49 protein-coding genes and 3 tRNA genes (2 of these 52 only partly in view) are annotated in these 57,053 nt (G+C 65.3%); 33 read left to right on the top strand and 19 right to left on the bottom strand.

The window, feature by feature from the left end:
• The 3 genes from ACFQXB_RS01095 to nanR form a co-directional block, all read left to right on the top strand.
• Positions 1-916, top strand: the 3' portion of a protein-coding gene (locus ACFQXB_RS01095) for a sugar ABC transporter ATP-binding protein (protein WP_377397807.1). It extends 599 nt beyond the left edge of the window; 916 of the gene's 1,515 nt are visible here — the last part of the coding sequence; its start codon lies off the left edge, out of view; it ends in the stop codon at positions 914-916.
• Positions 913-1,974: an ABC transporter permease gene (locus ACFQXB_RS01090; protein WP_377397803.1), complete on the top strand. Its 1,062-nt coding sequence runs from the start codon at positions 913-915 to the stop codon at positions 1,972-1,974. The genes ACFQXB_RS01095 and ACFQXB_RS01090 overlap by 4 nt, the downstream gene beginning before the upstream one ends.
• A gap of 106 nt (positions 1,975-2,080) precedes the next feature.
• Entirely contained in the window at positions 2,081-2,818 is a 738-nt protein-coding gene (nanR, locus tag ACFQXB_RS01085; protein ID WP_377397800.1) for a transcriptional regulator NanR, read from the top strand.
• Positions 2,819-2,870: 52 nt separating this feature from the next.
• Here nanR and ACFQXB_RS01080 read toward each other — a convergent pair whose 3' ends face one another.
• From ACFQXB_RS01080 to ACFQXB_RS01060, 5 genes are all read right to left on the bottom strand, one after another.
• A complete protein-coding gene (locus tag ACFQXB_RS01080; protein ID WP_377397797.1) occupies positions 2,871-4,235 on the bottom strand; it encodes a four-carbon acid sugar kinase family protein in 1,365 nt (454 codons plus the stop codon).
• Complete coding sequence (locus tag ACFQXB_RS01075) at positions 4,232-5,494, bottom strand: ribulose-bisphosphate carboxylase large subunit family protein (protein ID WP_377397794.1); 1,263 nt, start codon at positions 5,492-5,494, stop codon at positions 4,232-4,234. Before ACFQXB_RS01075 ends, ACFQXB_RS01080 begins: the two co-directional genes overlap by 4 nt.
• A 103-nt stretch (positions 5,495-5,597) precedes the next feature.
• On the bottom strand, positions 5,598-6,059 hold the full coding sequence (locus ACFQXB_RS01070; protein ID WP_377397791.1) for a hypothetical protein: 462 nt from the start codon (positions 6,057-6,059) through the stop codon (positions 5,598-5,600).
• A gap of 774 nt (positions 6,060-6,833) precedes the next feature.
• Positions 6,834-6,910, bottom strand: a tRNA-Pro gene (locus ACFQXB_RS01065).
• A gap of 44 nt (positions 6,911-6,954) precedes the next feature.
• Positions 6,955-7,908, bottom strand: a complete 954-nt coding sequence (locus ACFQXB_RS01060; RefSeq protein WP_377397788.1) for a DMT family transporter — start codon at positions 7,906-7,908, stop codon at positions 6,955-6,957.
• A 120-nt stretch (positions 7,909-8,028) separates the two neighbouring features.
• Between ACFQXB_RS01060 and ACFQXB_RS01055 the strand changes: the two genes are divergently transcribed.
• Positions 8,029-9,633 carry a Na/Pi cotransporter family protein gene (locus ACFQXB_RS01055; protein WP_377397785.1) on the top strand — a complete coding sequence of 535 codons (1,605 nt, stop codon included), beginning with the start codon at positions 8,029-8,031 and terminating at the stop codon, positions 9,631-9,633.
• A gap of 7 nt (positions 9,634-9,640) precedes the next feature.
• Here the strand turns inward: ACFQXB_RS01055 and leuB are convergent, their stop codons facing one another.
• From leuB to leuC, 4 genes are all read right to left on the bottom strand, one after another.
• Entirely contained in the window at positions 9,641-10,747 is a 1,107-nt protein-coding gene (gene leuB / locus ACFQXB_RS01050) for a 3-isopropylmalate dehydrogenase (protein WP_377397782.1), read from the bottom strand.
• 54 nt (positions 10,748-10,801) lie between these two features.
• Positions 10,802-11,821 (bottom strand): endonuclease/exonuclease/phosphatase family protein, encoded by a 1,020-nt coding sequence (locus tag ACFQXB_RS01045; protein ID WP_377397779.1) that lies wholly within the window; start codon positions 11,819-11,821, stop codon positions 10,802-10,804.
• 102 nt (positions 11,822-11,923) lie between these two features.
• Positions 11,924-12,529, bottom strand: coding sequence for a 3-isopropylmalate dehydratase small subunit (gene leuD / locus ACFQXB_RS01040; RefSeq protein WP_377397776.1), 606 nt, complete (start codon positions 12,527-12,529; stop codon positions 11,924-11,926).
• Between the two features lie 10 nt (positions 12,530-12,539).
• Entirely contained in the window at positions 12,540-13,958 is a 1,419-nt protein-coding gene (leuC, locus tag ACFQXB_RS01035) for a 3-isopropylmalate dehydratase large subunit (protein ID WP_377397773.1), read from the bottom strand.
• Positions 13,959-14,340: 382 nt separating this feature from the next.
• Here leuC and rsfS point away from each other — a divergent pair, with 382 nt between their 5' ends.
• The 6 genes from rsfS to ACFQXB_RS01005 all read left to right on the top strand — a co-directional run bounded on the left by rsfS (position 14,341) and on the right by ACFQXB_RS01005 (position 19,803).
• Complete coding sequence (gene rsfS, locus ACFQXB_RS01030) at positions 14,341-14,697, top strand: ribosome silencing factor (protein ID WP_377397770.1); 357 nt, start codon at positions 14,341-14,343, stop codon at positions 14,695-14,697.
• A 6-nt stretch (positions 14,698-14,703) separates the two neighbouring features.
• The gene (rlmH, locus tag ACFQXB_RS01025; RefSeq protein ID WP_377397767.1) at positions 14,704-15,174 is read left to right on the top strand and encodes a 23S rRNA (pseudouridine(1915)-N(3))-methyltransferase RlmH; all 471 of its coding nucleotides are present in this window, start codon (positions 14,704-14,706) and stop codon (positions 15,172-15,174) included.
• 64 nt (positions 15,175-15,238) lie between these two features.
• The gene (gene gpmI, locus ACFQXB_RS01020; RefSeq protein WP_377397764.1) at positions 15,239-16,759 is read left to right on the top strand and encodes a 2,3-bisphosphoglycerate-independent phosphoglycerate mutase; all 1,521 of its coding nucleotides are present in this window, start codon (positions 15,239-15,241) and stop codon (positions 16,757-16,759) included.
• On the top strand, positions 16,756-17,901 hold the full coding sequence (locus ACFQXB_RS01015; protein WP_377399120.1) for a murein hydrolase activator EnvC family protein: 1,146 nt from the start codon (positions 16,756-16,758) through the stop codon (positions 17,899-17,901). Before gpmI ends, ACFQXB_RS01015 begins: the two co-directional genes overlap by 4 nt.
• A gap of 6 nt (positions 17,902-17,907) precedes the next feature.
• Complete coding sequence (locus ACFQXB_RS01010) at positions 17,908-19,257, top strand: S41 family peptidase (RefSeq protein WP_377397761.1); 1,350 nt, start codon at positions 17,908-17,910, stop codon at positions 19,255-19,257.
• A gap of 51 nt (positions 19,258-19,308) precedes the next feature.
• On the top strand, positions 19,309-19,803 hold the full coding sequence (locus ACFQXB_RS01005; RefSeq protein WP_377397758.1) for an RNA pyrophosphohydrolase: 495 nt from the start codon (positions 19,309-19,311) through the stop codon (positions 19,801-19,803).
• A gap of 15 nt (positions 19,804-19,818) precedes the next feature.
• On the opposite strand, the gene ACFQXB_RS01000 is transcribed toward ACFQXB_RS01005, so the two are convergent.
• From ACFQXB_RS01000 to dapD, 5 genes are all read right to left on the bottom strand, one after another.
• On the bottom strand, positions 19,819-21,078 hold the full coding sequence (locus ACFQXB_RS01000) for a lytic murein transglycosylase (RefSeq protein WP_377397755.1): 1,260 nt from the start codon (positions 21,076-21,078) through the stop codon (positions 19,819-19,821).
• An 80-nt stretch (positions 21,079-21,158) separates the two neighbouring features.
• The gene (gene rnr, locus ACFQXB_RS00995; protein WP_377397752.1) at positions 21,159-23,417 is read right to left on the bottom strand and encodes a ribonuclease R; all 2,259 of its coding nucleotides are present in this window, start codon (positions 23,415-23,417) and stop codon (positions 21,159-21,161) included.
• 54 nt (positions 23,418-23,471) lie between these two features.
• Positions 23,472-24,614 (bottom strand): succinyl-diaminopimelate desuccinylase, encoded by a 1,143-nt coding sequence (gene dapE / locus ACFQXB_RS00990; protein WP_377397749.1) that lies wholly within the window; start codon positions 24,612-24,614, stop codon positions 23,472-23,474.
• A 7-nt stretch (positions 24,615-24,621) separates the two neighbouring features.
• Positions 24,622-24,966 carry a hypothetical protein gene (locus tag ACFQXB_RS00985; RefSeq protein WP_377397746.1) on the bottom strand — a complete coding sequence of 115 codons (345 nt, stop codon included), beginning with the start codon at positions 24,964-24,966 and terminating at the stop codon, positions 24,622-24,624.
• Entirely contained in the window at positions 24,966-25,793 is an 828-nt protein-coding gene (gene dapD, locus ACFQXB_RS00980) for a 2,3,4,5-tetrahydropyridine-2,6-dicarboxylate N-succinyltransferase (protein ID WP_377397743.1), read from the bottom strand. Before dapD ends, ACFQXB_RS00985 begins: the two co-directional genes overlap by 1 nt.
• Before the next feature lie 132 nt (positions 25,794-25,925).
• Here dapD and ACFQXB_RS00975 point away from each other — a divergent pair, with 132 nt between their 5' ends.
• The 3 genes from ACFQXB_RS00975 to hemP all read left to right on the top strand — a co-directional run bounded on the left by ACFQXB_RS00975 (position 25,926) and on the right by hemP (position 27,199).
• Positions 25,926-26,750: an LOG family protein gene (locus ACFQXB_RS00975; RefSeq protein WP_377397740.1), complete on the top strand. Its 825-nt coding sequence runs from the start codon at positions 25,926-25,928 to the stop codon at positions 26,748-26,750.
• A 105-nt stretch (positions 26,751-26,855) separates the two neighbouring features.
• Positions 26,856-27,035: a hypothetical protein gene (locus ACFQXB_RS00970; protein WP_377397737.1), complete on the top strand. Its 180-nt coding sequence runs from the start codon at positions 26,856-26,858 to the stop codon at positions 27,033-27,035.
• A 2-nt stretch (positions 27,036-27,037) separates the two neighbouring features.
• On the top strand, positions 27,038-27,199 hold the full coding sequence (gene hemP / locus ACFQXB_RS00965; protein ID WP_377399117.1) for a hemin uptake protein HemP: 162 nt from the start codon (positions 27,038-27,040) through the stop codon (positions 27,197-27,199).
• Positions 27,200-27,204: 5 nt separating this feature from the next.
• On the opposite strand, the gene ACFQXB_RS00960 is transcribed toward hemP, so the two are convergent.
• Positions 27,205-27,281: transfer RNA gene (locus ACFQXB_RS00960), tRNA-Arg, on the bottom strand.
• 1,200 nt (positions 27,282-28,481) lie between these two features.
• On the opposite strand from ACFQXB_RS00960, the gene ACFQXB_RS00955 reads away from it, so the two are divergent.
• Genes ACFQXB_RS00955 through ACFQXB_RS00940 form a run of 4 tightly spaced genes read left to right on the top strand, consistent with a single transcriptional unit; the run spans position 28,482 to position 32,179 of the window.
• Positions 28,482-29,516: a LacI family DNA-binding transcriptional regulator gene (locus tag ACFQXB_RS00955; protein WP_377397734.1), complete on the top strand. Its 1,035-nt coding sequence runs from the start codon at positions 28,482-28,484 to the stop codon at positions 29,514-29,516.
• Complete coding sequence (locus tag ACFQXB_RS00950) at positions 29,509-30,384, top strand: hypothetical protein (protein ID WP_377397731.1); 876 nt, start codon at positions 29,509-29,511, stop codon at positions 30,382-30,384. Before ACFQXB_RS00955 ends, ACFQXB_RS00950 begins: the two co-directional genes overlap by 8 nt.
• Positions 30,381-31,409, top strand: coding sequence for an N-acetylneuraminate synthase family protein (locus tag ACFQXB_RS00945; RefSeq protein WP_377397729.1), 1,029 nt, complete (start codon positions 30,381-30,383; stop codon positions 31,407-31,409). Before ACFQXB_RS00950 ends, ACFQXB_RS00945 begins: the two co-directional genes overlap by 4 nt.
• Positions 31,406-32,179: a glycosyltransferase family 25 protein gene (locus ACFQXB_RS00940; RefSeq protein ID WP_377397726.1), complete on the top strand. Its 774-nt coding sequence runs from the start codon at positions 31,406-31,408 to the stop codon at positions 32,177-32,179. The genes ACFQXB_RS00945 and ACFQXB_RS00940 overlap by 4 nt, the downstream gene beginning before the upstream one ends.
• Before the next feature lie 117 nt (positions 32,180-32,296).
• Here the strand turns inward: ACFQXB_RS00940 and ACFQXB_RS00935 are convergent, their stop codons facing one another.
• The gene (locus ACFQXB_RS00935) at positions 32,297-33,079 is read right to left on the bottom strand and encodes a hypothetical protein (RefSeq protein WP_377397723.1); all 783 of its coding nucleotides are present in this window, start codon (positions 33,077-33,079) and stop codon (positions 32,297-32,299) included.
• A 98-nt stretch (positions 33,080-33,177) separates the two neighbouring features.
• Between ACFQXB_RS00935 and neuC the strand changes: the two genes are divergently transcribed.
• The 8 genes from neuC to ACFQXB_RS00895 all read left to right on the top strand — a co-directional run bounded on the left by neuC (position 33,178) and on the right by ACFQXB_RS00895 (position 43,421).
• Positions 33,178-34,305, top strand: a complete 1,128-nt coding sequence (gene neuC / locus ACFQXB_RS00930) for a UDP-N-acetylglucosamine 2-epimerase (protein ID WP_377397720.1) — start codon at positions 33,178-33,180, stop codon at positions 34,303-34,305.
• Positions 34,292-35,593, top strand: coding sequence for a 3-deoxy-D-manno-octulosonic acid transferase (locus tag ACFQXB_RS00925; RefSeq protein ID WP_377397717.1), 1,302 nt, complete (start codon positions 34,292-34,294; stop codon positions 35,591-35,593). Before neuC ends, ACFQXB_RS00925 begins: the two co-directional genes overlap by 14 nt.
• 17 nt (positions 35,594-35,610) lie before the next feature.
• On the top strand, positions 35,611-36,966 hold the full coding sequence (locus ACFQXB_RS00920; protein WP_377397714.1) for a 3-deoxy-D-manno-octulosonic acid transferase: 1,356 nt from the start codon (positions 35,611-35,613) through the stop codon (positions 36,964-36,966).
• Positions 36,959-37,642: an acylneuraminate cytidylyltransferase family protein gene (locus ACFQXB_RS00915; protein WP_377397711.1), complete on the top strand. Its 684-nt coding sequence runs from the start codon at positions 36,959-36,961 to the stop codon at positions 37,640-37,642. The genes ACFQXB_RS00920 and ACFQXB_RS00915 overlap by 8 nt, the downstream gene beginning before the upstream one ends.
• The gene (locus ACFQXB_RS00910) at positions 37,639-38,499 is read left to right on the top strand and encodes an SDR family oxidoreductase (protein WP_377397708.1); all 861 of its coding nucleotides are present in this window, start codon (positions 37,639-37,641) and stop codon (positions 38,497-38,499) included. Before ACFQXB_RS00915 ends, ACFQXB_RS00910 begins: the two co-directional genes overlap by 4 nt.
• Positions 38,500-38,723: 224 nt before the next feature.
• Positions 38,724-39,896 (top strand): transglutaminase domain-containing protein, encoded by a 1,173-nt coding sequence (locus tag ACFQXB_RS00905; RefSeq protein ID WP_377397705.1) that lies wholly within the window; start codon positions 38,724-38,726, stop codon positions 39,894-39,896.
• 3 nt (positions 39,897-39,899) lie between these two features.
• Positions 39,900-41,183: a phosphopantothenoylcysteine decarboxylase domain-containing protein gene (locus tag ACFQXB_RS00900; protein WP_377397702.1), complete on the top strand. Its 1,284-nt coding sequence runs from the start codon at positions 39,900-39,902 to the stop codon at positions 41,181-41,183.
• A 99-nt stretch (positions 41,184-41,282) separates the two neighbouring features.
• Positions 41,283-43,421: a GAF domain-containing hybrid sensor histidine kinase/response regulator gene (locus ACFQXB_RS00895; protein WP_377397699.1), complete on the top strand. Its 2,139-nt coding sequence runs from the start codon at positions 41,283-41,285 to the stop codon at positions 43,419-43,421.
• 216 nt (positions 43,422-43,637) lie between these two features.
• Here ACFQXB_RS00895 and ACFQXB_RS00890 read toward each other — a convergent pair.
• Positions 43,638-43,722 (bottom strand) — tRNA-Leu (locus ACFQXB_RS00890).
• Positions 43,723-43,861: 139 nt separating this feature from the next.
• Here ACFQXB_RS00890 and ACFQXB_RS00885 point away from each other — a divergent pair.
• Entirely contained in the window at positions 43,862-44,845 is a 984-nt protein-coding gene (locus tag ACFQXB_RS00885) for a complex I NDUFA9 subunit family protein (RefSeq protein WP_377397696.1), read from the top strand.
• A 2-nt stretch (positions 44,846-44,847) separates the two neighbouring features.
• Here the strand turns inward: ACFQXB_RS00885 and ACFQXB_RS00880 are convergent, their stop codons facing one another.
• Positions 44,848-45,651 (bottom strand): undecaprenyl-diphosphate phosphatase, encoded by an 804-nt coding sequence (locus tag ACFQXB_RS00880; RefSeq protein WP_377397693.1) that lies wholly within the window; start codon positions 45,649-45,651, stop codon positions 44,848-44,850.
• A gap of 215 nt (positions 45,652-45,866) precedes the next feature.
• Here ACFQXB_RS00880 and ACFQXB_RS00875 point away from each other — a divergent pair, with 215 nt between their 5' ends.
• Together ACFQXB_RS00875 and gltB are read left to right on the top strand one after the other, a co-directional pair.
• Entirely contained in the window at positions 45,867-47,300 is a 1,434-nt protein-coding gene (locus tag ACFQXB_RS00875; protein ID WP_377397690.1) for an NAD(P)-dependent oxidoreductase, read from the top strand.
• A 69-nt stretch (positions 47,301-47,369) separates the two neighbouring features.
• Entirely contained in the window at positions 47,370-51,908 is a 4,539-nt protein-coding gene (gene gltB / locus ACFQXB_RS00870) for a glutamate synthase large subunit (RefSeq protein ID WP_377397687.1), read from the top strand.
• Positions 51,909-52,028: 120 nt separating this feature from the next.
• Here the strand turns inward: gltB and ACFQXB_RS00865 are convergent, their stop codons facing one another.
• Positions 52,029-53,210: a PQQ-dependent sugar dehydrogenase gene (locus ACFQXB_RS00865; protein ID WP_377397684.1), complete on the bottom strand. Its 1,182-nt coding sequence runs from the start codon at positions 53,208-53,210 to the stop codon at positions 52,029-52,031.
• A gap of 124 nt (positions 53,211-53,334) precedes the next feature.
• Here ACFQXB_RS00865 and mtgA point away from each other — a divergent pair, with 124 nt between their 5' ends.
• The 5 genes from mtgA to ACFQXB_RS00840 all read left to right on the top strand — a co-directional run.
• Positions 53,335-54,063, top strand: a complete 729-nt coding sequence (gene mtgA, locus ACFQXB_RS00860; RefSeq protein ID WP_377397681.1) for a monofunctional biosynthetic peptidoglycan transglycosylase — start codon at positions 53,335-53,337, stop codon at positions 54,061-54,063.
• A 54-nt stretch (positions 54,064-54,117) separates the two neighbouring features.
• Positions 54,118-54,783 carry an FtsZ-binding protein FzlA gene (fzlA, locus tag ACFQXB_RS00855; RefSeq protein WP_377397678.1) on the top strand — a complete coding sequence of 222 codons (666 nt, stop codon included), beginning with the start codon at positions 54,118-54,120 and terminating at the stop codon, positions 54,781-54,783.
• Positions 54,780-55,829, top strand: coding sequence for a tRNA epoxyqueuosine(34) reductase QueG (gene queG / locus ACFQXB_RS00850; RefSeq protein ID WP_377397675.1), 1,050 nt, complete (start codon positions 54,780-54,782; stop codon positions 55,827-55,829). The genes fzlA and queG overlap by 4 nt, the downstream gene beginning before the upstream one ends.
• Positions 55,830-55,881: 52 nt before the next feature.
• Positions 55,882-56,820, top strand: coding sequence for a DMT family transporter (locus ACFQXB_RS00845; protein WP_377397672.1), 939 nt, complete (start codon positions 55,882-55,884; stop codon positions 56,818-56,820).
• 64 nt (positions 56,821-56,884) lie between these two features.
• On the top strand, positions 56,885-57,053 hold the 5' portion of the coding sequence (locus tag ACFQXB_RS00840) for a hypothetical protein (RefSeq protein ID WP_377397669.1). Its footprint extends 23 nt past the window's final position; 169 of the gene's 192 nt are visible here — the first part of the coding sequence; it begins with the start codon at positions 56,885-56,887; its stop codon lies beyond the right edge, outside the window.

Raw genomic sequence — 57,053 nt, 5'->3', positions numbered from 1 at the left:
CCTTTCGGACGTGCGCATGCTTTGTGATCGGATCGCCGTCCTGCGTGATGGCCAGCTGGTGGATGAAGGGGCGGCCACGGACTTCGGTATCAGCCGGATGATCCGCTCGATGATCGGACGTGATCTGGCCAGCCTCTTTCCGCCGCGATCTGCCCCGCCCGGCGAGGACGTGCTTGTCGTCGCGCAGGGTATCTCGCAGCCCGGGGTGGTGGAGGATATCACCTTCTCGATCCGCGCCGGAGAAATGCTCGGGCTATTCGGGCTGATGGGCTCGGGGCGCAGCGAAGTGGCGCGGATCTTTTTCGGGCTTGATCCCGCCGCCGAAGGCACCCTGACAGTGGCCGGGCGCGTCGCGCGCGGCGGGCCGGTGGCGCGAATCGCCGATGGCATTGCCTTCGTCACCGAAAACCGCCGGGAAGAAGGGTTGTTGATGGAGGCGCCGGTGGCCGAAAACATCAGCCTTGCGACCTTGGGTCGCCTGGGGCGGGGACCGTTCGGCTTCCTCGACCGCGAGACCGAGCGCGCCACTGCGGAGCGCGCGCGTGCCGACCTGTCGATCCGGGTGTCGGACCTGGAACGGTTGCCGGTGCGGGCGCTGTCGGGTGGCAATCAGCAGAAAGTGGTGATTGCAAAATGGCTCGCTGCGGCACCGCGGCTTTTCATCCTGGACGAGCCGACGCGGGGTGTCGATGTCGGCGCGAAATATGAGATTTACGCGCTGGCTGACCGGCTGGCAGCGGCCGGCAATGCGGTTCTGTTCATCTCATCGGAACTGGAAGAGCTTACAGGCATGTGCGACCGTATTCTTGTGATGAACCGCGGCGAGATCACCGCAGACTTTCTCCGTGCGGGCCAGACCGCGGCGTTTGACCGCGAAGCGCTGCTGGCCGCAGCCTTCCGCGAGGTGGTGGCATGACCGGGCGCGTATTTCCCGCCTTCGCGGCGCAGCCGACAGGCCTGCCATCGGGCCTCTCGCCGGCAGACCGTGCGCTTGATCTCGCACTCCGGCGCGCGACGGTGATCATCTTCGCCGCGGTGCTGCTGTACTTCGGCCTTCAGGCGCCGGCATTTCTGGGCCAGGAGAACCTGGGCAACATCGTCAAGCAATCGGCCTTCATCGGGATCGCGGCAATCGGGATCACCTTTGTCCTTCTGACCGCGGGTATCGATCTGTCGGTTGGGTCGGTGATGTACCTTGCGCCACTGATCGCGGGCTTCGTGATGCGCGACACCGGCGTCGGCGTTGCGGGGGGCATGGCGGCCGCAGTTGCGGCGGGGGCCGTTCTTGGCGGGATCAATGCCATTTTCATCGTCGGACTATCGATCATTCCCTTCATTGTCACGCTGGCGACGCTCTTCGCTTTTCGCGGCTTCGGAGCCTTTCTGACCAGTTCGCGGCAGTTCGATTTTCCGCCCGCGATCCGTGACTTCGGCCTGGCGGCGATCGGGGGAATTCCGGTGCCGGTGATCGCCTTTGGTCTTGTGGCCCTGGCCGCGCATCTGGTGCTGACGCGAACCACCTTCGGCCGCCAGGTCTATGCCGTTGGCAATGATCCTGCCGGTGCCGTCAAGGCGGGGATACCGGTGGCCCGGATCCGTGGGGTTGCCTATGTGATCTCGGGTGCCGCGGCGGGGCTTGCGGGCTTCGTCCTGATCGCCCAGATCGGGCGGCTCGATGCAGGCTTTGGCCAGGGGCGGGAGTTCGATGTCATCGCTGCGGCAGTTCTTGGCGGGGCAAGCCTGTTTGGCGGGGTCGGAACGGCCCTTGGCGCGGTGGTAGGGGCCACGCTGATGCAGACAGTGAACACCGGGCTCGCCTTCACGGGGGTGAATCTCTACCTGCAACCCTTGCTTCAGGGCGGGATCATCTTTCTGGCGGTGCTGGTGGATTCGCTGCGCCAGGCCCGGCAGGCGATGCGCCGCCGTCGCACGATCCGGCCCCTTCAGGTGCTTTCGCGCGATGGCTCAACTTGAACTGGCCGGCGTCGTTCTTTATCACGCGTGCGACCAGCGCCCGGCGGCGCAGATGGCCGTCAGGCGGCCTTGCGATGCCGCCACGCACCCTTCAGGGGCAGGAATGATGAGCCAGACCGCAGCCGAGCCGATCCAGCGCCGCAAGCTTTACCAGGAGGTGATGGACCGCCTTCTTGACATGATGCGGGACGAGGGGCTGGCCGTCGGAGACCAACTGCCCTCGGAACGCGACCTGATGGAGCGCTATGGCGTCGGGCGTCCGGCGGTGCGTGAGGCGCTTCAGAACATGGCCCAGCTTGGCCTGATCAGCATCGCCCATGGCGAACGCGCCCGCGTCGCGAAACCCAGCTTTGCAAACCTCTACGAATCGATCGCGCTCACGACCAGCGGCATCCTGCGCAATTCTCCCGAAAGCCTGCGGGATCTGAAAGAGGCGCGATTGCTGTTCGAGGTGCAGATGGTGCGGCTGGCAGCGCAACGCGCCACGCCTGAAGACGTCGCCCGGCTGCGGAGACGGCTGGAGGACCATCACGCCTCGCTTGCCGATCTTGGTCAGTTTTTCCGCCATGACATGCTGTTTCACCGCGAAATCGCCGTGATTACCGGCAACTCGATCTTCCCGGATCTGAGCCAGGCGGTGATTGGCTGGCTGGGCGAGTTCTATTCGCAGCTTGTCCGGCTTCCGGGCACCGAACAGCTGACGCTGAGCGAGCACGGGCAAATTCTTGAAGCAATTGCCGCAGCGGATGCCGATGCGGCCGAACGCGCGATGCGAGACCACATCCTGCGCGCGAACAAGCTGTATGCGCAGCATCAGGGCCAGGGAGCGGCGACCGCAGGCTGAGGGCCAGCCCCTCCAGCTTCCGGGGGGAACCCGGCGGTTACAATACCAGCGGTCAGCCGCCCCCATCGCGGATGCGTCCGAAATAATCCGCCCCCCCCATCTGACCACCCTTCAGCGCCAGTTCCAGACCGTCGAAGGCGGGTTCTTCGCTCCAGCCGCGGAGGATCGCCGCGCCGGGGATGGTCGGCGCCAGCGCCGTCAAGGCGTAGATCCCAAGCTGACGCGTCGCATGCCCCGAAGTATCGCCGCCCGAGATCACCGCGCGGCGCAGCCCCGTGTCCTGTACCACGCGCGCAAGAATCCGGCCTAGCGCAGCCCCGATCCGGGTATTGGCAACCTCTGCGTCGATACCCGCCCGTGCGCGGGCCTCGGCAAGGCGCGCGACTGCCGGATCGTTGGGGCCACGCGCCGTGTGGACAAGCGGGTCTCGCCCCTCTGACAGCGCCGCGCGACAGGCCGCCATTGCCGCCGCCTCGGCCGCGCGTGAACGTTCGTCGTCGCCAACAAGATCCCCGGCTTCAAGCGCGAGGCCCTGAAACCCTTGTGCAAGCGCCCAGTCAATCTGCGCCGCAGTCACTGAAGAAACCGAACCCGACACCGCGATCATGCCCCGCGCTCGTCCGATCCCCGGCGGGTGTGGGGCGGGTGCAAGAAGCCCGGACCTGCGCCAATGTTCAACCAACGCATATTCCACGCCCTGCGACCCGACGCAGAACGCACCCGGACCGCGTCTGTCCCACAGAAGCTCCCCGCACAGGGCAAGGTCATCGTCGGTCAGGGTGTCAAGGCAGATGATGCGATTCCCCGCGGCCCCAAGCTCTGCCAGCCGCGTCCTTGTCCGCTGTGGATCCTGCATCGTCTCCAGGTCGATCAATCCGATGGGCAACGTTGTCTGGCACGCAAGATGACGAGCGACCTCAGCTTCATCCATCGGGGTAACCGGGTGGCAGGCCATTACAGGATGGCGGTCCAGCCGAAATACGCCGCCCGGCGCGGCCGCGAAAAGCTGCCCGAAGCACTGATAGCGACGGATGGCGGGGGCGGCCAGAAGTACCGGGACCGCAGGTGCGGCAAAGACGGACAGCGCCAGTTCCACCGCCCGCCCGATCGAGCCGATATGCGGAGCCGAATCGAGGGTCGAGCAGACCTTGTAATGCACGAGGGGCGCCCCGGTGCGGGAAAGCCCTTCAAAAAGGCGCGGCAGATGCGCCTCCATCCACTCGGGTCCGTGCGACCGAGCGGTTCCGGCCACGATCAGCGCGCGCAGCTTCGGAAATCGCGCCAGTTGCTGTGGTGTTGGCAGGTCAAGGAACAGCGCCGCGTGAAGCCCGGCGAAGGCCATGACCTCCATCACCGCAGCCGAGCCGGTGAAGTCATCGCCATAAGCGGCAAGCAGCAGGCCGTCGGGCAAGGTCACGAGGTAATTCCCCGCGCCTGCGCCAGCGCCCGGGCAAGCGGAGGATGTGATCTGGCCCAGTCGTCAAGGTCAGCGCCGGCCATGGCAGCCGCCCATGCGGCGCGCAGACTTTCCACACCCGCTGCCGGCCCGTCGGGGTGCCCCAGGATGCCACCGCCGGCAGCATAAATGAGATCGGCCGAGCCGAGTTGTCGGAAGGTCTCGGGTGGTTGCAGCACCGTCTGAGCCGAGGAGAAAACCGGCATCGCGATACAGGGATTATCGGACCACAACGGCGTCAGCTGTGCCCGGGCCGACCGGATCACGCTGTCATCTTCCTCGCAGAACTTGTTGGCCAGCCCGTTGACATGCATGTGATCAGCCCCTGCCAGCCGCCAGATCTTTGACCACGCGGTATAGGACCACCCCAACGCGGGATGACGCGACAGGTAACCCCAGCCATTGCGATGCGCATGGATGGGAAGTTCGGCGTGACGCGAAAGGGCCAGAAATCCGGACACGCCGACCGAGTTCAGGTTGACCATGACACAGGTGCCGCCCAGATCGCGGATCAGATCGTGGCGCCGGCGCATCTCGTCCACCTCCCCGGTAAGATTGAAGGCGAACATGACCTTCTTGCCCGTCTTGTCAGAATGATCGTTGATCACCCGCATCACGGCGCGCGCGCGGTCCTCGAAGGGGCAGGCCGGCCCGTCAGATTGCAGTTCGTCATCCTTGATGAAGTCGATCCCCGCACCCGCGAGCGTCGCCACGAGATCCGCTGTCGCGGCGGGTGAGAGTCCGACGCTGGGCTTGACGATGGTTCCGATCAGCGGCCCCGCACCTACGCCGGCAAGGCGCCGCGTCCCTTCGATGCCAAATCGTGGCCCCGGCCCCGCGGCAGCGAAGGCGGGTGGCAGGCGAATATCGGTCAGGCGCAACCCGGAAAAGGCGTGAAGCTCGAAAAGGTTGCCCGCCACGGTGGACATGAGGTTGGGGAGCGACGGGCCGATCGTGTCCAGTGGCCAGGACAGTGTCACCCGGGCGCGCCGCCAGCCCTGCCCACAATCCCCGGCTGCACCCGGAAGCGAGGGGGCCGGACGGGCCTCGAGCTCTTCCAGCGATTCGACGCGCGCAGCGGCCCGCAATTTGAGCGCATCCGTTTCGCCGGCAAGCCGCAGGAAGGTTCCCGAGGATTGTTCGCCCGCCATGGTTTCGGCGGCGCGTCGAGGATCCAGCGCCGTCTCGATCAGATAATCCGCCTCGAATCGTTGGTTCATGCTGCCCTCGGTGTCATTGGCATACTCATTATACCAACCGAGGATGCCGCTCAAGCCCCCGCCGGTGCTGACAGGAGCGGTCACACCCGCAGCCGTGCAGGGCTTACGGGCTTGACGATGATGCCCGGGGGCCGCACTCGAGAGAGAACATCACCCCTCGGCGGATGACCGTCCGATGATCCGCGCTGATCGTGATCCGACTGACGAAGAGGTCATCCTGCGACGACAGGGCCAGGCGCGAGGCGTGCAAGCCCCGGATCGGTGGTGCGCGCCGGTTTGATCGATGACAGCCCCAATGGCCCTTCTTGTGGCCGAAACGGTGATAAAGCACGCCGCGCATCAGGCCGATCTTCGCCGTCACGCTATCCATTGAGGTGCCAGAAACCCCTTTTCGGCAAAGGCCGCGGGGGCCGATGCGAGCAGCTTGCGCCGCGTCTCGATCATCATTTCGGCGCGTGTTCGTCTTGCCGTTCCGCCTCCGGATACCGCAAAGCCCTGTGACATACGGATCGTATGTCACCTGCCAGCGTGCTTCAGGTTCGACGCCCGGCGGAAGCCGGTCCATCAAGCGGCGTCCGAATGATCCACTTCGCAAAGGCATTTCCCATGGCAGCGCTCAAAGCGATCTTTCTCGCCAATTCTGCCCGTCATACTTTATGAAGCGGACGGATACCGACCTGCCGTGCGTTCCGTCGACCAGCTCATGTGTCGGGAGAGGTCGAAAGCCGCGGGGTTGGCTCGCCCGAGGGCGCCTGCTCCGGTCGGACAAACGTGCGGCCCAGAACCTCAGCGCCGTGTGCGGCCGTCTGCAGCTCCGACGGCCGACGTGACGACCTTCCACACCGACCCGGACGCGCAGATCCCGGTGCTCATGCTGGTGACGGAGCACCTTTTCCCAGGCCACCCGTTCCCGTCGTGAATGCCAAGGAGGGCTGTCGTGGCAGACCCCCAAATGACAATGATTACATGGCCGCGCCTTCAAATCCGAAGTTTCAAACAAAACACAGGAACTAGATCCCCTTGCGACGTTGGGATTGCCTCTTCTGTCAGAAAGGTTCGCTCTTGCCGCCCGCACCGCGCTTGCCGACGCCCGAAGTGGCCGTTCGTGCCTCTGCAGACAGCTTCCAGAACCTTGCCCTCAGCAGACATCCGTTCGCGAAAACCATCTACGGATTGAAGCTCAACCGGCCCCGGGGCATGCGCTGACATACCGGACACTCCGCCAATTCATGCGCCAGCGATCAGGTTGCTTAAATGCAGTGGCTGGGAGCGGAGTTTGCGCCCAAAGGCAATCGCGGGCCAGAAAATGCGGTGCGATCTGGCGCTAGCGCAGGAGATCTGGTCGGAGTGAGAGGATTCGAACCTCCGACCCCCTGCTCCCGAAGCAGGTGCGCTACCAGGCTGCGCTACACTCCGACCGATGAGGCGGAACTACAGAAGGCCGCGGGGATTTGCAAGCCTCATTCCGGCGTCCTGCGCCGCGGCAAGGGCATGAACCGCGGCTGCGTTCCCGTATCGGGCCGCCCGTGCGACTTGAGCACCGGCTGATTGCCCGCCGAGGCGGCATTATCCTCGCGGAACAGTATGTAAAGCCCGCTGCCGATGATGATCGCGGCACCGACCGCCGTCACCAGATCGGGGGATTCGTCAAAGAACAGATAACCGAACAGCGCCGCCCAAAGAATCTGCGAATACTGCATCGGCGCGACGACAACTGCCACGCCCGTCCGATAGGCGATGATCATGCAGAGCATGGCCAGAAACGACAGCAGAGCGATGACGCCGACGGCCACGAAGTCCACAAGCGGCATCGGCTGATAGGTGAAGGGCAAGATTGCACCCATGATCACGAAGTTTGCCAGCATCGGAAACAGCAGAAGAACGACGCTTCTTTCGGCATTGCCGATCTTGCGCACGATGATCCCGTTCAGCGCGCCCCCGACTGCCGCCGCGAGCGCGGAAAGGTGGCCAAGGCCGAGGTCGGTCTGTCCGGGCCGCAAAACCACGATCACGCCGATCAGCCCCACAACGACAGCCAGCCCGCGCCGCAGCCGCACGGTCTCGCCGAGGATCGGGATCGACAGCAGGGTGATCAGCAGCGGCGTTGCAAACAGGATCGCGTAGGTCTGGGCCAGCGGCAGCGCCGAAAAGGCATGAAAGGCCGAGACGGCCGTGACGACGATCGCCAGAGTCCGCAATGCGGTCCAGCCGGGATGGCGCGGGCGCAGATTGCCTTCCGACCGGTCGCCGATCAGCATCATGGTCACGAAGGGAAAGCCCAGAAGCACGCTGAGAAACACGATCTGGACCGGGGAATACTGCGCACCAAGGTATTTCACGATCACGTCGTGGGTTGCGTAGATCGCAAAAGACAAAAGCGCCATGAGCGCCGCGCGGATATTGTTGTTGGCCATGGCATCCCTCAGGTCCTGCGGCGATCAAATTAGAGCCTTTGCAGGCCGGCTCAATCCTTGGCTGAGTCCTTTGCTCTCAAAAGCTTGCCAGAAGGGCGGCGCTCTGAAATCGTCCGCCCCATGACAAGCGACATCCTTACCCTGCTGGGCGGCATCGGCCTGTTCCTGTTCGGAATGCAGACGCTGACCGAAGCGCTCAAGCAAAGCACCGGCCAGAAAAGCCGCGCCCTGCTGGCCCGTTTCACCCGGACGCCGCTTGCGGGCGTGGCGACCGGCGCCATCGCCACATCGGTCGTCCAGTCCTCTAGCGCGACAACCGTCATGACGATCGGCTTCGTCGGCGCTGGGCTGATCACCTTCCCGCAGGCGCTTGGCGTTCTCTATGGCGCCCATATCGGCACGACGATGACAGGCTGGGTGGTGGTGGTGATCGGCTTCAAGCTCAAGCTGGGGCAGATCGCGCTGCCGGTCCTGTTCCTGGCCAGCCTGATCGCGGTGCTGGGCCGGGGAACCGCCGCGCGCAGTGGCAGGATCCTTGCGGGGCTTGCACTGGTCTTCATCGGGCTCGATTTCATGCAGCAGGGCATGGCCGAGTTCGAGGATGCGCTCAGCCCGGCAGACTTCCCATCAGAACACGGGATGGGCCGTTTCTGGCTGGTGCTGATCGGCATCGCGATCACGTTGGTTACCCAAAGCTCCAGCGCCGGTGTTGCGACGGCGCTTGTGCTGCTGGGGGCAGGGACAGTTTCGTTCGGCCAGGCGGCCACGATGGTCGTGGGCATGCATGTGGGAACGACAGTGACGGCGCTTCTTGCCTCGGCGGGGGGGACGGCGGCGATGCGGCAGACGGCCGTGGCCAACATCATCTACATGATCGGCACCGGCGCACTCGCGCTGCTGATCCTGCCTTTCGTCGGGCCGTTGCTGCGTGACGGGCTGTTCCGCGGCGATGCGATGCTGGCGCTGATCGGCTTTCACACCACCTTCAACCTGATCGGCACGGCCGTCTTTCTGCCTTTCACCCATCGCTTCGCGCGGGCCGTCGAGCGCCTCGTGCCGGGACCGGGCGGAAATGCCGCGGACGTGTTGCACCCCCAGCTTCTGAGCGATCCCGCTGCCGCGCTGGATGCCGCTGCCGGTTTTGCCGCCGAGGTGGCGCGCAACCTCTTCGCGGCACTTGCCGCGTCGCTGGGTCCGCAACCCTCTTTCGCGCGCCTGCCAGCGGCCCGTGAAGAGGCCGAGGCCGCGCTGCTGGCACTTCATGCCTTCGTGACGAGAATCGAGGTTCCGCAGGGCCAGGAGGCGTTGTTGCTGCGCTACGCGGCCCTCCTGCACCAGATCGACCATCTGCAACGGCTCACCCATCGAGCGTGGCAGGAAAACCGCATCCAGACCGCCACCCGCCTGCCCTATCTGACGCGCTATGCCCGGGTTCTGGCGGCGCTGATGCTTCGCAGCGCTGAGCCCGGCACGGATGCCCGGCTTCTTCGGCTGGAAGCGCGGCTGTCACGGCGCGAGGAACGCCTGCGCAGCCGCGCTCTGGCGCCCGAACAGGTCCTTAACCGCCCCTTGGCCGAAGTGTTCGCCGCGACCGATGCGATCAGATGGTTGCGGCGCTGCACCACCCATTCGGAGCGGATCCTGCATCATGGTGCTGCAGCCCTGCCCGTTGCAGCAAGGCCGCCAGCGCCTGCTGCCCCGCCCGGCAGATCAGGCGGGGCGTAAAGCGTGCTTACAGGCTTGCCTCAAGGGCACCCAGAATGGCATCGCCCATTTCGGTGGTGCTGACCGGGCTGCCCCCCTCGGCCTGCATGAGGTCGGCGGTGCGCACGCCCTCGGCAAGAACCTTCTGCACGGCGGCTTCCAGACGGTCGGCTTCGGCGCCCAGATCAAAGCTGTAGCGGAGCGCCATGGCGAAGCTGAGGATGCAGGCGATCGGGTTCGCCTTGCCCTGGCCTGCGATATCGGGGGCCGATCCGTGCACGGGCTCATAAAGCGCCTTGGGCCGGCCGTTGGCCATCGGGGCGCCAAGGCTCGCCGAGGGCAGCATCCCCAGGCTCCCGGTCAGCATCGCGGCGAGATCGGACAGCAGGTCGCCGAACAGGTTGTCGGTCACGATCACGTCGAACTGCTTGGGCCAGCGGGTCAGCTGCATGGCACCGGCATCCGCATACATGTGGCTCAGGTCCACATCCGGATATTCCTCGTCCCGGACCTTCTGCACCACTTCGCGCCACAGGATGCCGGATTCCATCACATTGGCCTTCTCCATCGAGCAGACCTTGTTGCCGCGCCGGCGGGCCAGCTCAAAGGCAGACCGGGCGACGCGCGCGATCTCGGATTCGGTATAGCGCTGGGTGTTGATGCCGACCCGTTCGTTGCCCTCGGTGAAGATCCCGCGCGGCTCGCCGAAATAGACACCCGAGGTCAGTTCGCGCACGATCATGATATCAAGGCCCGCGACCACGTCCTTCTTCAGGGACGAGAAGTCGGCCAAGGCGTCGAAGCACTGCGCGGGGCGGAGGTTGGCGTAAAGGTCCATCTCCTTGCGCAGACGCAGAAGGCCGCGTTCCGGCTTCACGCTGAAATCGAGCACATCGTATTTCGGGCCACCGACCGCACCCAGCAGAACGGCATCGACCTCCTGTGCCTTGGTCATCGTGTCGTCGTGAAGGGGGGTTCCGTGCACGTCATAGGCCGCGCCGCCGACAAGATCCTCGCTCACGTCAAAGACGATGCCCCGGCGGGTCCCGAACCAGTCGATGATCCGGCGCACCTCGGCCATGACTTCGGGGCCGATCCCGTCACCGGGCAGGATTAGGAGAGAGGGGTTGCTCATCATTTGCGTCCTTGCAATGGGGGTGCCTTGGCGTAACGCCTTGGCCCCAATGGGTCAAGGCGCGGGCAGACGCAGATCCACCCAGACAAGGGCATGGGCCGAGGCCAGAGCCTCCCGTTCGGGCCCCAGCGCATCCTCGGGCCAGAGCAGACCCGCCCCCTCTGCTGGCCAGGAGGGCAGCACATAATCGACGCGCATCGGCCCGAGCCGTTCCCAGCGCACGCTGTCGCTGCCGGGAAGGGGATCGTGCAACTGCGGATGCGCCAGCAGGGCACGAATTGCCTGCCCCATGCCGTCGCCCCGCTCGGGATCAAGGTTCGCCCCGCCCAGCAGCACGAACGGAGGCTCAGGCGGAGCCAATGGCAGCTCGCCATCCAGAAGCGCACGCCAGAACGAAACCTCGTCATGGTTGCGGCGCAGATTGCGGTCATGCGGGCCGCCAAAGACCGGCGGACCGGCGTGGAACGCCAGCAGGCCAAGCCGCCCCGTTGGCGCCAGAACCGCCACCTCCCAGGCCGCGACCGAGGCGAGGCGCTGTTCCTCGAACACGGCGGCGGATGGAAAGGGCGCGCCATCGACCTGTGGCAGCAGCGCCCCCGGAAGATCGCGCCAGAGAAATCCGGAGAAATCCCGCACCTCGCCCAGCGGATGGCGCGAGAGGATCGCCATGCCGCCCGCGCCCGCGAAGCGTCCATATCCCTGGGCATCATCGGCCGTTCCCAGCCTGCCGTCACCATCAAGATCCAGGCCCGTCGCCCAGCCTGTGTTGGGCCGGGCCGCGAAGCGATGCGGATATTCCAGCCCCGCAGCGCCCAGGGATTCCGCGAAGGCATCAAGCGCGGCGCCACCGAAATCGTAGTCGAACTTGTTCAGAAGCAGGATGTCAGGCCGCGCCGCCACGATCATCGCCACAGCGGCCTGCACCTGATCCTCGCCCTTCAGGATATCCTGCAGCAGAAGGCCCGGACCACGCCGCGTCAGGGCGGCATTGTAGGTGGCTACGCGCAGAGGATCGGCCAGAGCGGGACCGACCAGAAGCCACAGCATCAGACCCGTGACAAAGACGCTTCGCATCACCCCCTCCGGTTTTCGGCAGGGTGCTGCAGCAAGGTTAACAGATGCTTAAGACATGCTGCGGGGCCACCGTGCCGGGCGGCCCCGCAGATCCGGTGCGCCTCAGACCCAGGGACGAAGTGTTCCGGCCTTCGCCTCGAAGCTGTCGATCGCAGCGGCTTTTTCAAGCGTCAGGCCGATATCATCCAGCCCGTTCAGCAGGCAGTGCTTCTTGAAGGCGTCCACTTCGAACGGGAAGGATTGGCCGTCGCTGGTGGTGACCACCTGCGCTTCAAGATCGACGGTCATCCGGGCATTGGCACCCTTCTTCGCGTCCTCCATCAGCACATCCACCTGATCCTGCGGCAGCACGATCGGCAGAATGCCGTTCTTGAAGCAGTTGTTGAAGAAGATGTCGGCAAAGCTCGGCGCGATCACGCAGCGGATGCCGAAATCCAGAAGCGCCCAGGGCGCATGTTCGCGGCTCGACCCGCAGCCGAAATTCTCGCCGGCCACAAGGATTTCTGCGTTCCGGTAGGCGGGCTGGTTCAGGACGAAATCAGGGATCTCGTTGCCCTCCTGGTCAAAGCGCATCTCGTCAAAAAGATTCGCGCCAAGACCGGTGCGCTTGATCGTCTTCAGGAACTGCTTGGGGATGATCATGTCGGTATCGACATTGACCAGCGGCATCGGCGCGGCAACGCCGGTAAGGGTGGTGAACTTGTCCATGATCCGCTCCTTACACCGTCTCGGCCATGATGTCGCGTATGTCGGTCAGATGGCCGGTGATCGCCGCGGCTGCGGCCATGACCGGGCTCATCAGATGGGTGCGTCCGCCACGCCCCATGCGCCCCTCGAAGTTCCGGTTCGAGGTGGCAGCACAGCGCTCACCCGGTGCAAGCTGGTCGGGGTTCATGCCCAGGCACATCGAACAGCCGGCAAGGCGCCATTCGAACCCGGCCTCCTTGAAGATATCGGCCAGCCCCTCTTCCTCGGCCTGCAGGCGCACAAGGCCCGACCCCGGCACAACCATGCCCCGGACCCCAGGAGCGAGCTTCTTGCCCTTCAGGACTTCGGCAGCAGCACGCAGATCCTCGATCCGGCCGTTGGTGCAGGACCCGATGAAGACCGCATCGACCTTGATGTCGGTCAGCTTCATGCCCGGGGTCAGACCCATGTAGTCGAGGCTGCGGCGCGCGGCCTCGACCTTGCCCCCGGCAAAGGATTCGGGCGCGGGAACCACATCGGTGATCGGCAGCACGTCCTCGGGGCTGGTGCCCCAGGTCACGACCGGCGCGATATCCTCGCCGCGGATGGTCACCACCTTGTCGAACTGCGCGCCTTCATCGGTGAAAAGCGTCTTCCAGTAGGCAAGCGCCGCCTCCCAGGCCGCGCCTTTCGGCGCATGCGGGCGGCCCTTGACGTATTCGAAGGTCTTTTCGTCGGGCGCGATCAGACCAGCGCGGGCGCCGCCTTCGATCGCCATGTTGCAGACGGTCATGCGGCCTTCCATCGACAGGTCGCGGATCGCCTCGCCGCAATATTCGATGACATAGCCGGTGCCGCCTGCGGTGCCGGTCTTGCCGATGACGGCAAGGGTGATGTCCTTGGCCGTGACGCCGGGCAGAAGCTTGCCCGTGATCTCGACCTTCATGTTCTTCGACTTCTTCTGGATCAGCGTCTGGGTGGCCAGAACATGTTCCACCTCGGAGGTGCCGATGCCATGCGCCAGCGCCCCGAAGGCGCCGTGGGTCGCAGTGTGGCTGTCACCGCAGACGACGGTCATGCCCGGCAGCGTCCAGCCCTGTTCCGGGCCGACGATATGCACGATGCCCTGGCGGATGTCGGACACCGGATAATAGTTGATGCCAAAGTCGCGGGCATTCCTGTCCAGCGCATCGACCTGGATACGGCTTTCCTCGTTATCGATGCCTTTTTCACGGTCCCAGGTGGTGGGCACGTTGTGGTCGGGCACGGCGATGGTCTTTTCCGGGGCACGGACCTTGCGGCCGGCCATGCGCAGACCTTCGAAGGCCTGCGGGCTGGTCACTTCGTGCACCAGATGGCGGTCGATATACAGCAGGCAGGTGCCGTCTTCGGAACGGTCGACAACATGGTCGTCCCAGATCTTGTCGTAAAGCGTGCGCGGAGCAGTCATGGCTCTCTCTCGTCTATGAGGTTTGGCTCTGAGAACAGGGCGTGCCGGAATGCGGCACGGGTCGCGGCATCAGCCGCGCGTAAGTCGCGCGAGAATGGAGAGCGACTCGCCATAAAAGCGCCAGGGCAGGCGCGCACGGTCATCCATGTCGAAGAAACGTGTCATGCAGGCTTTCTACGCCCGAATCCTGCCTCTGGCAATATGCCCTGCGGCGTGCCGATGCCCTTGCAAAAGCCACGGGCGGGATCATTGAGATTTTAACCTCCCGATGCTACATTGAAGCCATGCCTGCGCCGCGGCCAGTCGGCGCGCAACCCAGGAGGACAATGTCCTGTCTTACATGCAGAACGCGGCCAGCAGCACGGCCGCACCCGAGGCGCAGATGACTGCGCCATCCGATGTCTCCGGAGACGAACTTCTGCGGCACATTCTTGCCTCGCTTGACGACGACAAGGCCGAGGACGTCGTGACGATCAGCCTGCGCGGCCGTTCGGAAATGGCCGATCACATGGTGATCTGCTCGGGCCGGTCGTCGCGCCAGGTCGCAGCCATCGCCGAAAAGCTTGTGGACCGGCTGAAGCAGGATCTTGGCCGTACCAGCCGGATCGAGGGCAAGGAAACCGGCGATTGGGTGCTGATCGACACGGGTGACGTCATCGTCCATGTGTTCCGCCCCGAAGTGCGCGAATTCTACCAGCTTGAGAAGATGTGGATGCCGACGCAGGCAGCCCGTTCCTGAGGCCGGATGCGCATACATATCTGCGCGGTCGGGCGCCTTCGCAGCGGCCCTGAACGCGCGCTTGTCGATGATTATCTCACACGCTTTGATCGAAGCGGGCGCCCCCTGTCGCTTGGGCCCGTGCAGATGCACGAGGTCGAGGACAGGAAGGGCGGCGGCATGGCGGCCGAAGCGGCCCTTCTGGCCCGCGCACTGCCCGAGGGGGCGCTTGTCTGCACCCTGGACGAACGCGGTCGCAACCTGACCTCGCCCGAATTCGCGCAGATGCTGGCCGATTGGCGCGATCAGGGGCGGATGGACGCTGCCTTCGTGATCGGCGGCGCGGACGGGATCGCGCCTGCCTTGCGGGCGCAGGCGGATGCGAGCCTGTCGCTCGGACGCATGGTCTGGCCGCATATGCTGGTGCGGGTCATGCTGGCCGAACAGCTTTACCGCGCCGCCTCGATCCTTGCGGGGGCGCCCTACCACCGCGCGTGATGTTGCCCTTCCCGAACAGGCCCCTTAGAACGGGGCCACAGCATCGGAACGCCCGGAGGCCATGATGACCCACCCCAAACCTGTCGTGCTCTGCATCCTTGACGGCTGGGGGATCGGCCGGAACCCGGAGGTCAGCGCCCCGGCCCAGGCCCGGACTCCGACCTTTGACCACATCATGGCCACCTGCCCCCATGCGCAACTGATCACCCACGGCCCGGACGTGGGACTGCCCAGTGGCCAGATGGGGAATTCCGAAGTCGGCCATACCAACATCGGGGCCGGCCGCGTTGTCGCGATGGATCTCGGACAGATCGATCTTGCGGTCGAGGACGGCAGCTTTGCCCGGAACGAGGCGCTTCTGGCCTTCATCGCAGCGCTTCGGCAAAGCGGCGGCACCGCGCATCTGATGGGCGTGGTGTCCGACGGCGGCGTGCACGGACATATGACGCATCTTCTTGCCGCCGCGCGGGCAATCACCGCGGCCGGCGTGCCGGTGGCGATCCATGCGATCACCGACGGGCGCGATGTCGCCCCCGTTTCCGCGGGCGATTTCGTCGCGCAGTTCGCGCCGTCGCTTCCTGCTGGCGCTGTGATCGCCACAGTGACGGGGCGCTACTATGCCATGGACCGCGACAATCGCTGGGAACGTGTGGGGGCTGCCTATGCCGCCATGATCCGCGGTCAGGCACCCCATCACGCCGCCGATGCGCAAGCGGCCGTTCAGGCCGCCTATGCCCGCGGCGAAAGCGACGAGTTCATTCTGCCCACGCTGATCGGCAATTATACCGGCGCTGCCGATGGGGACGGCTTCTTCTGCCTGAATTTCCGGGCCGATCGCGCGCGCGAGATCCTGTCGGCAATCGGCGCACCGGGGTTCTCCGCGTTCGAAACCGGCCCCCGCCCCCGTTGGGCCGCCCTTCTGGGGATGGTGGAATATTCCGAGGCGCACAACGGCTTCATGACCACCGCGTTTCCCAAACGGGTGCTGGTCAACACGCTTGGCGAATGGGTCGCGTCGCACGGGCTGCGCCAGTTCCGCATTGCCGAGACCGAGAAATACCCGCATGTGACGTTCTTCCTCAACGGTGGCCGCGAGGCGCCCGAAGCGGGCGAGGACCGGTTCATGCCGCTCAGCCCCAAGGTGGCCACCTACGACCTTCAACCCGAGATGTCGGCCGGCGAGGTGACCGAGCGTCTGGTGGCTGCGATCGGCGCGGGCTACGATCTGATCGTGGTGAATTATGCCAACCCCGACATGGTGGGGCACACCGGCTCGCTTCCGGCCGCAATTGCCGCCTGCGAGGCTGTGGACCGTGGGCTTGCGCGCGTTCTTCCTGCGCTTGCGGCTGCCGGGGGCGCGATGATCCTGACCGCCGACCACGGCAACTGCGAACTGATGATCGACCCCGAAACCGGCGGGCCGCATACGGCCCATACCACCAATCCGGTTCCCGTCGCGCTGATCGGCGGGCCGGAAGGTGCGCAGCTTCGCGACGGGCGCCTTGCCGATATTGCGCCTACGCTTCTGCAGCTCATGGGATTGCCGAAGCCCGATGAAATGACCGGCGAAAGCCTGATTTGCTGATGCGCAACCTGATCCTTGCCACGGCGACCCTGCTTGCCCTTGCAGGCCCGGCGCGCGCAGAGGGCGACGCCGGAGAAGCCGCGCGCCTGGCTGCGCGCAACCTGAGCGAGGCGACTGCCGCCCTGCGCGAAGCCTCTGCCGCGCGCGACCGGGTGACGGCGCTGACCCGCACGATCCAGGCCTATGAGGACGGGCTGGTTGCCCTGCGCGAAGGGCTGCGCCGCGCCGCGATCCGCGAAGAGGCCATCCGCCGCCAGTGGGATGCGCGGCGCGACCAGGTGGCGCGCCTTGTCGGCGTGATGACGGCGATGGAAAACGCAGCGGGGCCGATGCTGCTTCTGCATCCCACCGGCCCCGTCGGCACGGCCCGGTCGGGGATGATCCTGAGCGAAGTGACGCCCGCCCTGCACGCCGAGGCCGAGATCCTGCGCCGCGACCTGACTGAAATCGCGACCCTTCGCCAGCTTCAGCAGAATGCGGCGCAGACGCTTGAAGAGGGGTTGCAGGCCGCGCAAGAGGCACGCGCCCAGCTGTCGCAGGCCATTGCCGAACGCCGCGACCTGCCGCAGAAATTTGCGGAACGCCCGGACGAATTGCGCAGCATCGTGGAAACCATCGACACGCTCGACAGCTTTGCCGACCTTCTGTCCGACACGCAGATCGGACCCGACGAGGTGGCGCAGGACTTCAGCGACCGACAAGGGGGGCTGCGTCTGCCGGTGCAGGGCACGATCCTGCGGCAGTTCAACGAAGCGGATGCCGCCGGCGTGCGCCGCCCGGGCCTGTTGCTGGCGACGCGCGCCAATGCTCTTGTCACCGCGCCCGCGCCCGCCACCATCCGCTACATGGGGCCGCTGCTCGACTACGGAAATGTGATGATCCTTGAGCCGGAAGGCGGTTATCTCATGGTGCTCGCGGGGATGGAGGTGCTTTATGGTGCGGTGGGGCAAGTCATCCCGGAAGGCAGCCCGCTTGGCCTCATGCCCGGGGGCGCGGCAGGGGCCGAGGAATTCGCAGCCGAGTTTCTGGCGCTGGCGCGCGACGGGGCCGGAGGCGGCCAGACCGAGACGCTTTACCTGGAAATCCGGCGGTTGAACCGGCCTACCGACCCGGCCGAATGGTTCGCACAGACAGAGGAATAGGACGGCATGAGAAAATTCGTGATGGCCGCATTGGGCGGCACGATGATCGGGGCGGTACTGACCACGCAGGTCGCCGGGCCGCTTCTCGCGCAAGAGGCGAGCCGCAATGCCTCGGTCTATCAGCAGCTTGATCTGTTCGGCGACATTTTTGAGCGGATCCGCAACCAGTATGTCGAGGAGGTTGATCCGGCCGATCTGATCGAAGCGGCGATCAACGGCATGCTGACCTCGCTTGATCCCCATTCCGGCTATCTGCCGCCCGAGGATTTTTCCGACATGCGGGTGCAAACCCGGGGCGAGTTTGGCGGCCTGGGGATCGAGGTCACGCAGGAAGAGGGCTTCGTCAAGGTCGTTTCACCGATCGACGGAACGCCTGCCGACATCGCCGGCGTCGAGGCCGGTGACTTCATCACCCATGTGGACGGCGAATCGGTGCTGGGCCTCACGCTGGACCAGGCCGTCCAGATGATGCGGGGGCCGGTCGGATCGGAAATCATCATCACCGTGGTGCGTGAAGGCCGGGCAGAGCCGTTCGACCTGTCGATCATCCGCGACACGATCAAGCTGACGGCGGTGCGGACCCGGCTTGAAGGTGACACGGTCGTATTGCGTGTCACGACCTTCAACGACCAGACCTATGCCAATCTCGAGGAAGGCCTGCGCCAGAGCATCGAGGAAGCCGGCGGGCTTGATCGCGTGAACGGCATCGTGCTTGACCTGCGCAACAACCCGGGCGGCCTGCTGAACCAGGCGATCCGCGTGACCGATGCTTTCCTCGACAAGGGCGAAATCGTTTCGACCCGGGGCCGTGATGCCGAAGCCGGCGAACGGTTCAACGCCACGGAAGGGGATCTGACCGAGGGCAAGCCGATCGTGGTCCTGATCAATGGCGGCTCGGCATCGGCGTCGGAAATCGTCGCTGGCGCCTTGCAGGATCACCGCCGCGCGATCGTGGTCGGCACCAAGAGCTTCGGCAAAGGATCGGTCCAGACAGTCGTTCCGCTGCGCGGCGACGGGGCGATGCGCCTGACGACCTCGCGCTATTACACCCCGTCCGGGAGATCGATCCAGGCGCTGGGCGTGGCGCCGGATATCCTTGTGCAGCAACCGCCGCGCCGCCCGGCCTCGGAGGACGAGGAGACCAATCCCCTGCACAGCCGCAGCGAGGCCGATCTGCGCAATTCGCTTCTCAATGACAGCATGAGCGATGCCGAGCGCGAACAGATGGAGGCCGAACAGCGCCGGGCCGAAGAAGCGGCACGGCTGCGCGAAGAGGACTACCAGCTAGCCTATGCGATCGATATCCTGAAAGGCATGTCGGCGCTCTCTCCCTCGGTGCGCGCGACGCAGGATTGATCCTGGCGCCGGGGCCACGCGACGCGGCCCCGGCCCGTAAGGAACTGGATGATGACACCCGAACAAATCGCGGCCCTGCCCTACCGACCCTGCGTCGGCGTCATGCTTGTGAACCGCGACGGCCGCATCTTTGCGGGCCAGCGCATCGACAGTGATATCCCGGCCTGGCAGATGCCCCAGGGTGGCATCGATGAGGGCGAAACGCCGCGTCAGGCCGCGCTGCGCGAATTGACCGAGGAAATCGGCGTTTCCCCCGACCTGGTGACGGTGCAGGAGGAAACGCCGGGCTGGATCCGCTATGACCTGCCGCCCGATCTGGTCGGCAAGGTGTGGAAGGGCCGTTTTCGCGGGCAGAAACAGCGCTGGTTCCTGATGCGCTTCACCGGTGAAGATCGTCAGATCAACATCGCAACCACCCATCCCGAGTTTTCCGAGTGGCGCTGGCTGACCTCATCGGAACTGCTCGACAGCATCGTGCCGTTCAAAAGAGCCACCTATGCGCAGGTGATCGGACATTTTCAGCGCCACCTCCCCGGCGGGGCCTGAACCCCGCCAGCCCTCTCAGCCCCGGCGCAGCCGCGTCAGCAGATCGGCCGAGACATAGCCATCCGGCGTCAGGCCCGCCGCCGATTGATAGGCACGGACAGCGGCAAGGGTGTTCGGCCCGATCCGCCCGTCGACACCGCCGGTATCGAAGCCACGGGCGGTCAGAAGCCGCTGCAGCTCCTGCCGCTCCGCCACGCTCAGCGCGCGATCCCCCCGAGGCCAGTCGGCCCGGAACGGCCCGCCGCCGCGCAACCTGTCGGACAGGTGGCCGATGCCCAGAGCGTAGGAATCGGACGAATTGTAGCGCTTGATGACGGCAAAATTGCTGAAGGTCAGGAAGGCAGGGCCACGGGCGCCGGCCGGCAGGAAAAGCTGCGCATTGCCGTGGTTGGGAATCGCCCCGCCCCCGGCAAGCCGCACGCCCTGCGCCGCCCAGTCCCCGACGGGTCGCGCCGTGCCGACCAGGGCGTGATTGAACCCCTGCGGCAACTGCACCTCGACCCCCCAGGGCTGGCCGCGGGTCCAGCCGAACCGCGCCAGATAGGCGGCAGCCGAGGCCAGCGCATCGCTCGGATCATCCGACCAGATGTCGCGGCGCCCGTCGCCGGTAAAGTCAACCGCGTAATCCAGATAGCTTGTCGGCATGAACTGGGTATGGCCCATGGCACCGGCCCAACTCCCGGTCATCGCCTCGGGGCCGATATCGCCGGCCTGAACGATCTTCAGCGCGGCCACCAGCTGTTCCTCGAAGAAGGGACCGCGACGCCCGTCATAGGCAAGCGTGGCCAGCGCCGGGATGATCGGCGTTGTTCCGCGGAAGCCGCCATAGGAGCTTTCCATCCCCCAGACCGCCAGCACCACTTCCTTTTCAACGCCATAGCGCGCCTCGATCGCCTGCAGGACGCGGGCATGTTCGGCCAGCTTGGCGCGCCCGGTGTTGATGCGCGTTGCGGAAACGGCCCCGTCGAGATAGTCCCAGATCGCGCGGGTGAACTCGGCCTGGTTGCGGTCGCGCTGAACCACATCGGGCATGTAGCTGGCGTTGCGAAAGGCCCGGTCGAAGACCTGCGGCGAGATTCCCTGCGCGGTAGCCCGGGGGCGGAACCCCTCGACCCATCGGTTGAAGCCGCTTTGGCTTCCGGGCTGGCGCGGCCCGGCATCGGCCGCGGGCGCCGGACGTGCCTCGGGGCGGGCGGATCGATCTACGGGCCCGCCCATGCCGCAGCCAGGCAGAAGAAGGGTCGCCAATCCGAGGGCGGTGAAGGTCTTACGCATCGGGCACCTGCTCTGTTATCGTTAGCGCAAGTTTAGCCTTTTTCACCCTTTGCGCCAACCAAAGCACCGCCCGGTCGGGTTCAGGACCGGCGTTTGCGTTCAACTTTGCGTTTGGTGCTGGCGCTGCGGGCCTTGAAGGCGCCCGGCTTGCGTCCCTTCGGTGCCCCTCGTGCCGGAAGCGAACCGCGCGGCAACTCGCGATCCTCGATCGACAGAAGCTCCAGCATCAACCCGCCCGTCACCGGCACCGCCTCGGCAAGCCGGACGGTAACCCGCTGCCCGATGCCCAGTGTCAGGCCGCTCCGGTCGCCCATCAGTGTCTGGCTGCGGTTGTCATAGTGGAAATACTCGCGCCCGAGCGTGCGGATCGGGATCAGCCCGTCCGCGCCTGTTTCGGAAAGCTTCACGAACAGTCCGAATTTCGTGACGCCGGATATGCGGCCCTCGAATTCGTTGCCCACCCTTTCGGAGAGGTAGGCGGCCAGATAGCGGTCTGTGGTGTCACGCTCGGCGGCCATGCTGCGCCGTTCGGTTTCCGAGATATGCTTGGCGGTTTCCTCCAGCCGCTCGATATCTTGGGGTGAAAGGCCGTCATCCCCCCAGCCATGTCCGGAAATGAGCGCCCGGTGCACCACCAGATCCGCATAGCGCCGGATGGGCGAGGTGAAATGCGCATAGTTCTTCAGCGCCAGCCCGAAGTGGCCGAAATTTTCGGCGTTGTAATAGGCTTGGGTCATCGACCGCAGTGCGCTGATGTTCAGGAGTTCGTCGAACTCGGTCCCCTGTGCCTGGGCCAGAAGGTTGTTGATGTGCCGGGTCTGGAGCACCTGCCCCTTGGCCAGCGTGAAGCCCGAAGCCTGGGCAACCTCGCGCAGCGCCTCCAGCTTTTCCGGACTGGGCTCTTCGTGGACGCGGAACAGAAGCGGACGGCGCAGGCGGTTCAGCTCTTCCGCCGCGGCGACATTGGCGAGGATCATGAACTCCTCGATCAGCTTGTGCGCATCCAGGCGTTCGCGGAAGGCGACCGATGTCACCCTGCCCTCGGGTGAAAGCTCGATCCGCCGTTCGGGCAGGTCGAGATCCAGCGGCTGACGCCTGGCCCGGGCGCGGTGCAGGGCGGCATAGGCGGCATAGAGCGGGTGGATCACCTCCTCCAGCAGTTCGGCGCAGCGGTCGTTCGGCCGGCCATCCTGCGCGGCCTGAACCTCTTCATAACTCAGCGAGGCAGGCGACTGCATCATCGCGCGGGTAAAGCGGTGCCCGATCTTGTTGCCCGCGGCGTCGATCTTCATACGCACGGCGATGCACGGCCGCGGCACGCCTTCGTGCAGCGAACAGAGATCCCCCGAAAGCCTGTCCGGCAGCATCGGCACCACGCGGTCGGGGAAATAGCTGGAATTGCCGCGCGTCCAGGCTTCGCGGTCCAGCGCCGATCCGGGGCGCACATAATGGGCCACATCGGCGATGGCGACCCAGACGATATGGCCACCCTCGTTCTTCGGGTCGTCATCGGCATGGGCATAGACGGCATCGTCATGATCGCGCGCATCCGAGGGATCGATGGTGACGATCGGCAGATGCCTCAGATCCTCGCGCTTGCCCAGCGCAGCCGGTCGGGCGCGGTCGGCCTCGGCGATGGCTTCGTCGGAAAAGGCATCGGGGATTCCATGCTGGTGAATGGCTATCAACGACACCGCCTTGGGCGCTGTCGGGTCGCCCAGCCGGTTGACCACCCGCGCCTGCGGCAGGCCCATCCGCGCCCGAAGGCCCGCCTGTTCGGCCTCGACCAGTTCGCCATCCTGCGCCCCAAGCGTCGCCCCCGCCAGGACCCGCCATTCCTTGTCGGCGCCCTTGTCGATGGGAACGATCCGGCCGCCTTCGGTTTCCTTGCGGAAGATGCCCAGCAGGCGCTGCGGATTGACGCCGATCCTGCGGATCACACGCCCCTCGTAGTGATGCGCCTCGCCGATGACCTCGGTCAGCCGGGCAAGGATGCGGTCACCCTCGCCCAGCGCGGGATCGGCTTCGCGCAACTGCATCAGCACCTTCGGTTCCGGCCCCTCGCCCTGCCATTCCAGCGGGCGGGCATAAAGATCACCCGCGGCATCGGGGGCCAGCACCTGAACGATGCTGACCGGCGGCAGCTTTTCCGCATCGCGGTAGGTGCGCCGGCGGCGCTCGACCAGGCCTTCGCCCTCAAGCTCCTTGAGCAGGCGCTTGAGATCGATGCGGGCCGCGCCCTTGATCCCGAAGGCTTTGGCGATGTCACGCTTTGCCGTCAGGCCCGGGTTCTCGGCGATCCAGGTGCGAAGGTCATCTTTGGAGGGTATACGCGTCATTTTTCACAGGTAGCACGCAGCCCCTGCTTCGTCATGCGGAAAGTCGGGTAGGATTCAGCCGAAATAGTCGCGCAGGATCCGGCCGTAAATCGCCTTCAACTGCTGGATCTGCGCCACGGGAACACATTCATCCACCTGATGCATCGTGCGCCCCACCAAGCCGAATTCCACCACCGGGCAATGGTCCTTGATGAAGCGCGCATCGGATGTCCCACCCGAGGTGGACAGGGCCGGTTCGCGCCCGGTTTCCGCCGCCACCGCCCGCGCCACCAGGTCCGAAAATGGACCGGGCGGGGTCAGGAAGCTTTCGCCCGAAATCCCGACCGTCAGATCAAGACTGACGCCGGTTTCAGCGCGAACCACTTCCGCCATCTGCTGAAGCCACTCGGCCAGCCCCTGCCCGGTATGGGTATCGTTGAAGCGGATGTTCACGCTCGCCCGCGCCTGGGCCGGGATCACGTTGGTTGCCGGATTGCCGGTGTCGATCGTGGTGATCGCCAATGTCGAGGCGTCGAAATGTGCCGTGCCCTGGTCAAGCTCGTGTTGCGCCAGACGGTCCAGAAGCCGCACAAGGGCCGTGAGCGGGTTTCTGGCCCGGTGCGGATAGGCCGAGTGGCCCTGCACGCCCCGGGCTGTCACATGGGCGGTAAGCGACCCGCGCCGCCCGATCTTCATCATCTCGCCCATGGACTCGGGGCAGGTGGGCTCTCCCACCAGGCAATGCGCCATCGCCTCGCCCTCGGAGCGCATCCAGTCCAGAAGCGCGACAGTGCCGTGCCTGGCATCGCCCTCTTCATCGCCGGTGATCGTGATGATGATCGCCCCATCGGGGGGCGTGGCCGTCACGAAATCGATCGCCGCCGCGACAAAGGCCGCAACCCCCGACTTCATGTCGGTCGCGCCGCGCCCGTAAAGGATGCCATCACGGATTTCCGCGCCGAAGGGATCGACACTCCAGGCGGCGGCATCGCCCACGGGAACGACATCGGTATGGCCGTTGAAGCCAAAGCTGCGCGCGTGCCCCTTGTCGCCCCAGCGGGCAAAGAGGTTGGGAACACCCCCCCGATCCACGCGTGTGCAGTGAAAACCCGCGCCCGCCAGAAGCCCTTCCAGCAGAACCAGCGCCCCACCCTCTTGGGGCGTGACGGATGGGCAACGGATCAGATCGGCGGTCAGCGCGACAGCATCGGTGGTCATCGGGGCCTCAGTCGAAGAACGGTGTCATCTGCGCGACGATCACCGAATTTTCCTGCAATGCGCGCTGCATGAGCGCCTGTTCCTCGGCATCGATCTCTTCCCCGGCGGCAAGGCGTTCATCCAGCGTGCCGTAGCCCGTCACATCAAGAGGGGCAAGCTCGGCCTGCTTCAGGATCGCAACCGTTTCGCGCACCGCCTCGGCCTCGTCCACACCGCTTGCATAGCAGATCAGGGCCGCGCCCGTCGCCTTGGGCGGCAGGCCGTCGTCCTTCCTGCGGCCGACCTCGACCAGCAGCGTGTAAACCTGCTGCGGGCGTTTCGGCTTGGGCGCGGGGCGGTCAGCCTCTTCCATCAGTCGCGCAGCAATTCGTTGATCGAGGTCTTGGAGCGGGTCTGCGCATCGACCTTCTTCACGATGACCGCGCAGTAAAGATGCACGCCACCTTTCGAAGGCATCGACCCGGCGACCACCACCGAGCCTGCCGGAACCTCGCCATACATCACCGCGCCGGTTTCGCGATCGACGATCTTGGTCGACTGACCGATGAACACGCCCATGCCCAGCACCGATCCCTCGCGCACGATCACGCCCTCGACCACCTCGGAGCGGGCGCCGATGAAGCAGTTGTCCTCGATGATCGTGGGTCCGGCCTGCATCGGCTCCAGAACGCCGCCGATGCCAACGCCGCCCGACAGGTGCACGTTCTTGCCGATCTGCGCGCAGGATCCGACCGTTGCCCAGGTGTCGACCATGGTGCCGCTGTCGACATAGGCGCCCAGATTGACGAAGGACGGCATCAGAACCACGCCAGGCGCGATAAAGGCAGAGCGGCGCACGACGCAGTTCGGAACCGCGCGGAACCCGGCCGCTTTCCAGTCGGACGCGGCCCAGCCCTTGAACTTGCTGTCCACCTTGTCCCACCAGCCGCCGCCCTGCGGCCCGCCGGTCTGTTCTTCCATATCCTTCAGCCGGAAACCAAGCAGCACCGCCTTCTTGGCCCACTGGTTCACATGCCAGCGGCCATCCGCCTGACGTTCGGCGACGCGCAGCTGGCCCTTGTCCAGCGCGGCAAGCGTTGCCTCGATCGCATCACGCGTCTCGCCGGTCGTGGCGGGGGTGATGCTGTCGCGCGCGTCCCAGGCGGCCTCGATCGCGGTTTCCAGGGCAGCGTTCGACATTGGATCCTCCGGTTCGGTTTTGCTGGCGTGACCGTGCCTATAGACGAGCGCCCCCGTCGGCGCAATTCCCAAGGGTGGCGCTGGTCCGGCACCGGCATTAGGTTAGCGCCAACGCGCGCGAGGAGAAGCAGCATGACCGACGACGGCAGAACCCACCCCCTGCGGGATTCGCAGCAAGATTTCGAAGCCGCGCAGCACCGGCCCGATACCGCACAGGCCCGCGCGCCGGCCTACCGGCTTGCCTTTGCCGATACCGACTTCCTGATGCGGGAGGAACTGCGTCCGGTCCGGCTGCAGCTGGAACTGCTCAAGCCGGAACTGGTGATGGCCGAACGGGGCATCCAGTCAACCGTGGTGCTGTTCGGGGGCGCGCGCATTCCCGAACCGGCCCACAAGGATCAGGCCCGCACCGAAACCCTGGCCGGCCTTGCGCATTATTACGACGAGGCCCGGCGTTTCGCCCGGCTTGTCACCGAGCGCAGCGTCGAAAGCTATGGCAAGGATTACGTGATCGTCACGGGGGGCGGCCCGGGCGTGATGGAGGCCGGCAACCGCGGCGCCCAGGACGCGGGCGGGATCTCGATCGGGCTGAACATCGTGCTGCCGCATGAACAGCGGCCGAACATTTATGTGACGCCCGATCTTTGCTTCAACTTTCACTATTTCGCGGTGCGCAAGATGCACTTCCTGATGCGCGCCCGCGCGGTTGCGGTGTTTCCGGGTGGATTCGGAACGCTGGACGAAATGTTCGAGTCGCTCACCCTGATCCAGACCAGACGGATGCGGCCCGTGCCCTTCCTTCTGTTTGGCGAAGCGTTCTGGCGCCGGATCATCAACTGGGATGCGCTTGCCGATGCCGGGACCATCGCGGCGGAAGACCTTCACCTTTTCCGTTTCGTGGAGACCGCGGAAGAGGCCATGGCAGTGATCGATGCCTGGGAAGATCCCTGTCTATAACTGATAAAAACAATCAGGATTGACTCTCCAAGGTCTTTCTGTCAGGTTTCTTGCATGATCGAGCCACCCGCTGTGGGAAGCCCAGAAACGCGACAGGAGAACAGGATGACAAGACCAGTGCCTACCCCCTTGCCGCCCGCCCGCGCGGCTTCGCCTTCCATGCCCCTGGCTGCGCGGCGGCACAGCGCAATCTGCAGCCTCGCGCTTGTGCAGGCCCTGTTTGACGGCGCATGGATCGAAACCCGGATCGAGCAAATCGTGGACCGCGTCGGAGGCCTTGCATGAACATGATCGTAACCCACCCCCGTATCGTCGAAGCGGTCAGCGGCCTGCCGCTGCATGACGCGACCGATCTGACCGGCGGCGGCATCCAGGCGCAGATCCGGCTTAACGACCAGATCTACACGCTGCGCATCACCAAGGCGGGCAAGCTGATCCTGACGAAGTGAACCGCTGGTGACCCCGAGAGGATTCGAACCTCCGACCTCCAGATTAGGAATCTGCTGCTCTATCCTGCTGAGCTACGGGGCCGCCTTGCGGCCCCTTCTCGTTACGGGCAAGCGCGCCGGATTTCAACCGCCGGAACGAGACCGACGCAGTTTTGCCTCCTGTAGGGCGCATCGGGCGGTATCCGGGCGAAACGGGGCTGCGCGACGGCGGCCGGGGGCCAAGTGTCCAGCGCCCGTTGCGCGCGTTGCGGTTGAAGCTGGCTGACTGCAAATCGCACCCGACGCCTGTCGAAGCTGGCATGGCGGATCGGCAACGGCTGCGCCACCCTTTCAATGCCCGGAGCGCGCCGTCGCTACCCTTTCCCTTGGAAAAACCTGCGGGGTAACGAACGCTGCCACGGCCCCCAGCCTCACACCAAGCCCCCAACCTCACACCAAGCCCCCAACCTCACACCAAGCCCACGTGCCCCGCGGCAACGAACGAGCCGCGGCGCCTTGGCCGCACCCGATGATGGCGACCCTTGGCAGATCCTCCCACGCAATCCTGCGCCACCACCCAATCCCGCCGAGCCGGTCGCGCACGCGTGCAGCGCCCGGTGCGCCCCTCACACCAGGCAGATGCCGGCCCGAGGCGGAGGATGTTCGGATGTCGGTAGGTCTGCAGCCCTGCAGAAACTCGGGCCCACGCTCGTTCAGCCGCTTGCGGAGGACGGGATCCCTCTCAAGCGGCAGGCGCGCGTCTCGGGCGGCGGCCCCGGCATGCGCGATGATCCGCTGCGCCCAGCCCTGTTGAAGCAGGCAAGTCCGACCATGGCGCTGCTACCCGGCGATCTTCCAAAGGGTGGGAGCGATGCCGAATGATATCACCATCATCAGCGCCCGACGCAGCCTGAACGGGGCTGCAAGACCTGTGGGGCGCTGCCGTGGGCGGGCTACTGGATGCGGCTGACGACAGGGCGGCCGGATCAGGTGGGACCAACGGTCAACCATCCCTTTGTTGTGACGACCGGGCAGGTCTTCGCCCTCCATTCGCAAGGACGTCGACGAGGCCTGTGGCTTCTGGCCGGCAATTGCGCGAAAGGGCCATGGACGCGGCATCCTGATGGCGCCGCAGTCTTTCCCGGGTCGGAACGGAACCGATGACGGGGGCACCCCCGATCGACAACCGCTCCGCCATCCGCGGTTGCCTCTGCCATGGATGCCGCCGGTCCTTGCAGAACGCGCTTGGAATGGCTGCGGGTTTGGCGCTAACTAGTCCTGAGGCAAGACAGGTTTTACCCCCGTGACAAAACTCCCGACGCCCGATCCACGCCGCCCCTTGACGCTGCGCGATGTATCGGAAGCCTCAGGCGTAAGCGAAATGACCGTCAGCAGGGTGCTTCGTAACCGCGGCGACGTGTCTGCCGCAACGCGCGACAGGGTGCTCGAGGCCGCAAAGCGCCTTGGCTATGTACCGAACAAGATCGCGGGTGCGCTGGCAAGCCAGCGGGTAAACCTGGTGGCGGTCATCATCCCCTCGCTGTCGAACATGGTTTTTCCAGAAGTGCTGGCCGGCATTTCCGAGGCGCTTGAGGATACCGGACTTCAGCCCGTGGTCGGCGTCACGGATTATTCGCTCGAACGCGAGGAGGCGGTTCTTTACGAAATGCTGTCCTGGCGACCCTCGGGCGTGATCGTTGCCGGGCTGGAGCATTCCGACATCAGCCGGGCCATGCTGTCGAACGCCGGCATTCCGATCGTCGAGATCATGGACGTGGACGGACCGGCGATCGATTCGAACGTCGGGATCTCGCATCGACGTGCAGGGCGGGAAATGGCCGCTGCGATCCTTGCCGCTGGCTATCGACGCATCGGGTTTCTGGGCACCAAGATGCCCCACGACCACCGTGCCCGCAAACGGCTCGAAGGCTTCCGTGCGGCCCTGAACGAGGCGGGGCTCGATCTTGCCGATACCGAGTTCTATTCGGGCGGCTCGGCGCTTCTGAAGGGGCGCGAGATGACGCAAGCGATGCTCGCGCGCAATCCCGACCTCGATTTCCTGTATTACTCCAACGACATGATCGGCGCGGGCGGCCTGCTGTACTGCCTTGAACAAGGCATCGACGTGCCGGGCAAACTGGGTCTCGCCGGGTTTAACGGCGTGGAGCTGCTGGACGGCCTGCCGCGCCGGCTGGCCACGATGGATGCCTGCCGCCGGGAAATCGGCCAGATCGCCGCCGAGATCATTTCCGGCAAACGTCAAAGCGACCTTGTCGGCGGAGAACGCGTGGAGCTGACGCCCAAGCTGCAACCGGGCGATACGATCCGCAATGCCTGACCAAAGGCCGCGCGCGGCGCTTCAGGTGGTCCTGTTGTTCTGGGGCACGAAATACGGGGCCGACCATGTGAACGCGCTGGCGGAAAGCCTGCGCGACCACGCCAGCGCGCCGCTGCACATCCTCTGCCTGAGCGACCGCCCGCGCCAAGGGCTGACTGTCGCGCAGCACCCTATCCCCGAGGCCTTCGCCCGCCCCGAATACCTGGGGGGCGGTTGTCAGGCAAAGCTTTCGGTATTTTCGCCCGGGCTGCTGGAACCCGATATCCCGGCGCTGCTTGTCGATCTTGACACGATGGTCACGGGTGATGTGCTGCGCCTGTTGCCGCTTCTGGAACGGCCCGGGATCTACATGCTGCCGGCAACCTGGGGCACGATCTGGCCGCTGTTGCGGATTCTGTCGTGGATCCTGCCGCTGCGCTGGCGGGGCAACAGTTCGCTCGTGCTGTTTCGCCCCGGGGACTGGACCCATGTGCCGGACCAGTTCCTGAAGGACTGGGCGCACGACCCGCGCCCGGAATACGCTGTGGCGGACGACAAGTATCTGTCCCGGATCGCCGGCCGGGCCCTGCGCCGCATTCCGCCAGACCTGGCCGTCAAGTTCACCAATGAATTTGCAAGCCGCATTCCCGCCCTCGCGGGCCTTCTGGGCCGCATGACCCGGACACGTGCCAGACGGCAGAATCTTGTCGCCATCACCTTTTCCGGCGGCCAGGCCAAGCCCGAACAATTGCAGGCCCTGCCCGAAGGCGCGGTCATCCCGCTGGGCCGCGGACGTCGCCTGGTCTGGTCAGCGGCGGCGACAAGCGGCATGATGGCGCCCATCAAACTTCACTGGTCCCGCATCGGACAGAACAGGCAGACGACATGAAGATCGCCCACCGCGAGGTTTCCCCCGCCCATCCGCCCCTGGTCATTGCCGAGATCGGCATCAACCATGGTGGCGATCTGGATGTGGCCAAGACGATGGTGCGGCTTGCCCGCGATGCGGGCTGCGAATGCATCAAGCATCAGACCCATATCGTGGAAGACGAGATGACCGAGGAGGCGAAGGAGATCTTCCCGCCCAATGCCGACGTCTCGATCTGGGAGGTGATGAACCGTTGCGCCCTGTCGCGCGAGGATGAGGTCAGGCTCAAGGATTACACCGAAAGCCTTGGCATGATCTACATCTCCACGCCCTTTTCGCGCGCCGCGGCGGATTTCCTGAACGAGATCGGCGTGCCTGCCTTCAAGATCGGCTCGGGCGAGGCCGACAACCTGCCGCTGATCCGTCACATCGCGCGGATGGGCAAGCCGGTGATCCTGTCCACCGGCATGCAGACGATCGACACGATGCGCGCGAGCGTCGCGATCCTTGAAGCGGCAGGGATCGACTACGCGTTGCTGGAATGCACCAACCTCTATCCCTCTCCGCCCGAAATCGTGTCACTGCGCGGTGTGACGGACCTGCGCGAGGCCTTTCCCAACGCCGTCGTCGGTTTTTCAGATCACTCCATCGGCCCGGAAATGGCGCTGGCCTCGGTGGCGCTGGGGGCCTCGATCCTCGAGAGGCATTATACCGACAGCCGTTACCGGATCGGCCCCGACATCATCTGTTCGATGGACCCGGCAGAACTGCGGTTTCTGATCGACCGGTCGCGCGAAATCCACACGGCCCTTCACAATGAAAAGCGGCGCACCGCCCCCGAGGAATCGGTCTATCGCTTTGCCCGCGCCAGCGTCGTCGCCGACCGCGACCTTCCCGAAGGCCATGTGATCACCGAAGCCGATATCTGGGCCCGCCGCCCCGGTTCGGGCGAGATCCCGGGCTATGACTTCGACAAGGTGGTGGGCAAGCGCCTGACCCGGGCGGTGCCCCGGAACCGGCAGCTGAAATGGTCGGATCTGGCATGACAGGCGGCGCGCTTGGCATCTGGCTGATCAATCTGCCGCGATCATCCGACAGACGCGCGCACATGGAAGCGCAGCTGGCTGCGCTGTCGCTGGACGTCACCCTGTTCACTGCCGTTGACGGGCGGGCCGAATGGGACAGGCTGGTGCCAAGCGTCGATCTGGCCGCGTTCCGGCGCAATGTCGGGCGTGAGGTGATGCCCGGCGAGATCGGCGCCTATCATTCGCATCTTGGCGTCTGGCAGGCATTGCTGGACAGCCCGCATGACGTGGCGCTGGTGCTGGAAGATGACGTAGTCTTCCACGACGAGTTTCTTCCCGCGCTGGAAACGGCCCTTCGCCTGCGCGACGAATGGGATTTTCTCAAGCTCAACAAGATCCGCGCCAAGCATCCTGTTGCCCAGCGCCGGGCGGGCAACTGGGTGCTGAACGCCTATCTGGGCCCGGCAACCGGGCTGGGTGCCTACCTCATCACCCGGGATCTGGCGGCGCGGCTGTTGCCGGTGATGCTGCCGATCACCCGGCCCATCGACCATGAACTTGACCGGATCCATGTGCATGATTTCCGCCACTATGGGCTCGAGCCATTCCCGAGCCATGTGGATGACGGCAATGTCAGCACCATTACCGGCAAAGGATTTGCCGAGGTGCGCAAGTTTCCCGCCCACCGACGCCTGCCAGCCTATGCGCTGCGCCTGACAAACCTGATCGGGAAGGCGCGCCATCTTGCCGCGCGCGGCCGCCTGCGGCCCCTCCGGCAACCTCCGGACTGACCGCCAGATCGGACACGATCGGCCCGGCGCATCAAGGCTTGGGCTTCTCGGAGCCTTGCGGCTCGGGGCCCGCGGCACCCTGATGGAAGGCCTTTCAGGCACGTCACCTGCGGCCTGTCAGTCGGGGATCGTGCCGCCGTGGTCGCGCCAGTAATTCGCCATCCAGCGCACCTGCCCATGCCCCATATGGGGAAACCGGTCCCACCAGCCGGCGCCCGCGCGGATCAGATCGATCGGCCGCGGCTTGCCGTGGAAGGCAACGACCTTCGCCTCGCCCGAGGGTTCACGTGGCGGCAGGATCAGGTCCAGCCCCATGGGCCGGCGCAGATGGCGCTTGAAGCTGACCACCCAGCCAGCAGGCCAGAACGACATTGCACTTGCATGGGCATGAACCCATTTCTGTTCGATGACCAGCGCGCGGGCGTTGTGTTCCGGGTCTTCCTGAAAGCGTTCGACGATCTGGGCCTCGGCACCCAGGGTGAAGGCGAAAAGGCAGGTTCCGGCCTCGGGCGCGCCCTTTCCACTGGGGTGCGGGCGCCAGTCGGGGCCCATGTCCGTGGTCAGAAACGGCGCGGGGTGATCGAAGAACGGATCAAGGCTGCTGCAGATCACCATGTCGAGGTCGATGAAAAGCGCGCGCCCCGTCAGCCCGTAAAGATCGCGGCAATAAACGGCAAGCTTGGGCCAGGCACCGTCCCACCACATCCAGTCGGACAGGCCGATATCCGGGATCGGGAAGGATTCCACACCCTCGTCGAAACCCGTGGCATCATCGGTCAGACAGACGAAGCGGAACGGCCCTGTGATGTTGCGCCGACAGGCGCGAAACAGCACGTTCACGTAGTCCGCCGGATAAAGCGTGCCCCATTTCATGCACAAGACAACGCGCGACTGGCTCATACCGGCCCTCCCTGTTCCGCCCAGCCCTAGCGAACCGCCAACCCGCTGTCCATATCGGCGCGCCTTGCGGCCGCAGCGGAGCGCGTTATCCTGAGTGAATGAAGCAGGACAGACATCTTCTTTTCGTCACCGGGACCCGCGCAGATTTCGGCAAGCTGGAACCCCTTGCCGTTGCGGCCCGCGATGCGGGGTTCCGGGTGTCGTTTTTCGTGACCGGCATGCACATGCTTGGCCGCTATGGGCTGACCAAGATCGAGGTGCACCGTATGGCGGGGGTCGCGGTGCATGAATTCCTCAACCAGCGGGAAGGTGATCCGCAGGACATGATCCTTGCCAAGACGGTGCTGGGGTTTTCCGACTTTCTGGCCGAACACCGGCCCGATCTTGTCGTGGTCCACGGCGACCGGGTCGAGGCGCTGGCCTGTGCGCTGGTCTGCGCGACGAACTACGTTCGCTGCGCCCATGTCGAGGGCGGCGAGGTGTCGGGCACGATCGACGAGATTTTCCGCCACTGCAACACCAAGCTTGCCGCAGTGCATTTCGTCAGCTCTGACGCCGCCCGCCAGCGGGTCATGGCGCTGGGTGAACCCGCCGAAGCGATCCATGCCATCGGCTCGCCCGAACTTGACAAGCATGGCGCCCCTTCCGGCGTGACGCTGGACGAGGTGCGGGCCCGCTACGACATCCCCTTTGCCGATTACGGCATCTGCGTCTTTCACCCCGTCACCTCGGAATCGACGACGATGGGCGCGCAGGCGGCGGCACTTTATGGCGCGCTTGACGCGTCGGGGCGCAGCTTCGTGCTGATCCTGCCCAACAACGACCCGGGTTCCGAGCAGATATTCGCCGTGATCGACGCCCTGCCCAAGGAACGGTTTCGCTGCATCCCCTCGATGCGTTTTGCCTATTTCTCGGAACTGATGAAGAACGCGGCGGTGATGGTGGGCAATTCCTCGGCCGGGGTGCGCGAGGCGCCGTTCCTCGGGATCCCCAGCCTTGATATCGGCACCCGCCAGACGGGGCGGTCGCAGGCACCTTCGCTGACCTCCTGCGCCGCTGATGATGCGGGGGCCATTGCCGCTTTCCTGCAGCGGGAATGGGGCCGCCGCTATCCGGCACATACCGCCTTTGGCGAAGGCCGCGCCGCAGATCGGTTCGTGGAGGTGCTGCGGTGCGCCGACTTCTGGACCGCACCGCTGCAGAAGGCCTTCCGTGACATCGGCTGATGCGCCAGGGCGCGGCGCGCTTCTGCGGCTCTGGCTGGGGCTGAGCGGCATCGTCGCCCCGGTGGCGCGGTGGCATTTGCAACAGCGCGTTGCCTGGGGCAAGGAAGATCCGCTTCGGGTGCGCGAAAAGATGGGCGAGCCCACCCTGCCCCGCCCGTCCGGGCCGCTGGTCTGGCTGCATGCGGTCGGTGTGGGCGAGGTTCTGGCCCTGCCCGCGCTGGCCTTGGCGATGCAGGCGCGCCGGCCGGGGCTGCATGTGCTGATCACGTCGTCGTCGCGCAGTTCGGCGGCGGCGCTGGGGCCGAACCTGCCGGCTGGGGTGGTGCATCAGTTTCTGCCGCTGGATGCCGCGCCCTTCATCAGGCGCTTCCTGGATCACTGGCAGCCAGATCTGTCGGTCTGGGCGGAACGCGACATCTGGCCCGCGCTGATCGAGGAGAGCTTTCGCCGCGGCATTCCGCTTGCGATCGTCAATGGCCGCATGAACGCCGCCTCGTTCCGGGCAAAGGCGCGGGCGGGCGCGCTTTATCGGCAGCTTTACGGGCGCTTTGCCTATATCGGCGTCCAGAATCCCGAGACACGGGCGCATTTCCTCAAATTGGGCGTTCCGGCCGCGCGCCTTGCGGTGACGGGCACGTTGAAGGCCGGCGCCGCGCCCTTGGCCGATCAGCCCGAAGCCCGCGCGCGGATTGGGGCGCAACTTGGCGACCGGCCGCTGTGGATCGCGGCCTCATCCCATCCTGCGGATGAGGATATGGCGCTAGCTGCCCAACGGCTGCTGCTGGATCAGGGCAAGGCGCCGGTTCTGGTGATTGCCCCGCGCGATCCCGGGCGGGCGGATGCGATTGTTGCCCAGGCCACGACCGCAGGGTTTCACGTGGAACGCATCGCGCCGGGCAACATCGTCGAACAGCCCGCGGATGTTCTGGTGCTGGGCGAAATCGGCCAGCTTGGTCTCTGGTATCGCCTTGCCCGGGCAGCGCTTGTCGGCGGCTCGGTCGCGCCGGTCGGGGGGCACAATCCCTACGAGCCGGCGCGGCTGGATTGCGCGATCCTCCATGGGCCGCATATCGCGAACTTTGCCGAAGATTATGCGGCCTTCCACGCGGCCGACGCCGCGCGGCTGGTCACCGATCCGCCCGGCCTTGCGGCCGCGCTGTGCGACCCGGCCCTTGCGGCGATGCGCCCACGGGCGGCCGAGGTGGCCAGCCGCGGTCAGGCCGCACTTGGGCGCGAGGCGGAAAAACTCTTGTCCCTGATGGCGGCGCGGTTAAACCGCAGGGACTGAACCATCCGAGGCACCTGATGGCACATGCCGCCCTTCCCGCCGGATTGCGCCTGTTCATGGCCCTTTACCGGCTGATCTGGTATCCGGCGCTGCCGCTGGTGATGCTCTATTTCCTGATGCGCGGCCGCAAGGATCGCGCCTATCTGCGCCACATGGGCGAACGTTTCGGTGGCGGGGCGGGGCCTGTCGGCGCGGTCTGGGTCCACGCGGTATCGCTGGGCGAGATGCGGTCCGCCGTGCCGCTGGTCCGGGCGCTGCTTGACCGGGGCGATTGCGTCGTCACCACGCATCTGACGCCGGCGGGACGTCGCGCGGCCGAAACTGCCTTTGCGACCGAAATCGCCGAAGGCCGCCTTGCCGCCTGTTACCTGCCGCTGGAGTTCGGCTGGGCCTATCGCCGCTTTTTCCGCCGCCTCCGCCCGCGTCTGGGTCTGGTGCTGGAAATCGAGGTCTGGCCGGTGATGATCCTTGCAGCGCGCAAGGCGGGTGTGCCGCTGTTTCTGGCCAACAGCCAGTATCCCGCCAGAAGCTTTGCCCGTGACAGACGGCTTGCCCATTGGCTTGGGCATCCGGTTCGGGCGCTTGCGGGTGTGCTGGCCAAGTCCGAAACCCATGCCGCGCGCTTTGCAGCCCTCGGAGCCCCGAATATCCATGTCTGCGGCGAGCTGCGGTTTGACCAGCCGATTCCGCCGGCGCTTCCGGCAGCCGCCGAGGCCCTGTCACGGGCGCATCCGGCACTGGCACGCCGCGGGGTGGTGACCCTCGCCAGCGTGGTCGAGGGTGAGGACGATCATTACCTGACGGCCTACCGCCACGTGCAATCCGAACTGCGCCGACAGGGCCTGCAGCCGCCGCTGTTCATCCATGTTCCGCGCGCCCCGGAACGATTCAGCGCGGTCGGCGACCTTCTGGAAGCGGCGGGACAGAACGTGCTGCGCCGGTCCCGCGCCTTCGATGCGCAGCTTGGTCCGCGACCCGGAGCCTTTGATCCGGATGCCGACATCCTGCTGGGCGACTCGCTGGGCGAGATGTATTTCTACCTCGCGCTTGCGGATGTGGTGGTGGTCGGGGGCGGGTTCGTCAAGAAGGGCGCCCATAACGTGATCGAGCCTCTTGCCCTGCGCAAACCGGTGCTTGTCGGCCCGCATGTCTGGACCATCGAATATCCGGGCATCGAGGCGCAGGCAGCGCAGGTAATGAAGGTCTGCCCCGAGATCCCGGATCTGGCTGCGGAACTGCTGGACCTTTTGCAGAACCGACATAAACTTGACGCGATGGCCGACCGGACCGACAGCTTCTTTGCCGAACATGCGGGCGCGACCCGCCGCAGCCTCGCGGTCATCGATCCGCTGCTCGGGCCGCGCCATGACTGAAATGCCCTTGATCGCGATCGTGCCGGTGCGCGGCGGCTCCAGGGGACTGCCGGGCAAGAATACGCGCGACCTTCTGGGCAAGCCACTTTATCGCCATGCGCTGGATCAGGCGCATGCGGCGGGGGTGAAACTGTGCCTGCTGTCGACCGACATTCCTGCCCTTCTGCGCGCCGATCACGGACCAGGGGTGCAGGTCGTGCCCCGGCCGGGCGAACTGGCGCGGGATGACACGCCGATGGATCCGGTGCTTGCCCATGCGCTGCAGGTCGTCGACGGGCCGGCACGGGTTGTTCTGCTGCAGGCCACGTCGCCGCTGCGTGAACCAGAGGATATCGCAGCGGCAGTCGCTCTCCATTCAGCGGGGCGCTTTGATCTGGTGATGAGCGTGACGCGCACCCCCTCGCACATCCTGAAATACGGAATGGTCAAGGAGGGGGCGTTCCGGCCAGTTGCCGGGGCCGATTACTGCTTCATGAACCGGCAGGCGCTGCCGGAGGTCTATCGGCCCAACGGGGCCGTCTATGTCTTTGACGCCGACTGGTTCCGGCGCAACGGCAGGCTTGCCACCGACCGGATCGGTGCGGTGGAAATGCCCCCGGAGCGCGCGCTGGACATCGACACGGCCGAGGATTTCGCGCAGGTGGAATCGGTCATGCGGACAAGGGGCGCGCAATGAGCACGCTGCTTTCGCTTGGCCATGGCTACAGCGCGCAGGTTCTTGGCCGGCGGCTTCTGGCCGAGGGATGGCAGGTCATCGGCACGACCCGCAGCCCGGACAGGGTGCAGACGCTGAAAGCCATGGGGGTAGAGCCGCTGGTCTGGCCCGGGTCGTCGCTCTCGGAGGCGCTGGGCCGGGCCACACATCTTCTTACCTCGGTTGCGCCCGATGCCGAGGGCGATCCCGTCCTTGCCGCCGAAGGCGCCGCGATCGCCGCCGCGCGCCACCTGCGCTGGATCGGATACCTTTCGACCACTGGCGTCTATGGCGACAAGGGCGGCGCCTGGGTCGATGAAAGCACGCCGCTCTGTCCCACGACCGCCCGCGGCCAGCAGCGCGTCGCCGCCGAGGCTGGGTGGCAGGATCTGTGCGCGCGCGCCGGACTTCCGTTGCACATTTTCCGGCTGGCCGGCATCTATGGGCCGGGTCGCGGCCCGTTCGAAAAGGTGCGCAATGGCAGCGCGCGGCGCATCATCCGCGAAGGCCAGGTGTTTTCCCGCATTCATGTCGAGGATATCGCCGAAGTCCTCCATGCCTCGATCCGGAAGCCGCATCCCGGCGCGATCTACAATGTCTGCGATGACGACCCCGCCCCGCCGCAGGATGTGATTGCCCATGCTGCCCGCCTGCTGGGCCTGCCGGATCCCCCTGCCATTCCGTTCGATGAGGCGGATCTGTCGCCGATGGCGCGGAGTTTCTATGCCGAATCAAAACGTGTCCGGAATGACCGGATCAAGCGGGAACTGGGTGTGACGCTGCGCTACCCGGATTATCGCACCGGCCTTGCCGCATTGCTTGATGCAGCCGGACGTTGAAGTCACAAATGCTCGATTTCGCCGGAAAGTCGTTGGAATTCCGGGCATAATCCGTTTCCATTACGGAAAGTTATCCTCGGTTTCACTGCCGCTGCGCAAAATTAACAATTATTAACAAATGCCTGAAGCCCGCTCTTCGGCATCATTGCGCGCTGTTTATTCAATTTTGAGCTTCTTGATTCGATTCTCGTGGATTACCGTTCCCTCACAACGTGAGGTAGAAGATGCTCGCGTACGAGATCGACGCCTTTCGTGTTTCGCAGCCACAGCAGAAAAGGCGCATTCCGATGTCGTATCTCTCGATCACCGCAAGCAAGATCAACTTCAACACCTGGTTCAAGGATACGCCGCTGGGCCTGCGCCTGGGGCTTCTGGCCGATCGCGTCTGGCAGGCGGGCCGGCTTGAAAGCCATCGCGCGGGCGATACCGTCATCGCCCGCGGCGACGCACGGGCAATCCTTCATGTCGTGCTGACCGGGCGCATGTCCGACAGCATGACCTGGTATGGCCCGGGCAACCACCTCGGATCGGGCCCGATCCTGCACGGACGCGCCATCAGCGACGATGTCGTGGCGCTTGAGCCCTGTACCGTCTGGAGCCTCGATCTGGGGCAGTCCCTACTTGGCAAACCGCTCGCCGCCGTGCGGCAGCTTCTGCTCGAGGTTCTGGACATGCTGGAACCGCTGCCGCGCCACCGCCCGATGCCCCGGCGTCAGCGGGGCGATGTGTCCGGCTTCTGCGACAGCGACAACCCCCTCATCCGCCGGACCGCTGCCCAGTTGCGCCGCGGCTCGGACAGCGAGACGGCCGCCACCATCTGGAAATACGTCCAGGGCATGCCCTATCGCTTTGGTCACTGGCAGGAACGCGCGTCGCAGACCCTGGCGCGCGGGACCGGCATGTGCACGACCAAGTCGAACGTCCAGGTTGCGCTGGCCCGAGCCTGCGGGCTCGAGGCGGGCTTTGTCGAGGTGGGCCTGGAGATGAGCGTTCTTGGCCTGCTGATCCCGGACATGTGGCACCACGCGATGCGCCCGAAAGTGCGCCACTACTTTGCGGCCGTGCGGCTGGATGGCCGCTGGCACGCCGCCGATGCGACCTTCAATGTCGCCTGCCTTGACCTGTTCGCCAAGGCAAACCCGGTGCTGCTTGCGCTGCAGCCCTACAGCTTTGGCACCAACGCCCCATTCAATCCCGGCGCCTTCGTGAACGGCGAGGATCCCTTCGCCATTGACGTACGCCCCGATCTTGCGCGCGAGATGAGCAAGTCCAGCCGCTTCGAGGCCCACCATTTCGATTCCCTCAACACGAGGCTGGATCAGGTGCAGGGGCTTGTGACCATGCCCGACCTGGCGCGCGACCCAGAGATGGCGCGCAGCCTCGGGCTGGTGGACTGAGCGATGACGCAGTTCGATTGGGATTTTTCCGCCCCGACCCCCAGCAGCATGGGCGATCACGACGTGCCCCTCTTGTCGGACCGCCTGGCCGGCCGGCGGATCGCCCTTCTGGTGACCGGTGGCATCGCCGCGATGAAGGCGCCCGAAATCGCGCGCGGCCTGCGCCGCAACGGCGCCGAGGTCGTGGCCTTCTGCTCGGATGACGCGCTGCGCTATGTGGCGCGGGATGCACTGGAATGGGCCACGTGCAATGGCGTCGTCACCAGCCTGACCTGGCGGGCGGAACATCTGTCGGATAGCGCCCCTTTCGACGCCTATCTGGTCGCGCCCGCGACCCATAACACCATCGCCAAGGTGGCTTGCGGCATCGCCGATACGGTGGTGACATCCGCACTTGCCTCGGCCATTGGGCGGATGGAGCAGGGTGGCTGCAAGGTCATCATCGCGCCCACGATGCACGGAACGCTGCACAATGCACAGCTGGTGGAGAATGCCCGCAAGCTGGCGGCGCGCGGCGTGATCTTTGCTGCCCCGCGGGACGCCTATGGCAAGCACAACCTGCCGGACACCGAGTTTCTGTGCGTCTGTGTCGGCCGCGCGCTCAGCCGCTCGGCCCTGCGGGGGCGCCGCATTCTTGTCACCGCCGGACCGACGCCGGTGCCCATCGACGGCGTGCGCCGCATCGTCAACCGCTTCCGCGGCCGGCTGGGGGCCGAAATCGCCGCCCAGCTGTTGTGGCGCGGCGCCGAGGCCGAGCTGCTTCTGGGCGATGGCGCCTGGCGCCCCGCCCCCTGGATCGGCGCAAGCATCGCCCGGACCTATGACGACTATCTGCGCATGGTGCTCGCGCGGGTGGACCAGGGGCTTTTTGCCGGGGTCTTTTCGGCGGGTGTCGCCGATTACCGCCCCGCTTCGGCGGTGGACGGCAAGATCCCCAGCGGCCAGCCCGGCCTTGCGCTGCAGCTTGTCCCCACAGAAAAGGTGATAGACCGGGCCTGCGAAAAAGATCCCCGGATGCATTGCGTCGGCTTCAAGTATCTGGAGAAGGTGACCGAGGACGAGCTGATCCGCGTGGCGCGTGGGCGGCTTGATCGGGCATCGCTGGTGATCGCCACCCGGGGCGAGGATACACGCGGCACCGAGCAGCGCGCGCTGTTCGTGACGAATGACGGCGTGCGCCCCGTCGAGGGCAAACGCGCCATTGCTGCGGCCCTTGCCGACCATCTGGAAGCCCTTCCCGCCGCCGCCGCCTCGGCCGCCGTCAGGAAGGAGTTGAGAATGGTCTGAAACTCTGGCTAGTGTGAATCGGCCGGGGCACGGGTGTTCCGGTCGGTCCACCGGCGGGGCGGTGGCTCTGCCAGCCTGCCCCCGGGACAGATCTGACCCATGCCGAAAATGCCCGAAACGGATGATGACGTCGGCAGGCTCACAAGGATCCAGGCCCTTGTGGTCGAGATCCTGAACAGACTTCTGCGGTGTCGGATCGAAGATACCGACACCGAGGTGCAGGCGGCGCTTGCCAGTCTTGGCACCTTCTGCGGATCCGATCGCACCTATGTCTTCCTGGTGCGCGACGGAAACACGCTCGACAACACCCACGAATGGTGTGCCGAGGGTATCGAACCGATGATCGAGATGCTTCAGGGGCTCGATATCAACCTGATCGATGCCTGGATCGATGCCTTCCGGGCGGATCAGCCGGTGCATGTGCCCGATGTGGAGGCGCTGCCGGAAAGCCGTGCCGATCGGTCGATCCTGCTGGACCAAGGCATCAGGTCGTTGCTTACGGTCCCCATGAGCGATGACGGCAGGATCGTCGGCTTTGTCGGCTTCGATGCCGTCCGCAGCCACAAGGCCTTCCTGCCCGGCGAGATCTACCTGCTGAAATCGGTCGCCGACGTGATCATGTCGGTCCTGTGGCGGCGCGACACCGATCAGGCCTTTCGCGCCGCCCAGGCCGCGCTTGACGAAGAACGTGCCTTTCTGGACAGCATCCTGCGCACCAGCGTCTCGGCGATCCTTGCGGTGGACAGCGACACCACAGTGCTTTTTGCCAATGACGCGGCGCAGGACAAGCTGCGCCTGCGCCCCGGAGACCGGCTGAGCGATCTGGACATCTCGGCCTGGAACGTGACGGATCTGGAAGGCCAGCCGATCGCGCGCGAGAATTTTCCGGTGACATCGGTCGTGCGGACCCATGAGCCGGTGCAGGACATGCGCTGCGCCGTGACGCTTCCCGACGGAACACGCCGGTTCCTGTCGATCAATGCCGCGCCGCTGCTGCGCGGCACCAACAACGCGCCGCGCGTGGTGGTGTCCGTCACCGACGTGACCGAGGAGGTCATCGCCAATCGCGAACTTCAGACCGCGCTGGAAGACGCGCGGCAGGCCAGCCGGGCCAAGACCCGCTTCCTCGCCAACATGAGTCACGAGATGCGGACCCCGCTCAATGGTGTCCTGGGCGTGACCGAGCTTCTGGACGCGACGCTGTCGGACCCGAACCACAAGCGCATGATCTCGGTGGTGCGCGATTCAGGCGAACTGCTGCTCGCGATCATCAATGACCTGCTCGACATGTCGAAGATCGAGGCAGAGCGGCTCGAGATCGAACAGGTCAGCTTCGTCCCCGCCGATCTGGCGCGGCGCATCGAGGCAACTCATACCGTTCGCGCCTCGGAAAAGCAGATCTCCCTTTCCATTCTCACCTCTTCGGGTGCGGACCAGGCGCGGCTGGGTGATCCGAACCGAATCCTGCAGATCATGCACAATGTGATCGGCAATGCGATCAAGTTCACCGAGTCCGGCGAGGTGAGCATGGCGCTCAGTTGTCTGCCCGGCAAGCCGCTGGTCATCGACATCCGTGACACCGGCATCGGCATGACCGATGAACAGCAGGCGCGGGTGTTCGACGACTTCGCCCAGGCCGACTCCTCGATCTCGCGTCGCTATGGCGGCACGGGGCTTGGGCTGGCGATCGTGCGACGGCTGGTGACGATGATGGGCGGCACCATCCGCCTGCACAGCCGTCCCGGCGAAGGTACCCAGGTGCGCATCAGCCTGCCCCTGCCCTTGGCCGAGCCTGCGCCCGACATGATGGCGGCCGAACCGGGCCCGGCAGCCCCCGGTCTTGGCCTGCGAGTCCTGGCGGCGGATGACAATGGCACCAACCGCATGATCCTGCAGGCCATGCTGCGCAATCTCGGGGTCGAAGTCGTAATGGTTTCGGGCGGGATCCCGGCGCTCGAGGTTTTTGACGGGCCACCTTTCGACGCGGTGCTTCTTGACATTTCGATGCCCGATCTGGACGGGATCAGCGTTCTTCAGCAGATGCGCCTGCATGAGGCCGCCGCGGGCCTGCCCCCCGTTCCGGCGCTGGCCGTGACTGCCAACGCCATGGCCCACCAGATCGAGAGTTACCGCAAGGCGGGCTTCTGCGGGCACATTTCCAAGCCGATTACCCAGAAGGCCCTGCGTGAGGCCCTGGAGCAGTTTGCACACGGACCCGGCGAGACGCACGGCGGCTGACACGGCCCAACCGGGAGTATCGCTTGCCACCGGATCGCAGCCTGTCCCCGCCTCCTGCCCGGAGGATGACGTTCTTCCGATCCGAACGGAGGGGCGAAGCACGCCGCTCTTCCCACCTCGGCGGGGGCGGGATCGCCGCCCTGGCGCAACTCAAACACGGCAGCCCTGCGCAAAAGCAAAAGACCCGCGGCACGATGTGCTGCGGGTCTTTTGAAATGGTGCCCAGGAGAGGACTCGAACCTCCACGCCTTGCGGCACAGGTACCTGAAACCTGCGCGTCTACCAATTCCGCCACCTGGGCAGGTGTCGTGAGGGGCGATTTACCGGTGCGCTCGGGCAGTGTCAACGGGAAGTTTCGCAAAAAGGTGCGAACACTTGCCGCTTGTTCGTCGGAGCCTTGGGGGATATTGACATTCCTGAAAAGACACGGAGATCGCATCATGTCGAAACTGGTCACGATCATTGGCGGCTCGGGCTTCGTCGGCCGCTATATCGCGCGGCGGATGGCGAAAGAGGGTTGGCGGGTGCGCGTCGCCTCGCGCCGCCCGAACGAGGCGATCTTCGTGCGGACCTATGGCGTCGTGGGGCAGGTCGAACCGGTGTTCTGCAACATTCGCGACGACATGTCCGTCCGGGCCGCGCTGAGCGGGGCGGACGCTGTGGTGAACTGCGTCGGCATCCTGAACATCAGCGGCAAGAACCGTTTTGACGCCGTTCAGGCCGAGGGTGCCGAACGCGTTGCCCGCATCGCCCGGGAAGAGGGACTTTCCTCGCTGGTCCACATCTCGGCGATCGGTGCCGATGCGGAATCGGACAGCGAATATGCCCGCACCAAGGCTGCCGGCGAAGCGGCCGTCCAGCAGGCGTTCCCCGGCGCGGTGATCCTGCGCCCCTCGATCATCTTCGGGGCCGAGGACCGGTTCTTCAACCGCTTCGCCGGCATGGCGCGCATGACGCTGATCCTGCCGGTTGTCGGCGCAGAGACCCGGTTCCAGCCGGTCTATGTGGATGATGTCGCGCAAGCGGCGGTTCTGGGCGTTCTGGGCCGCGCCGAACCGGGCATCTATGAGTTGGGTGGCCCGAACGTCCACACCTTCCGCGAACTGATGCAGGCGATGCTGCCGCTCATCCGGCGCCGGCGCGCGATCGTGAACGTGCCCTTCGGCGTTGCACGCGTCATGGGCGGGGTGCTGGATTTCCTTCAGACGATCACCTTCGGCCTGTTCAGCAATGGCATCCTGACACGCGACCAGGTGCGCAATCTGCGGCGCGACAATGTCGTGGCCCCCGGAGCCCGCGGATTCGAGGCGCTTGGCATCCGGCCCGCGCCCGTTGCGGCCGTGCTGCCCGAATATCTCTGGCGCTATCGCCCGACCGGCCAGTATGACGCGATCAAGGAATCGGCCCGCAACCTGCGCAGTTGATCTCAGCTATAGGCGATGCCCAGCAGCACCGCCCCCAGCACGACGCGATAGACCACATAGGGCGTAAAGCTGACCCGGCGCAGAAGCCGCATCATGAAGGTCAGTGCCGCAAGGGCTGCCAGAAAGGATAGGACCGCGGCGATGCCACCATCGCGCGCGGCCTGAACATTGGCCGTTGCAATGACCTCGGCCCCAAGAAGCACACCCGAGGCGATGGTGGTGGGAATCGACATCAGCATCGCCAGACGCGCCGCTTCATGCCGCCCATAGCCCAGCGCACGCGCGCCGCTGATCGTCGCCCCCGAACGCGAGGTTCCGGGCACAAGCGCAACCGCCTGCCACAGCCCCATCACCAGTGCATCGCGCACCGTCCAGCCTTCTGCCTTCTTTGCGGTCATGCCCTTCTGATCCGTCCAGTACAACACGATTCCAAAGACGATCATCATCCAGCCGATGACGGCGATCGAGCGCATCATCTCCATCATTCCGGTCACCTTCAGGACCAGCCCCAGCAGAATCACCGGCACGGTGGCAATGACGAGGCACAGGGCGAGCCGCGCCCCGGGCGTATCGACCCGCCCCCGCACCAGCCGGCCAAGGCCCCCGAGGGCCTCGGCAACATCCCGCCAGAAAAACAGCACGACAGCAAACAGCGTCCCCAGGTGAACGGCAACGTCGATAACCAGCCCCTGATCATCCAGCTCTGTCAGGGCGGGAAGCAGAATGAGATGGCCTGACGAGGAAACGGGCAGAAACTCGGTAATGCCTTGAATAATCGAGACAAGTAACAGGTGAAACAGGGTCATTTTGCTGCTCTTTGATTCGTTGGGCACAGACTACGCCGGCGGGCTCCGAGGAAAAGGCGCAATTTAGGTAGTGATGGCTGACCTATTTTTGCGCGTTCAACCCGTGATGGACGAGCGGAAACCTTAAAAATTCCCCTTACAGGTCAGCATTGCTGACTTTTATTCATCTACGCTTCGGTTTAATACGGCGCACCGATGATCCCGGAGGCTCAGCCATGGCACAGCAGCGAATGCTTCAATTTGTCACCATCGGGCGTGAAACGCCGGAAAAGCGGCCCGCGCCCGTGCGGACAGGCGACTTTGACGAGATCTACCGTGAATTCGCCAATGCGAAGGCCGCCGAACAGGCAGCGCGGTGCAGCCAGTGCGGCGTGCCCTATTGCCAATCGCACTGCCCGCTGCACAACAACATCCCCGACTGGCTGAAGCTGACTGCGGAAGGACGGCTGCGCGAAGCCTATCAGGTAAGCCAGGCCACCAACACCTTCCCGGAGATCTGCGGCCGCATCTGCCCGCAGGACCGACTGTGCGAAGGCAATTGCGTGATCGAACAATCCGGCCACGGCACGGTCACGATCGGCGCCATCGAGAAATATATCAACGACACTGCCTGGGAAGAGGGTTGGGTCGAACCGATCCGCCCGCTGAGCGAGCGGCCTGAATCCGTGGGCATCATCGGCGCAGGGCCTGGCGGGCTTGCCGCGGCGGATGTGCTGCGTCGGGCCGGCGTTCAGGTGACAGTCTATGATCGCTATGACCGCGCCGGCGGGCTGATGACCTATGGCATTCCCGGCTTCAAGCTGGAAAAGCCGGTGGTGATGCGCCGGGTCGAGCAGCTGCGCGACGGCGGTGTCAACTTCGTGGCCAACTGCAACGTCGGCGAAGACATCAGCTTCAATGCGATCCGCGGGCAGCATGATGCGGTTCTGATCGCAACCGGCGTCTACAAGGGCCGTGAACTGACCGATCCGGGCGCCGAAGCCACGGGCATCGTGCGCGCGCTTGATTATCTCACCGCCTCGAACCGTCAGAGCTTTGGCGATGACGTTCCGGAATTCGACTCTGGCGAACTGAACGCTGCCGGCAAGCGCGTCGTGGTCATCGGCGGCGGCGATACGGCCATGGACTGTGTGCGCACCGCCATCCGGCAGGGCGCGACCTCGGTCAAATGCCTCTATCGCCGCGACCGTGCCAACATGCCCGGCAGCCAGCGCGAGACGCAGAATGCCGAGGAAGAGGGCGTGGAATTCGTCTGGCTTTCAGCGCCCGGGGGATTCATGGGCAACCCGGTCGAAGGGGTCATGGTGCAGAAGATGCGCCTTGGCGCCCCCGATGCCAGCGGTCGCCAAAGCCCCGAGGTCATCCCCGGCGCCGATTATGTCGAAGGGGCCGACCTTGTGATCAAGGCGCTTGGCTTCGAACCCGAGGATCTGCCGACGCTTTGGGGCGTGCCCGAGCTTGAGGTGACACGCTGGGGCACGATCAAGGCCGATTTCCGCAGCCACGCGACCTCGATCCCCGGCGTCTATGCTGCGGGCGACATCGTGCGCGGCGCAAGCCTTGTCGTCTGGGCGATCCGCGATGGCCGCGAGGCCGCGGCGGCGATGCTCGACTATCTCGGCCAGTCGGCGCAGGTGGCGGCGGAATAACCGCCGCACCCCTCCCCCCATTTTCGACGCGCAGCCCTGGCTGCCGTCCCCGTGACGAAAGGTTACGCCATGACCAAGTATGATGCCGCCTGGGTCGCAGCCGAAGAAGCCAAGCGCCGCTGGATGGACGAAAACAGCCTTTACAAGGCCGATGATGAACATTCCTCCTGCGGGGTGGGTCTGGTCGTGTCGATTTCCGGCAAGCCCAGCCGCAAGGTCGTGCAATCGGGGATCGATGCGCTCAAGGCGATCTGGCACCGGGGTGCGGTTGATGCCGATGGCAAGACGGGCGATGGCGCGGGCATCCATGTCCAGATCCCGGCGCCGTTCTTCTACGACAAGATCCGCCGCACCGGCCACGAGCCGGACCTGAAGGCACTTGTCGCCGTGGGTCAGGTTTTCCTGCCCCGCACCGATTTCGCGGCCCAGGAGCGCTGCCGGACCATCGTGGAGACCGAGGTCCTGCGCATGGGCCACTATATCTATGGCTGGCGCCATGTTCCGGTGAACACCGAAGTTCTGGGCGAAAAAGCCAATGCCACCCGCCCCGAGATCGAACAGATCCTGATCAAGGACGCCAAGGGCCTGGACGAGGAAACCTTCGAACGCGAGCTTTACGTCATCCGCCGCCGGATCGAAAAGGCGGCGATTGCCGCACAGATTCAAGGCCTTTACCTCTGTTCTCTGTCCTGCCGCTCGATCATCTACAAGGGCATGATGCTGGCAGAACAGGTCGCCGAGTTCTATCCCGACCTGAAGGATGAGCGGTTCGAGAGCGCCTTTGCCATCTATCACCAGCGGTATTCGACCAATACCTTCCCGCAGTGGTGGCTGGCCCAGCCGTTCCGGATGCTGGCCCATAACGGCGAGATCAACACGCTCAAGGGCAACCTGAACTGGATGCGCAGCCATGAAATCCGCATGGCCCATTCGGCCTTCGGCGATCAGGCCGAGGATATCAAGCCGATCGTGCCACAGGGGTCGTCAGATTCGGCCGCGCTCGATTCGGTGTTCGAGGTGATGGTGCGCGCCGGCCGGAACGCGCCGATGGCCAAGACCATGCTCGTGCCGGAAGCCTGGAGCAAGATCGCCAGCGAAATGCCGCAGGCCTGGCAGGACATGTATGCCTATTGCAACGCGGTGATGGAGCCGTGGGACGGCCCTGCCGCCCTCGCGATGACCGACGGTCGCTGGGTCTGTGCGGGACTTGACCGCAACGGCCTGCGTCCGATGCGCTATGTCGTCACCGGCGACGGGCTTCTGATCGCGGGTTCGGAAACCGGGATGGTGCCGGTGGACGAAATGGGCGTGCGCGAAAAGGGCGCGCTTGGGCCGGGGCAGATGATCGCCGTCGATATGACCGAGGGCAGGCTTTACCACGACGCATCGCTCAAGGACAAACTGGCGGCGGCTCAGCCTTTCGGCGACTGGATCGAGAAGGTCACCGACCTCAACGCCATGATGCGCGACATCCCCGAGACGCCGCTGACCGAGGGCGCCGACCTGCGCCGCCGTCAGATCGCGGCCGGCTATACGCTTGAGGAGCTGGAGCAGGTTCTGGCCCCGATGGCCGAGGACGGCAAGGAGATGATCGCCTCGATGGGCGATGACACCCCGCCGGCGGTCCTGTCGAACCAGTATCGCCCGCTGTCGCATTACTTCCGCCAGAACTTCAGCCAGGTGACCAACCCGCCGATCGACAGTCTGCGCGAAAGCCGGGTGATGAGCCTCAAGACCCGGTTCGGCAACCTCAAGAACGTGCTGGATGAAAGCAGCAGCCAGACCGAGATCCTGGTTCTGGAAAGCCCCTTCATCGCCAATGCCGAATTCGACCGGATGATGCGGCAATTCGGGGATCAGGTGGCGGTCATCGACTGCACCTTTGCGGCCGGCGCAGGGCCGGACACGCTGCGCCAGGGTCTTGAACGGATCCGCGCCGAAGCCGAGGATGCGGTGCGTTCCGGCGCCGGGCATCTGGTGCTGACCGATCAGGCCATCAGCGCCGAGCGTGTCGCCATGCCGATGATCCTTGCCACCAGCGCCGTTCACAGCTGGCTGACGGCGAAGGGGTTGCGCACCTTCTGTTCGATCAATGTCCGGTCGGCCGAATGCATCGATCCGCACTATTTTGCGGTGCTGATCGGCTGTGGCGCCACCACCGTAAACGCCTATCTGGCGCAGGATTCGATCGCGGACCGGATCAACCGTGGCCTTGTCGAGGGAAGCCTGACCGACGCCATGCGGCGCTACCGTGCGGCCATCGACGCGGGCCTGCTGAAGATCATGTCCAAGATGGGGATCTCGGTCATCTCGTCCTATCGCGGCGGGCTGAACTTCGAGGCCGTCGGCCTGTCGCGCGCCATGGTCGCCGAATATTTCCCCGGGATGCAAAGCCGCATTTCCGGTATCGGCGTCGGCGGGATCCAGAAGAAACTGGAAGAAGTCCATGCGCGCGGCTTTGCGACCACCGACCAGGTTCTGCCGATCGGCGGCTTCTACAAGGCCCGGCGTTCGGGCGAGAAACACGCCTGGGAAGCGCAGACCATGCACATGCTGCAATCGGCCTGCGACCGCGCTTCCTACGACATGTGGAAACAGTATTCGGCGGCGCTGCGGGCAAACCCGCCGATCCACCTGCGCGACCTGCTGGACATCAAGCCGCTGGGCAAGCCGGTGCCGATCGAAGAAGTGGAATCCATCACCTCGATCCGCAAGCGCTTCGTCACTCCGGGGATGAGCCTTGGGGCGCTCTCGCCCGAGGCGCATAAAACCCTGAACGTCGCCATGAACCGCATCGGCGCGAAATCCGACAGCGGCGAGGGCGGCGAGGATCCGGCGCATTTCCATCCCGAACCCAATGGCGATAACCCGTCGGCCAAGATCAAGCAGGTGGCATCGGGCCGCTTCGGCGTCACCGCCGAATACCTGAACGCCTGCGAGGAGCTTGAGATCAAGGTGGCCCAGGGCGCCAAGCCCGGTGAAGGTGGCCAGCTTCCGGGCATGAAGGTCACGGCCCTGATCGCGCGGCTGCGGCATTCGACCCCGGGGGTGACGCTGATTTCACCACCGCCGCACCACGACATCTATTCCATCGAAGACCTCGCGCAGCTGATCTATGATCTGAAGCAGATCAACCCGCGCGCCAAGGTGACGGTCAAGCTGGTGTCACAATCCGGTGTCGGCACCATCGCAGCGGGCGTCGCCAAGGCCAAGGCGGATATCATCCTGATTTCCGGCCATAACGGCGGCACGGGTGCAAGCCCGGGCACCAGCATCAAATATGCCGGCCTGCCGTGGGAAATGGGCCTGACCGAGGCGCATCAGGTTCTGGCGATGAACAACCTGCGCGAACGCATCACGCTGCGCACCGATGGCGGGCTCCGCACGGGGCGCGACATCATCATCGCCGCGATGATGGGGGCCGAGGAATACGGCATCGGCACTGCGGCCCTGATCGCGATGGGCTGCATCATGGTGCGCCAGTGCCAGTCGAACACCTGCCCCGTCGGCGTCTGCACCCAGGACGAACGCCTGCGCGCGAAGTTCACCGGCACTGCCGACAAGGTCGTGAACCTCATCACCTTCTATGCGCAAGAGGTGCGGGAGCTGCTGGCCTCGATCGGCGCCCGCTCGATCGACGAGATCATCGGACGCGCTGACCTTCTGACCCAGGTCAGCCGCGGGTCGGCCCATCTCGATGACCTCGATCTCAACCCGCTGCTCATCACCGTCGATGGCGCGCACAAGATCACCTATGACCGGTCCAAGCCGCGCAATGCCGTGCCCGATACGCTGGACGCGGAAATCATCCGCGACGGCGCGCGCTTCTTCGAGGATGGCGAAAAAATGCAGCTGTCCTATGCGGTGCGGAACACCCACCGCACCATCGGCACCCGTGCCTCAAGCCATATCGTGCAGCGGTTCGGCATGCGCAACGATCTGCAGCCCGACCACCTGACGGTCAAGCTGACCGGCAGCGCCGGCCAGTCGCTGGGGGCCTTTGCCGCGCCGGGGCTGAAGATCGAGGTTTCCGGCGACGCCAACGATTATGTCGGCAAGGGGCTTTCGGGGGGAACGATCGTGGTGCGGCCGCCCATGGCCAGCCCGCTTGTGGCCGCTGAGAACACCATCATCGGCAACACGGTGCTTTACGGCGCCACCGACGGTTACCTTTTTGCCGCCGGTCGCGCCGGGGAACGGTTTGCAGTGCGCAACTCGGGCGCGAAGGTGGTGGTCGAGGGCTGCGGCTCGAACGGGTGCGAATACATGACCGGGGGCATCGCCGTGATCCTGGGCCGGATCGGGGCAAACTTCGGCGCGGGCATGACCGGTGGCATGGCCTATGTCCATGATCCGGACGGCACCGCCGAAGGGCTGATGAACCTCGAGACGCTGGTCACCTGCGCGGTCACGGTGCCGCACTGGGAACATCAGCTTCTTGATCTGATCCGCCGTCACGTCGCCGAAACCGGCAGCCTCAAGGCCGCGGCGATCCTTCAGAACTGGGAGAGTGAGCGGGCGAATTTCCTTCAGATCTGCCCGAAGGAAATGCTGGTCCACCTGCCCTTCCCGCTGAGCGAAGAACCGCAAGCCGTTCCGGCCGAATGACAGACGGGCCGCCCCGCAAGGGGGCGGCCCGGGCCTTGCGCTTTCTGACCGCGCCCCACCCGGACCGGGCCTTGACAGAGGGGCCTTTCGCAGGCGGCGCGGAGGGGCCTTCGCGCTTGTCTAGCCCTGCGGTGCCAACCGCAGGACTTCGCCGTCCTCATGCTCGGTCAGAACCCAGATTGCGCCGTCGGGGCCGAGCTGAACGTCGCGGATGCGGCGGCCGATTTCGAGGATCTCCTCATCCGAGACCTCGCCTTCGGCAAGCGTGACGCGCACGATCCCCTCGGTCACCAACCCGCCGATCAGCATGTCGCCGGCCCACCCCTCGAACAGCGTGCCTTCGGGGATGAAGGTCAGCCCGGAAGGGGCGACCGTGTCCTCGAAGATATGCACCGGCGGCGTCATCCCTTCCATCGCCGTCCCCACGCCCATCGGCGCACCGGAATAGTCGTTGCCGCCGGTCGTGAAGGGCCAGCCATAGTTGTTGCCTGCCACGATGAGGTTGATCTCGTCTCCGCCCAGCGGCCCGTGATCCGAGGCCCAGACCTCGCCGGTCGTGCCATGGACGGCCAGGGCCTGGATATTGCGATTGCCGATCGAGAACAGATAAGGGTCCGGCGCGCCTTCATCGGCCTCGGGATCGGTGGCGAATTCGGGATTGTCCGGATGCGCTTCGCCGTCCTCGGTCATGCGCAGGACCGATCCCGCCTGATCCGAGGCATCCTGTGCGCGCGAAATGTTCCGCCGCTCGCCGATGGTCAGGAACAGCGATCCGTCATCGGCAAAGGCCATGCGTCCACCAAAGTGCAGGCCGCTCGAATCCTGGTCTTCCTCGTTCATCACGAAGATGTCCTCGACGTCCTCGAGCCGCACCTCGTCGCCTTCCTGCGCGACTCGCGCCCGCACCACGGCAACGCCGGCGCCGGCTTCGGTTTCGCGGGAATAGCTGATATAGACCCAGCCGTTTTCGTCGAACTGCGGATGGGTCACGATGTCGAAGAGGCCGGCCTGGCTGCGCTCGGTCTCTCCGTCATAGCGGAACAGATCCTCGGCCTCCCAGATCGGCTCGGACAGGGTGCCATCGCGGTGAACCAGCCTGATCGTTCCGGGGTTGCGCTCGGTCACGAGCACGCGATCCTCGTCGAGAAAGGCCATGCCCCAAGGGTGCACGAGCCCCTCGGCAACCGTTTCCACGTCGAGCGTGAGGTCGCGCGCCTCGATCGGGCCGTAGTCTGCCGCCGCAGGCAAGGCAACCGCCAGGGCAAGCGGCGAAGCCAGGGCAGTGCGCGTCAGGAATGTCATCTGCAATCTCCTCTCTGTTGAAATGAGACCCTCTCAAGCGCTCCACCCCGCAAAGGTTCCATCACACCGGGTCCATGATCCGCCGCGCTTGACCGGCGGCGCGACTTCATGGCTAAAGGGCGCGATGGCCAGATCCGGGGCAAAGACACGGGCGCGCAGCAAGGGCGCCGGCAGCGCGCAGCCGCTTTGGCGACGCGGGCTGCGCTGGCTTGGGCGCGGTCTGGGGGGCTTTGCCGCCGTCCTGCTTCTGCTGATTCTGGTCTTCGCCGTGGTGCCGCCGCCTCCGGGGATCTACATGCTGCAGGAATCGCGGCGGCTGGGCGGGATCCAGCGCGACTGGGTGCCGATGGACCGGATCAGCCCGCATATGCAGCGCGCGGCCGTCGCGGCGGAGGACGCGAATTTCTGCCTTCACTGGGGTTTCGACATGAACGAGATCCGCCGCGCCCTGGATCAGGGCCGCGGCCGCGGCGCCTCGACCATCAGTCAGCAGGTGGTCAAGAACGTGTTTCTCTGGCACGGGCGCACCTGGTTCCGGAAGGCACCCGAGGCGGTGCTGACGCCGGTGGTGGAAACCTTCTGGTCCAAACGCCGGATCCTCGAGGTCTATCTGAACGTGGCCGAATTCGACACAGGCGTCTTTGGCGTCGAGGCGGCTGCGCGTCACTATTTCGGAACCGATGCCGCGTCGCTCAGCCCGACGCAGGCGGCGCGGCTGGCGATGGTGCTGCCGAACCCCAAGGAACGCAGCGCCTCGCGGCCCACGGACGCCCAGCGCCGGCGCACGGCAGCGATCCTTGACGGTGCGGCAACGATCCGCGCCGACGGCCGCTCGGCCTGCTTCGAGGGTTGAGTTTCCGGCCCTCGCAAGGCAGGAAGGGCCCATCACCAAGCCAGAGACATCCGAATGACCCGCCTTTTCCACCTGCCCCTCTCGCCCTTCTGCCGCAAGGTCCGCCTGACGCTGGCCGAAAAGAAGATCGAGGTGGAGCTGATCGAGGAGAAGTTCTGGGAACAAAGCCCGGACTTCCTGCGCCGCAACCCCGCCGGCAAGGTGCCGATCCTGAAATATGAGAACCGGCTGATGTCGGAAAGCCAGGCAATCTGCGAATACCTGGATGAAATCCATCCCAACCCGCCGCTTCTGCCGCGCGCGCCCGCCGACCGCTACGAGGTTCGGCGCATCTGCAGCTGGTTCGACGACAAGTTTCACCACGAGGTGACGTCGAACCTTCTTTACGAACGTGTGAACAAGAAGCTGTCCGGCCAGGGCTATCCCGAAAGCCGCAACATCAAGACCGGCGCGCAGAAGATCAAGTATCACCTGGATTACATGGGCTGGCTGCTGGATCAGCGGCGCTGGCTGGCCGGCGATGTGATGACGCTGGCAGATTTCGCCGCCGCATCGCATCTGTCCTGCCTTGATTACATCAGCGATGTCGACTGGAACCGCAACGCCAACGTGAAGGACTGGTACGCCAAGATCAAATCGCGCCCCTCGTTCCGGGCACTGCTGGCCGATCAGGTGCCGGGCTTCCCGCCGCCGTCGCATTACGCGGATCTGGATTTTTGAGCGCGGAGCTCAAGGAACGACTTGTCACCACTGCGCTGGCCGAAGGCTTTTCCAAGGTCGGCGTCACTGCCCCCGACGCGATCCCCGAGGCCGCTGCCAGGCTTGCAGCCTTTGTCGCCGAGGGCCGGCACGGGCAGATGGGCTGGATGGCGGAACGCATGGCCTGGCGCGGCAACCCGGCCGCGCTCTGGCCCGAGGCGCGATCGGTCATCATGCTGGCCGAGGTCTATTCCCCCGATCACGATCCCCGCGCGGTCACGGCGCTCCGAGATCGCGCGGCGATCTCGGTCTATGCCCAGAACCGCGATTATCACGATCTGGTCAAGAAGCGGCTCAAGCGCGTGGGCCGCTGGCTGATCGATGCGGCGGGCGGCGAGATCAAGGTTTTCGTCGATACCGCGCCGGTGATGGAAAAGCCCCTTGCCGCCGCCGCCGGGTTGGGCTGGCAGGGCAAGCATACCAACCTTCTCGCACGCGATCTGGGAAACTGGTTCTTTCTTGGGGCAATCTTCACCACGCTTGATCTGCCCAAGGACACCCCGGCACGCGAGAATTGCGGCAGTTGCACCGCCTGCCTTGACGCCTGCCCCACCGCAGCCTTTCCCGCCCCCTTCCAGCTGGATGCGCGGCGCTGCATTTCCTACCTCACGATCGAGCATGAGGGCCCTGTCGATCCCGCGCTGCGCCCGCAGCTTGGCAACCGCATCTATGGCTGCGACGATTGCCTTGCCGCCTGTCCCTGGAACAAGTTCGCGGCCGAGGCCCATGACCTGCGCTATGCCGCCCGCCCTGATCTGAAGGCGCCGCCGCTGGCCGATCTGGCGCGGCTGGACGATGCCGCTTTTCGGGCGCGTTTCTCGGGCAGCCCGATCAAGCGGATCGGCCGCGACCGTTTCGTGCGCAATGTGCTTTATGCCATCGGCAATTCCGGGGATCCGGCCCTTGCCCCGGTCGCGGCGGCGCTGCGCGGGGACGATGACCCGGCGGTGGCCGATGCGGCAGCCTGGGCCGAAGCACGGCTGACAGGAGGAGACGCGGCGCGGTAGGGCATTTTCAACCGTGACGTGTTGGGCTAGGCAGGACCCAACGAGGGACCAAATGCCAGCAGAACCGCCTCAGACCTCTCCTGTTCAGGGAATTGTCCTCAAGATCCTGTCGGTGATCGTCTTCATCGTGATGGCATCGCTGATCAAGGCTACGGCTGACCATGTGCCGCCCGGCGAGGCGGTGTTCTTCCGCTCCTTCTTTGCCGTGCCGGTGATCCTGGTCTGGCTGTGGTGGCGCAGCGAACTCGGCACGGGACTGCGCGTCAGTGATCCGATGGGCCATGTCTGGCGCGGCCTGGTCGGCACGCTTGCGATGGGTTTCGGCTTTGCCGGGCTGGGGCTTCTGCCCCTGCCCGAAGTGACGGCGATCGGATATGCGGCGCCGCTGCTGACGGTGATTCTCGCCGCGATGTTTCTGGGCGAAGAGGTGCGCGCCTTCCGCCTCTCGGCGGTGGCGCTGGGCCTTGTCGGGGTTCTGGTGGTCCTGTCGCCGCGCCTGACGACCGTGGGCGACTTTGGCAATCTCGAGGCTTTGGGCGCAATCGTCGTCCTGACCGGGGCGATGTGCACCGCGCTGGCGCAGGTCTTCGTGCGCAAGCTTGTGCAGATGGAGCAGACCTCGGCGATCGTCTTCTGGTTCTCGATCACCGCCTCGATCCTGTCGCTGGCCACCGTGCCCTTTGGCTGGGTGCTGCCCGCCCCGCGCGAGGCACTGCTGCTGGTCACGGCAGGCCTTCTGGGCGGGCTGGGCCAGATCCTGCTGACCGCGAGCTATCGCCATGCCGACGCATCGGTGATCGCGCCCTTCGAATATGCCTCGATGATCTTCGCGCTCGGGATCGGCTATTTCCTGTTTGGCGAGGTGCCGACGCTGGTGATGCTGGGCGGGGCGGCGCTGATCATTCTTGCCGGCGTCCTGATCATCTGGCGCGAACGTCAGCTTGGCATCGAACGGGCGAAACAGCGCAAGGTAATGACGCCCCAGGGGTGAAAAGGGCCGCGTGAATTGCTATGTTGAACGGACTGGACCAACGGAAACCCGAGGAGGAGTGGCCATGTCCCGACATGTCATCGACAAGACCCCGCGCGAAAACAGCGGCGCCCGGCTCAGATCATTTCTGGCAATCGCCCGCGAAAGCGGTCAGCACCCCGCGATCCGCGCCCTGTCGCAACGCCCGGCGGAACGGGCCGCGCCCGGCCGCAGAGTGAAGGAATTCCTGCGAA

It is taken from the genome of Halodurantibacterium daqingense, assembly GCF_042666235.1.
In the GTDB taxonomy this organism is placed as follows: domain Bacteria; phylum Pseudomonadota; class Alphaproteobacteria; order Rhodobacterales; family Rhodobacteraceae; genus Halodurantibacterium; species Halodurantibacterium daqingensis.
This window is presented reverse-complemented; position numbering and strand designations above follow the sequence as displayed.

Bases quoted from the DNA above. Each gene is read 5' to 3' on its own strand.
- ACFQXB_RS01090 (WP_377397803.1), top strand. From the start codon at position 913: ATGACCGGGCGCGTATTTCCCGCCTTCGCGGCGCAGCCGACAGGCCTG.
- nanR (WP_377397800.1), top strand. From the start codon at position 2,081: ATGAGCCAGACCGCAGCCGAGCCGATCCAGCGCCGCAAGCTTTACCAG.
- ACFQXB_RS01075 (WP_377397794.1), bottom strand. From the start codon at position 5,494: ATGAACCAACGATTCGAGGCGGATTATCTGATCGAGACGGCGCTGGAT.
- ACFQXB_RS01070 (WP_377397791.1), bottom strand. From the start codon at position 6,059: ATGGACCGGCTTCCGCCGGGCGTCGAACCTGAAGCACGCTGGCAGGTG.
- ACFQXB_RS01060 (WP_377397788.1), bottom strand. From the start codon at position 7,908: ATGGCCAACAACAATATCCGCGCGGCGCTCATGGCGCTTTTGTCTTTT.
- ACFQXB_RS01055 (WP_377397785.1), top strand. From the start codon at position 8,029: ATGACAAGCGACATCCTTACCCTGCTGGGCGGCATCGGCCTGTTCCTG.
- leuB (WP_377397782.1), bottom strand. From the start codon at position 10,747: ATGAGCAACCCCTCTCTCCTAATCCTGCCCGGTGACGGGATCGGCCCC.
- ACFQXB_RS01045 (WP_377397779.1), bottom strand. From the start codon at position 11,821: ATGCGAAGCGTCTTTGTCACGGGTCTGATGCTGTGGCTTCTGGTCGGT.
- leuD (WP_377397776.1), bottom strand. From the start codon at position 12,529: ATGGACAAGTTCACCACCCTTACCGGCGTTGCCGCGCCGATGCCGCTG.
- leuC (WP_377397773.1), bottom strand. From the start codon at position 13,958: ATGACTGCTCCGCGCACGCTTTACGACAAGATCTGGGACGACCATGTT.
- rsfS (WP_377397770.1), top strand. From the start codon at position 14,341: ATGACTGCGCCATCCGATGTCTCCGGAGACGAACTTCTGCGGCACATT.
- rlmH (WP_377397767.1), top strand. From the start codon at position 14,704: ATGCGCATACATATCTGCGCGGTCGGGCGCCTTCGCAGCGGCCCTGAA.
- gpmI (WP_377397764.1), top strand. From the start codon at position 15,239: ATGACCCACCCCAAACCTGTCGTGCTCTGCATCCTTGACGGCTGGGGG.
- ACFQXB_RS01010 (WP_377397761.1), top strand. From the start codon at position 17,908: ATGAGAAAATTCGTGATGGCCGCATTGGGCGGCACGATGATCGGGGCG.
- ACFQXB_RS01005 (WP_377397758.1), top strand. From the start codon at position 19,309: ATGACACCCGAACAAATCGCGGCCCTGCCCTACCGACCCTGCGTCGGC.
- ACFQXB_RS01000 (WP_377397755.1), bottom strand. From the start codon at position 21,078: ATGCGTAAGACCTTCACCGCCCTCGGATTGGCGACCCTTCTTCTGCCT.
- rnr (WP_377397752.1), bottom strand. From the start codon at position 23,417: ATGACGCGTATACCCTCCAAAGATGACCTTCGCACCTGGATCGCCGAG.
- dapE (WP_377397749.1), bottom strand. From the start codon at position 24,614: ATGACCACCGATGCTGTCGCGCTGACCGCCGATCTGATCCGTTGCCCA.
- ACFQXB_RS00985 (WP_377397746.1), bottom strand. From the start codon at position 24,966: ATGGAAGAGGCTGACCGCCCCGCGCCCAAGCCGAAACGCCCGCAGCAG.
- dapD (WP_377397743.1), bottom strand. From the start codon at position 25,793: ATGTCGAACGCTGCCCTGGAAACCGCGATCGAGGCCGCCTGGGACGCG.
- ACFQXB_RS00975 (WP_377397740.1), top strand. From the start codon at position 25,926: ATGACCGACGACGGCAGAACCCACCCCCTGCGGGATTCGCAGCAAGAT.
- ACFQXB_RS00970 (WP_377397737.1), top strand. From the start codon at position 26,856: ATGACAAGACCAGTGCCTACCCCCTTGCCGCCCGCCCGCGCGGCTTCG.
- hemP (WP_377399117.1), top strand. From the start codon at position 27,038: ATGATCGTAACCCACCCCCGTATCGTCGAAGCGGTCAGCGGCCTGCCG.
- ACFQXB_RS00950 (WP_377397731.1), top strand. From the start codon at position 29,509: ATGCCTGACCAAAGGCCGCGCGCGGCGCTTCAGGTGGTCCTGTTGTTC.
- ACFQXB_RS00945 (WP_377397729.1), top strand. From the start codon at position 30,381: ATGAAGATCGCCCACCGCGAGGTTTCCCCCGCCCATCCGCCCCTGGTC.
- ACFQXB_RS00940 (WP_377397726.1), top strand. From the start codon at position 31,406: ATGACAGGCGGCGCGCTTGGCATCTGGCTGATCAATCTGCCGCGATCA.
- ACFQXB_RS00935 (WP_377397723.1), bottom strand. From the start codon at position 33,079: ATGAGCCAGTCGCGCGTTGTCTTGTGCATGAAATGGGGCACGCTTTAT.
- neuC (WP_377397720.1), top strand. From the start codon at position 33,178: ATGAAGCAGGACAGACATCTTCTTTTCGTCACCGGGACCCGCGCAGAT.
- ACFQXB_RS00920 (WP_377397714.1), top strand. From the start codon at position 35,611: ATGGCACATGCCGCCCTTCCCGCCGGATTGCGCCTGTTCATGGCCCTT.
- ACFQXB_RS00915 (WP_377397711.1), top strand. From the start codon at position 36,959: ATGACTGAAATGCCCTTGATCGCGATCGTGCCGGTGCGCGGCGGCTCC.
- ACFQXB_RS00910 (WP_377397708.1), top strand. From the start codon at position 37,639: ATGAGCACGCTGCTTTCGCTTGGCCATGGCTACAGCGCGCAGGTTCTT.
- ACFQXB_RS00905 (WP_377397705.1), top strand. From the start codon at position 38,724: ATGCTCGCGTACGAGATCGACGCCTTTCGTGTTTCGCAGCCACAGCAG.
- ACFQXB_RS00900 (WP_377397702.1), top strand. From the start codon at position 39,900: ATGACGCAGTTCGATTGGGATTTTTCCGCCCCGACCCCCAGCAGCATG.
- ACFQXB_RS00895 (WP_377397699.1), top strand. From the start codon at position 41,283: ATGCCGAAAATGCCCGAAACGGATGATGACGTCGGCAGGCTCACAAGG.
- ACFQXB_RS00885 (WP_377397696.1), top strand. From the start codon at position 43,862: ATGTCGAAACTGGTCACGATCATTGGCGGCTCGGGCTTCGTCGGCCGC.
- ACFQXB_RS00880 (WP_377397693.1), bottom strand. From the start codon at position 45,651: ATGACCCTGTTTCACCTGTTACTTGTCTCGATTATTCAAGGCATTACC.
- ACFQXB_RS00875 (WP_377397690.1), top strand. From the start codon at position 45,867: ATGGCACAGCAGCGAATGCTTCAATTTGTCACCATCGGGCGTGAAACG.
- gltB (WP_377397687.1), top strand. From the start codon at position 47,370: ATGACCAAGTATGATGCCGCCTGGGTCGCAGCCGAAGAAGCCAAGCGC.
- ACFQXB_RS00865 (WP_377397684.1), bottom strand. From the start codon at position 53,210: ATGACATTCCTGACGCGCACTGCCCTGGCTTCGCCGCTTGCCCTGGCG.
- mtgA (WP_377397681.1), top strand. From the start codon at position 53,335: ATGGCCAGATCCGGGGCAAAGACACGGGCGCGCAGCAAGGGCGCCGGC.
- fzlA (WP_377397678.1), top strand. From the start codon at position 54,118: ATGACCCGCCTTTTCCACCTGCCCCTCTCGCCCTTCTGCCGCAAGGTC.
- ACFQXB_RS00845 (WP_377397672.1), top strand. From the start codon at position 55,882: ATGCCAGCAGAACCGCCTCAGACCTCTCCTGTTCAGGGAATTGTCCTC.